Source organism: Paenibacillus endophyticus (genome assembly GCF_014192395.1).
GTDB lineage: Bacteria > Bacillota > Bacilli > Paenibacillales > Paenibacillaceae > Pristimantibacillus > Pristimantibacillus endophyticus.
The window spans coordinates 576,714-627,783 of the sequence record NZ_JACHXW010000002.1 but is presented as its reverse complement, the minus strand read 5'-3'; the positions used below and the strand labels follow the sequence as shown (position 1 = coordinate 627,783).

The window sequence follows — 51,070 nt, the reverse complement described above, 5'->3', positions numbered from 1 at the left end:
CACGGGCAGGTACGTTCTATCCCCGGCTACCGCTATCTTACGACTACACAAAAATGAGGTCTACCAGAAAGATCTGGTGACCTCATAATACGAACTGGCAGGTTAGCGTAATCACTTCGCGAATACCTTATTATGTATCGCGATTTAAAGAAGTTCGCAAAAAAGACGTTATCTGATACCTGATATCTTAAAGACGGACGGAGGAACAACAATGGATCCCAATAACATTCGAATGAGAGAATTTATTTATTCTCTTATCGATATCAAACCCAACATAACGATTCTAGATTTAGGGTGCGGTCAAGGATATGATTTGTTCCGCATTTCTGAGCTTCTTGATGATGGAAGCAGACTTGTCGGTATCGATTCTATGGAGAATTCCATTATTAAAGCCAAAAAAAATTATGGACAAGATGTAAGAATCAATTTCATAAATCACAATTTTGCTCAGGATATTCCGTTTAATGACGATAGTTTTGATCTTGTCATTTCAAATAATATGTTGGAATGCATTAAGGATAAACAACATCTTCTAAGAGAAGTACATCGAGTACTTAAGCCAGAAGGACAAGTGATTTTTGCCCATTTTGATTGGGATTCACAATTGATAGATGGAGACAATAAGGCACTAATAAGAACAATCACACAGACTTTTAATGATTGGAAGCAAGATTGGATGGATGATATCGATTCTTGGATGGGTAGAAGATTATGGAGAACATTCCAAGATTCAAGATTATTTACTGGCAAGATTGAAACACATGTACTAACAAATACAAAGTTTGAAGAACCCTATTATGGGCACATGATGATTCGAGATTTTGAATCGTTAGTGAGAAGAGATATGTTAAAAGCAGAAGATTATAAAGGATTTTTGGACAACGTTGAAATATTAAATAAGAGCGATCAATTCTTTTATAGCATAACTATGTATATTTATGTCGGAGCGAAATCATAGAAGTCAGTTACTTATGATATCACCCTATTCATTCTTTGGATCCATTCTCCCTCGGTTCGCCCAAGACATTGCGGATTAAACTAACGAAAACTATAGTTGAATATTACGGCTCTATTGTGGCCTGCTCATCTTATTAAGCAAACAAGGAGAATAGTTATAACTAAACTCTTCCCAAAATTAGGGATTACATTTGATATAATCATCTAAGCAGCTGGTTTAACAGCTAGAACTCGAAACAAAACTCTCGCCATATAGAGTAAGCAAACGGAGAGAACGGAGAAAACGGAGGAATAAATGAATATTGAACTTGAAAAGCTTATTTACGCTTTAAACCAACGGTTCAAGACGGATATCATCTCTGCCGACTACCAAACTATGCCGTTACAGGGCGGAACAGTGGGAAATGTGTACCTGGTAACGGGGATCGCCGAAAGCGTGGATGGCAAAAAAATGCCGTACCGTATAGTGCTGAAAATCCAAAATAAATGGGAGCGTTACGGCGATCCGGGTTCATGGCGTCGAGAATATGATCTCTATTCGTCTGACTTGGGAGCGACGTTCTCGCAAGCCCTCCGCTGGCCGACATGTTATCATGCCGAGCTCAATGCCGAAGAAAATGAACACCAGCTGTGGCTGGAATATATCGATGGCGTAACCGGCATAGACTTGACCGGTGACATGTATGAAAAGGCCGCGCTGGAGTTAGGGCGCTTTCAAGGAAAGTTGTATGCGGAGCAGCCCGCCGTGCTGCAGAGCCTGAACAATCTGAGCCATGCGGATCTCATGAAGAATACGTATCTGCATTATCGGTCATGGCCGGTCGTCTACGATTATATACGCTCGGAGGATTGCGGATTCCCGATGCACGTGCGGCAAATGCTCATCGACATCGATGAGCAAGCAGACGAGATATTCGCTCGTATCGAAAAATTGCCCCTCGTGCTATGCCACCGGGACTTCTGGGTAACCAACCTGATTTATGCTGAAGGGAATATCGCGCTCATCGATTGGGATACCAGCGGATGGGGCTACCTGGGAGAGGATCTCGCAAGCCTGATTGCAGATGAACCGGATATCGATCACATGGTCGAATACTACCAGCGATGCGTCCCCGCGTATTACAAAGGCTTTTCGGAGTATGCACATGTAACCCGAATCGCCGATCATTGTGTCTATGAGATCATTCTTCTCGTATTCGGGTACAGGCTTGTAGAGGGGTATCTTCACACAGAGGCTGATGACGAGAAGACGAAGCATGTCCATACTCTCCAAAAAATCTATGAAATGAAGACCAACCCTGGATGGTCACATCTAGCTACATAGCCTGAACTAACGGGTAACAATAGCTTAATAACTGCACCACGAGGCTGCCGCGAGATTGATCGGCAGCCTCGTTTTACTAACGGGAAGCTAAGAAATATTACATGAAACTATTTAACTTTGTTAGGCGTTAGAAAAATGAGAAATGTTATGCATGTTAATTGAAAAAGGGAGATGAAACGTTTGAAGAAATGGTTTGCCATGGCTATGGTTTGCAGTGTCGCTTTGGGATGCGGAAATGGACTAATAGTCCAAGCCGCAGAAACGGTGGCAGTGAGGTCCGAAATGCGTACAGCGTTCGATCCTGCATTTCCGGAAATATTGCGTAAAGATTTGAAGGAACTCTATACAAAGATGGATCACTCGGTCGTACTGCCAACTTATGTACCGATGCCGGACGGAAAAGTGTTTGCGTTTGACCATAAAATTGAAAAGATTGGATATACATTGAATGCTTATTTAGGTAAGAATGCTGATACCGCAGCAGCGGATAAGAATTTGATCTACACCATATCCTCAGACACAGACAAATCGAGGTCATTAATGCCTGAAGGGGAATTATACCAGAAACTGCCCAAGAAAAATGATTGGACGGTATACTATGCCACCTCGGAGGTTACCAATTCCGAATATTTCACATTAAAGCAGAAGTTTTCGGCTGCTGTTGAACAACTACCACTGTTACCAAATTCGAAAGGTGATCTATATTTATATAAGAAGGATGGAGTGCTCTCTGTAGCGGCAAGTTGGAGTTATGACGCTCAAACCGATTACCAGTTTGTTTCGGAGTGCGCGGAGCTGTCTTTTGATGAAAAATTCGCTCTAATTCGCAGCATGCGACCAGTATTAAATCTTTTTGAGAAAGCCGATGCGTATGTACTGCCGGAAGCCCGTACGTTAGATCTGAAATTCAACAGTACCTTGCTTGAACAGAGGGAAAATAACAAGAAGATGCAGCTTTCGAAAACTCCGTTTTTATATAAGGGTTCGGTCTATTTGCCACTACGTGACTTAGGAACATTGACCGGTATGGAAGCGCATTATGTAGCTCAAGATAAGACAGTATATTTTATGCCTCGTGACCACAATCGGGTCGGGATGGAGTTGAATGCGCTCACGGGAGAAGTGAAATCACGCGGAGTCTCTATGGGCAAGACAACAGTGCTGAATAAGGAAGGAAGGCTGCTGCTTCCGGTGAAGTTTTTTTCCGGACAGTGGGGGCTGGGCGTTGTTTACAATGCTGAAAACAAGACAGTTACAGTTAATGACTCTAAATTTACTTCAAACCAGAATATAACCAGAGATCAGAATGCAGAAGTGCTGACGATGAAAGTACTCAGTGCAAATGGGCCGATGTTCCTTTATTCAAACCAATTTTTTTATACAGGTGGGTGGGGATATAATAATCTGATGCCTCCAACTGGCTATTCATCATTGAAATATTCTGTTCAACAAATCAGCGTACCACTCATTCCTGGCCAGAACGAAATCGAACTAACCAATATTCACACCAAAAAAACAATCGATACTATAACGCTTCAGAATACCTTGCCTGCCGACAAAGTCCCCTTCCGAGGTGGAAACACCCAATTTTATGACAACATGTCCAAAACCATAACTCTCTCAACGAATGATGGAAAAGAGAAAGTGTGGGGCGGCGGATATGCAGAAGCGAAGAAGGAAGTTACGGTTACAGGCATGATCAGTAAACCAGCTTTCGACTCTATCAGAATGATTGTGAACGTGAACGGAAAAGACAGTGGGCAAGTAGTTTCTGTGTCTTCGCCTGGAGGCGATTTTTCATTCAAGATTCATCCAGACAAGGGGCCAGGGATTTATGAGGTGAGCCTGTATAATCCAAAAGGATCGCTGCCCTCGACAGAAGCAGGGGAAATGATGGCGGATTTCGTGTCATTCGTCATTCGATTTCAATAGAATTGTTGCTCAGCATTTTGTTGTAAAAGTTATTATAAATTATCTTGCCTATCATATTTTCGAACACTTTAGGCACACAAAGGAGTGAAGTTATGAAATTTCTGCTTACATCTGCAGGTATCAATAACAAAAGCATACATAATGCGCTAGTTGACATGTTAGGCAAGCCGATCGCCGACTCCAGCGCCTTGTGCATCCCCACCGCGATGTACGGACACCCCTGGGTCGGCCCAGGCGTCCAAACTTGGAAATTCATCAGCGGAAATGAGGAGAGCCCTATGGTCGACTTGGGCTGGAAGTCCGTCGGCGTGTTGGAGCTCACAGCGCTGCCAAGTATCGACAAGAGCCGATGGGTGCCGTTAGTCAAGGAGACGGACGTCCTGCTGGTGGCGGGTGGTGACGCCCTCTACCTGTGCCACTGGATGCGGCAGTCTGGTCTGGCAGACCTTTTACCATCTCTGCGGGCAGTTTATGTGGGAATGAGCGCCGGGAGTATGGTAATGGCACCTAAGATCGGGGAATTCTTCCATGGCTGGACTCCGCCGAGCGGTAGCGACGAAACGCTGGGACTGGTTGATTTTGCGATATTTCCGCATTTGGGCCATGAGATGCTGCCTGAAAATACTATGGCTGCTGCAGAGAGTTGGGCCGCTGGGATGCAAGGTCCAGCATATGCGATGGATGATCAGACCGCGATCAAAGTGATCGACGGAGCAGTCGAAGTTGTCTCCGAAGGGCATTGGAAGCTGTTTTAATCCTTTTTGTAAGGAAAACGATGTCAAACACCTCAGATTGCACGATGAACGTGTAAACAATGTTAACTGGGGTCGGTAGAGAATGCTACCAAAATAATAAAGATGGGCAACGAATTCGCGTTCATGGAACATAGGGATAAATCGAAATATTGAATGGGCGAATACGTAAAGTGAAAAAGCCACTATTACAAAGGACGGTAAAACCAAACAAGGCTGCCGATTTGATATGCTCCCCAAAAAGTAGACAGGTTAATAATAAAACCTGCTGCTAGGAGGGGAGCATTTTATTATGCCTAATAATCAATACCGTGCAGAAGAGAAGCTCGCTATTATCGAAGAGATCGATTGCGGCGAACTGGGCGTTATGGCCGCTACATATAAATATGGAATTTCAAAAACAACCTTGGTTAAATAGATGAGTTCAGGCAATGCGATTCCGTCATCTTTTATCGAATACTTAAACTTTGATTAAGGACTCATGTACGGTTTGAAAAGGGAACAATTTCTGAGCCGTCTCGATAAACATTTTTACCGCAATGGTACAATTCTCTACGGGAGCGGAGGCAATGTGGATATCTCGGTAAGCCTCGGGAGACAGACGCTTCAACGTTAGACCTTGAGGACAGTCCAACAGGGAAAGTTCGGACATGACCGCCAAACCTTCACCCGCAAGCACCATTTGAAGAGCGGTTCTGTAATTGTTGAGGATGTATTCTATTCTTGGTGCCATGCCGGCACTATCAAACCACTTCAGGACAGGCGGTTCATAACCCGCTTTGCAGATTATCATCGGTTCCTCGCGTAAATCTTCGGGGCGGATTAGACTTTTTCCGTTTAGAGGATGATCGTCTCTCATGACAGCGTAAATGCCTTCCCGATACAGAGGAAAAGAATCGGTGGCGTTATCCGAGGGTATGAGTAGGCCAACATCGATTTGTCGGTTATCCAACCAATCCTGCACATCTATAATAGTTCCTTCCACGATGCTAAACTCAATCCTTGGATAAAGACTTTTGATATGGCTGATTAGTTTCGGCACAAAATATGACGCGGCCACCGGGAAAGCACCGATACGGACATATCCCGTTTCCAGTCCCTTTTCGCTGGCAATTTCCTGATCGATTTTGTCATATCCTTGAAGAATCTCCCGGAAAATCCGAACGATTCGCTCTCCGAACGGGGTCAGGGCAACGCCATGGCGCCGATCGCGGATAAGTAGGGTTACCCCTAGCTCGCGTTCCAGTGAAGTAACCGCTCGACTGACGGCCGGCTGCGTCATATTCATCTTTTCCCCGGCTGCCGTAAAGCTTCGAGTTTCCGAAATAGCGACGATCATCTGTAGAAGAGATTTATTCATATCAAATTCGGTATCTCCTTCATGATTTATATTCATTTTATTTATGATTAAACCTATTGTATCATGATTATAGAACGAGAGATAGAACACGGTAAAGAAACCTAACCAGGCCTAAAAAAAGGCGCTGAATTGTCGAGAGACCTGGATTACCATGAAGATAGGAGTCTTGAAAATGAATGCAAGAGCATGGCTATTTCTAATATTGGCGAATCTGTTTTGGGCAGGGAATCTTATATTCGGCAAATCGGTTACGTTAGATTTTCCGCCGATTTGGGCCTCCTTTTTCCGTTGGGCGCTTGCGGCCGTCGTGTTGATCCCCATGGCGCAACTTGTGGAAAAGCCGAACTGGCTGAAGGTATGGAAAGACAACTGGGGCATTTTACTATTCTTGTCGATGGTTGGCGTCGTGGCCTACACGATCCTTACATATACGGCACTCCAGCACACCTCGTCTACAAACGGCAGTCTGATCAACAGCTTAACTCCGGCTGTTATGATTGTAATGTCTCTTCTGTTCCTGAAGGACAGAATTACCGCGAGGCAAGGGGCAGGACTGATGTTATCTTTCCTTGGAGTGCTAACGGTATTAACTAAAGGGCATCTGCTCGGTGTCTTTAGCACGCATTACAACCAAGGTGATGGCATCATGCTAGCAGCCGTATTTTTGTGGGCTATGTATTCGATTATCGGCAAGAGAGCGCAGCATCTTCCTCCCATTACGTTCGTTGCGTTCACCGCTGTTATCGGCGTAGTGTGCATGGCACCATTGCTGTTTGTTCAGCCTTTGCATATAGAACAAATCTCCGTTTTCGGCATAACGGGTATTATCTATTTAGGTTTGTTTCCATCCATCGGATCATTTCTGTTCTGGAACCAGGGAGTAAAGGAGCTTGGACCGGGGAAAGCCAGCATTACAATGAATTTGATGCCGGTTTTTACCGCTATCCTGTCTGTATTAATAGGTAAAGAGCTGCTGATCTCCCAAATCGTCGGCGGGGTTATCGTCATAGCGGGCATGCTTTTGTCGGCAAACCTAATGACTCGTGCTCATAGAGCCAAACGGGGACCGAAAACCATACGAAGCACGAATATGGGCTGAAGTGGAGGTTTCTTCCATAAGTTTGTTTTTCAATATCATTGGTGATCGGGTTTTCTTTTTAACTTTCGTGTTATAAAAAAGAGCAGTTTGTCGGTCAGACCCCCAAAAATAAAGGTGAGTTCCACCCTTGAAGGAATGCCACATGGCAGCCCTTCGCTATGCTAACGGGCAAGCTAGCGTGATAACTATGAGTATCTTATAATGAAGGGAAAATCTGTTTATAAGATTCATTGACAGGGGTCAATATGAAAAAAATTGTACTTATAGGTTCTGGAGGTTCAGGTAAATCAACTTTGGCAAGCAAGCTGGGCGGAATTTTATCGATTGAAGTTCACCATCTGGATGTAATCTTTTGGAAACCGGGTTGGATCAGCACGCCAAAATTACCGTTACCGCATAGCACAACATTATTCAGCTATAAGGCATTCGTTCCACGTTCATCGATATTTATTTTCAAGGCTTCAATCGACAGACATTCGTTACTCACACTAACTGGAAACTTTAGCTCAATACACAACGTAGATGAAGCTGCCGCGGCGATCGGCAGCTTCATTGCTTTAACGGGCAGTATTTTTCAAAGCTCTTGTATTTATGCTCGAGATAATGGTAACATTTTATAGGAACAAGTGTTTGTTTTTTGTGTTTTCCAACGGATAGGGGGAATAGGTGTGGTTGAAATCTTTGATAAAGAGCAATATTCGGTTATTGGAAAATTAGGAAAGCGGTATGCCTATGATGCTCCTCAATGGATACCCTCATTATGGAAAGAAGCAAACCGTAATTTTATTGAGATAAGCAATATCGCCATCCATCGTCATGTGCAAACGGCTCCCGTTTGTTCAGTAAAGGAGCCGATGTGTTCATGATTCAATTGACGAACCGCCAGGCACGGCAATTTCTACTATTGAAGCACGGTTTGTTGGGCGAATATCATTTTGCCGGAAAGCAGGGAGCATTGGATTTTGTGCGGCAGGTCGGCTGTATTCAATACGATCCTATTGATGTTTGCGGAAAAAACGCCGAACTGGTGTTGCAGTCGCGCATCAAAGGATTTACCAAGAACATGCTCTCCGAATTGCTGTATCGAGATAGAATCCTTGTGGATTATCCCGACAAGAATTTGGCCATTATCCCTATCGAGGACTGGCCGTATTTTGAGCGGTACAGGCAGGCCGCCCGACAACATGCCAAGCGCTATCCCGAAATGGAAGCGTTGATAGAGCAAGTACGAACTCACATCCAAAATCACGGTGTGCTAAGTTCTGATAATCTAAAATTGGATGGAAATTTTGCTTGGCAATCGGCCATCCACTGGAGCAGCGGAAACAATTCAACCCGGTCGGTGCTGGAGCAGATGTACTCTACAGGCGAGTTGATTATACATCACAAAAAAGGAACGCGTAAATATTACGATATCGCCGGGAAGTACATACCGCCAAATCTGCTGAATGCGCCGGAGCCGCTAGAAGGAGAGCTTGAGCATCACAAGTGGCGGGTACTGCGTCGAATCGGCGCTGTTGGACTTTTATGGAATCGCGCATCCGATGCCTGGCTGAACATATGGGGATTGAAAGCGGAGCAGCGCAACGAGGTTTTCCGCCAACTGTTGGACGAAGCTCGCATTGTTGCTGTTGCCGTGGAACAAATGAAGAATATACTTTATTGCCGCGCGGAGGACTTGCCGCTTATTGAGGCCGTTCTGCAAAATCCAGCGCCTAAATGGCGTTGCGAGCTGATTGCCCCATTAGATAATTTCATATGGGACAGAAAACTGATCAACGAATTGTTTGGATTCGATTACACTTGGGAGATTTACACGCCTGCAATCAAACGGAAATTCGGCTATTATGTGTTGCCTATAATATATGGAGAAAGCTTCATCGGACGAGCCGAGGTAATCGCGGAGCGAAAAGCCGGGACGCTCGTTGTTAAAAACATCTGGTACGAGAACGACATAAAGCTAACAAAGCAATTGCGAAAAGCCTTGAACAATTGTTTTCAAAATTTTGCATTATTCAACGGATGCGAGACGATTTCGACAGAGTCCATGATCTGATATTTCCAGTTTCCCTGTAACATATTCAAATAATTTTCCGCATCCTAAACAGGTAAGCCTACGCGTATGATATAAACTGCAACCTTGCCTGGACATCCATTTCTATCAGTGACTCATGTTGCCGTGTCAGGTAACACAGATTGATCAAATGCTGACCCCGTTTTTTGTAAGGCCCCAGCTGCGGTTAGTCAATCCACGTTTGCGCTAACGAGGAACCATAGTTAAATAACCCGCCAAGGGCATCCGAATAACGGAAAACAGCATTGATTCCTAAATTTACACGTAGCCGCAAGGAAGAAAGAGGTGAAGATGAACTTGATACAAAAGATAACGGTTCTTCTAATGCTATTCATTGCCTTAATTTTGAGCGGTTGTACCAAAACGGTCACAGATACCGTGACAGAATATAAAATAAAGGTCATTGAGAATCCTGACCCATCGTTAAATAAGGTAAAGGTGCAAACAGACGGAATGTTATCAGAAGTTGGTTATAGTCACCCGCATCCTTTTGCTATGGGCAACGAAGTATTAGTAGACTTGAAATACTATGAACAACATGACATTTCCCGCGGGGATATTGTAGTGTTCAAAACAAAAAACAAAAAAGACCAAGACACAGATATTGCAAGAGTCGTGGGGCTCCCTGGTGAAACGGTGCGCATTAAAAAGGGCCAAGTCTATATTAACGATAACAAACTGGACGCGTTTTATGGCAATGATTCTCCTTCTGACAACAGTGATTCATGGAACGCTGTAGCGTTGAAAGAAAACGAGTACTTTATCTTGGCTGATGTTCGTTGGAGAGGATTCAATGACAGTCAAACGGCGGGATCTTTTTTAAAACAAGATGTCATAGGAAAAGTCGTGGGATATAAAATACCTAGTATAAATCAGGAATAGAATAAAAATTAACTTGTGCACATGTGAGGAATAATCATAACGGGTTTTATGCGTCGTAGTTAATCCGCTGCACGTGAAGAAAAGCAAAGAATTAGACGACAATTCGCCGACTAAGAAAACACGTCCGGTAAACACAAGGGACATTAATTTGAAAATAAAAGTGAAGTTAAATGGTGGTATGATCTGGGTTTAAAGGAGGGGATGTGGAATGTCAGAAGAGTTGAATCGAGAAATACTTGATGGTGAAATTAAGAGAATAAATCAAAAAGCAGATACATTTGGTGAACGAATAGGAATATCAACTTCTCTCAAATGTATTGCAGTAATAGTAGGGTTTCTAATTGTAGGACCTCTACTTATGATGGTTATTGGAATTATAGGTAGGATATTTTGATATGAGTTAAGTTATCTGTTGTTACGCTAATGGGAAACGATAGTTCCACCCTTGAAGGACTGCCGCATGGCAGCTCATCGCTACGCTAATGGCAGGATTCTTCAATGATGTCTCGAACATAATAGAACTTAAAGTGTAAATTAGATGAAATACCCAAAAACCAAATTAAGGCGGAACAACAGTGGAAAATCAATTAGTCTCTCTGAAATTACCAGCAGACTGGATCATCAAATGGAATCAATTTTATGAGATCAATACTAATGAATTCATTGATGAATCATTCCCATTTCAGATTGAGTTGCAAGAGGACATTTTTTTATTTATAAATCTATCAAGGAACAGAATGCTTGATTTAGGGTGGTATCCTGAAGGAAATCCAAAAGGAAAATATAGATTGGTTCTCATTGAAATGGATGTAGAACAAGATAAGGAAATAGAAAACTGGAATAATCCTTTAATTACATTTACAGCGAGAGATAACATCGAAATCAAGAATAAGGTTAATGAAATATTGAATAAGGTAAGTGAAGGACTTCTATAAGAGAGATTTCATTGTTATTCAGGAAATCGTCATCGAATGAACGGCACATTGCGCTTGCGTTCAACTAACGGAGAACGTTAGTTGAAACAAAAATTTCACTTCCAACTGAATTATACTTTTAACAATGGATTTTTTGATTGCATTAGAGAAGAGTTGATAAAATGTTCAATGTTACTGTAGAGATAACTCAGGAACGAAAAAACCAATTGCTCGAATGGATAACTTCACATGAAAATGCGACAGGCGAATACGATAAAGGAGTCCAAGTTGGGCTGAGATGGATGATAGATAAAATTGGAGTCACGGAATATCTCTACACTAATGTGGCCGAGGCATCTTCGATCTTAATCAATCAAGATTTTATTAATGAATGCACAGAGAAATTTGATGAGAATTGGATTGATGAGGTATGGAATAGTGGTTTCGCTGTGGCGATAATTGGGGTTTTGGATTTATTTAATATTCAAGTTATAGAGTTCCCAACTCCGAAAAAGACCAATAATACATTACGCTAACGGGAGACGTTGAATAACACTTATTTAATAAGCAGGCGCTGTGGTAGCCTGCCTTTTTATTAAACTAAGGTCTATATAGCTAGACAAATTAGACTTTTTATCAATCTTCGTCGGTATGTTATAATAAACCTGTTTTTACAACACAACCAAAGGATGATCATTATGCTTATTCAAAACTCACATATCGCAACACCCAGCCTGAATGTCATTTAAACCTTCTCTGAGGTGTGGAAGGTGTGTATTGGGTCAATAATGAAGACAAATGATATTCAATTTATGATATTAAGAGTAGTTTTTTTAATCACTTTTCTAGTTTATTTACTTTTATTATTAAAAGTCATATTGTTTAAAGCTGCATCTCCATTTACCATGATGGATTATCTCCTTGATTTTAATTTGAAGGATTTCAAACGTAGCCTTACTTTAAGTAGTAACTTTGTGCCTTTTAAAACGATATCAAGTTATGCTTTTCATACGTCAAACCAAAATATTGTTATCAGGAACGTTGTGGGTAATATTATCCTTTTTATTCCCTTTGGATTTTTGTTACCAGTGATTGCAGGGAGGAAGCTAAACTTTGTTCAACTTATTATTTCTTCTTTCTTACTGAGCTTATTTCTTGAACTCATTCAATTGTTTTCTCGAATAGGTAGCTTTGATGTTGATGATTTATTGTTAAATACTCTCGGGGCAATACTGGGTTTTTTTACTTTGAATGTTATCACCAAAGTAATAAGACATAGAGTAAGAAAATGAACTAACTTGTTCAGTCACAGTTACGCTAAACATTCCTGTTAAGGCTAAGAAATAGCCTTTGTCAAAAAAGGAGCGCCTCGGTATGATGGGTTTGTCCAATACATCATCAAGGAGGCGCTCTTACTATGAAGTTTAAGCAATCAGACGCACAAAATCAACGGCTTGAACGAATTACCACCTCGCATCTCGTCGTAGGGATCGACATGGCCAAAGAAACGCATGTCGCACAAGCTACGAATTTCCGAGGGATCGTGGTTTCCAAACGACATCTCTCATTCTCAAATAGCATGGATGGCTTTGAAAAATTGAACCGCTGGATGACGGAGTTACAGCAGAAACATCGATTAAAGAAGCTCATTATCGGCATGGAGCCAACTGGTCATTACTGGTTTAACCTGGCCAACTGGTTAGCAGATAAGGAATTACACGTGGTTATGGTTAACCCTGCTACGACGAAGCGCAATAAAGAAAACCGAGATAATAGTCCATCAAAGAACGACCCTAAAGATGCACTTATCATCGCAGATTCAGTAAGTCGGGGCTTCTACTATGAGTACACGCGTCAATCACTAGTTTTTCAACGCTTACGTACCATAATGAGTGATCGCGAATTCTGGGTGTCGAACAGTGTACGCCTGCAGAATCGAATCATACGTTGGCTGGACATTCGCTTTCCTGAGTATCCATCCGTATTCAAAGATTGGACCTGTAAGCGATCATTGGCGACCCTCAAGACATTCCCTTGCCCACAGGATTTGGAGACGTATGCAGTACCGGATGTAATCAGTGCTTGGAGAACCCATATGCAGCGCGCTGGGGGTTCTACGGGGATGGAGAAGGCTGCACAGCTTATCGCTCATGCTAAACGCAGTGTCGGAGATCGAACCGCTGTAGAAGAATCGAAGGCAGATTTAATACGGCTTCTTGAAGAATTTGAACGAGTTACAACCATGCTTGAACAGATTGAAAAGGACATCGAATCCCTGCTTTCTGAGATTCCAGTGGCACAGCAGCTTCGTACCATAAAAGGTCTCGGGAAGATCTTCACCGCGGCCATTTTAGCTGGCACAGGAGATTTAAGGCAGTATGCGCATGGTCGTCAGGTATTACGGAAGGCTGGCCTGAATTTGGCTGAAAGTACGTCAGGGAAGCGAAAAGGACGAATTGTTCTATCGAAACGAGGGGACTCAGCTTTGCGAAAATATCTCTATCTCGCGACGGTTCAGCTCGTTTGGAATAATCCCGTATTCCGCCATCTGCATGAGCATAATGTGCAGGAAAAGAAGATGAAAAAGCAGCAATCCATATTTAAGTTAATAGGAAAGCTGGCACGAATTCTTGTTGGTATTGTTCAACGAGGAGAAACGTTCATACCTGAGAAAACCGTACTTGCATGGGCAGAAGCAGCTTAAGTTAAGTAGTAAACACGTATATTGACTCATTCGCAGGATTTCACAAAGAAAGCACGGAGGACCGAGTTCGTTTCCCAAAAGGGCTCAGACCCATCCGCTAAACGCTATCGGTCTCCACACCTTGGACAGGTATAACGAAGGAATGTAAGGGCATTGACCCGTTGAGTTGTGGGAGGGTGAACCTCCAGGGATCATGTGGAGTATGCGTGCAGTAGAGATAGCCTGGGGAATATTTCCTGAGTGTTCCTCTATTTCCGTATGCCCAGCCCACCACCTCAACCGGCAGCAACTGCGTTGCTTCCTGAGATGGTCATGATCCAAGGTGACGAAATCCTGCGAATGAGTGAGTATATGTGAGATAAACCCTTAAAACCGAGGGACGGGAAACTATAGCTTAATAATCACCAGGACGAGGCTGCCGGCATAAATCGGCAGCCTCGTTGAGCAAAAGGGCAGGTTAACGCAACAAACTAATGAAAACATTCAACTTTGTAACACAATAATATGTTGATATATGTTTATATGTTAAGTTCGGAGTGATCACTAATGTTTGATATTAAATATGAAATCTTTGAAGATGATATCCTTGAGTTTCGAATAATTGATCTCCAAACTTTTAAAGAAGAATATAATCAAATATACGGTTGTTTTACCATTATCATAAACGGGATTGAATATTTATCATATCCTTCTCCTGAAATGGGACTAGAGACGAAGCGGATTTATTCTGAGCTAATTTTGACTCATTTTGATTTTCTTATCGATGTGTATTACCAACTTCAAAAAAACAACTATGTCGTATTAAAGTATATTGAAAACCCTCAGACATGGCTCGAGTTCATTAAAGAAGGAAATGAACTTATCGTTAGTCAGTTAAATCTAGAAATTCATGAGGGCCCATTAATTCGAACTAAAAGAAAATTATTTATTAACGCATTAAAAGAAGAAATTATCAACGAGACAATACTCTTTGGAGATTTTGAAAAAGAACTTATTTCAAAATCCAAGGAATTAATAAAAACATTACAAGAATTAAATAAAAAAATTCTTACAGCAAATTGTTTTACCAAGATTAAATTATTTGCTGCTCTAAAGCGTTAAGCTAGCGGACAGGAATATGCAATTTTATTCCAGAATTTAATAAGGGAATGGAGGAGATAAGGTTATGGATACATTGCGTTATCCGATTGGACAATTCATTACGTTGCAGGAACCTACAAATGAGCAACGCAATCAATTCATTGAATCTATAGCCGGAATGCCCGCTAAACTTCGGCAAGCGGTAGAGGGTTTGGTATTAGAACAACTGAATACGCCTTACCGTCCTGGGGGATGGACTTTGCAACAAGTTGTCCATCATTTAGCCGATGCTAAGATGAATGCCTATATTCGTTTCAAACGTGGTTTAACCGAAGAGCATCCAGTTGCGGGAACATTTCGAGAAGAATTGTGGGCACAGTTGAACGATTATAAGGATACACCGGTCGAGACTTCTATATTGCTTATAGAAGCCCTTCACAGCAGGTTTGTGACACTATTATTGAAATTGCTGCCTACGGACTTTAAAAGGGTAGTTACAAGTCCAACGTATGGTGATATGACTTTAGATACAGCTGTTCAAAGGTATTCATGGCATGCTTATCACCATATCGCACAGATAACTTCACTTCGAGAACATATGGGATGGTAAATTGATATCTGGATTGACGTTATTTTAACAATCACCATAACGAGGCTGCCGGTATGATATGGCAGCCTCGTTGAGCTAACGGACAGATTTGCTCCATAACCACCTTTTACTTATGGTACAATTTGCGGGTAAAGGGGAGTTTGAATTGACATCTATTATTAATCTAAATAGCTATGTGTTTTTAGAGTGCATTTCATTGAGTGAACATGAACAGCTATATGGAGATCCTAAGGCGCAACCATAAAAGGGAGAAATGATTGACCATAAACAGGGGCAATCATTGAATAAATTGCATCAAGGTCTGGTTAAAGTTATCGCGTTCGTCCAGAAAAGGAACATGACCACTATATTGGAACGGGACCAAGAACGAATTGCGGATGAGCTTATTGGTTTCCTGGGCATTGGTGAACGGAACGACTTTGTCATGCACGCCGTTAATAATCAGCGTCGGCACGTTTATTTTCCCAAGATCGTTTCGCACGTTCTCGTCTCTTAACGTAACCATGACGGCCGCAGTCGACCAACCCGCTGCTTGCAATCCGATTTGAAAGAACCAATTCGAGAAAGGCTCTGTAATATATTTGAAGAAAAAGGAATCTGTTAATCCTGCAAGCATTTGGGGCCGATCGGACAACGTTCCCGCAATGAATCGATTAGCATCTTGTTGCGGTACGGAACCCGGAGATTGGGCGTCGATTAGAACAAGCTTGGATACCCCGAAGCTTTGATGTCTTGCCAGGTAGCGGATCGCTAGCGCTCCGCCTGCTGAATGCCCCGCCAGCGTTATGTTTTGTAATTTCAACGTCTCGATTACGACGCGGATGTCGTCCGATAATCTATCTAAGCTGTACCCGGTGAAAGGCTTATCCGAGTTCCCGAACCCTCGCCAATCCATGCCGATGCACCGGACGCCCAGGGACGGAAGAATATCGAATTGGTATTCAAACTGTTTGTGGCTTAAAGGCCAGCCGTGAATAAACAAGATCGTCCTGTTCCCCGTCGGATTTAAATCCTGTACGAATACCCGTACTCCGGGTTCTACTGTGATAAAGTATTCCACGATGTCCCTCCTAGGCTGAATTGAAACACCTCAGAAATATATTGGAACGATCTTAATTTTATACCTAATGATTTGGCTAGGTCAGCAATAACATACTCATCCGCAACATCCTGGCTAGTCTGTTAATCAGCGTCCAAGGCGATCGGGTATACAATTATCCGCCTGGCGCGCAGGAAGACGCTTATCCTCTATAAATTCAATCTTCGGATAGTCAACTTATCGTGTGGAATTTTATTTATGAGACCTAGTACGGGCAGGATACTCCTATATAATGTGGAATATTTTTTATAGCATAACAATCAATTTGCACAGATCTATCATTCGATTTAGCGGGAGTGTATGTGTTTGGAAAATAATAGAAACTGGGCAGGCAATTATAAGTATAGCGCTTCGGAACTTCATGTTCCGGAAACCGTTGAACAAATACAAGAATTAGTAGCTCGTAGCAGTAAAATAAAGGCGCTTGGCACCCGTCATTCGTTCAATGGAATCGCTGATTGTACCGAGAGCCTTCTCTCTCTTCACAAGCTTAATCGAGTCATTGAATTAGACCAAAAACGCAATAAGGTTACGGTTGAAGCCGGCATTAGATTCGGAGAACTGTGCGATTATTTGCATGGGTACGGCTATGCGTTGCACAATTTGGCGTCGTTGCCGCATATTACCATTGCAGGTGCTTGCTCAACGGCAACACATGGTTCTGGTGACCGGAACGGCAATCTTGCTACAGCGGTTCATTCCTTGGAAGTTGTCCAAGCGGATGGGGAGAAGGTCGTTTTCTCCCGTGATCAACAAGATGGGCTCCTCGCAGGAGCGGTCGTAGGGCTTGGGGGACTGGGGATTATCACACAAATCACTCTAGATGTGATTCCTACGTTTCAGATGAGTCAGTATGTATTCGAAAATATGCCTTTAGCGCAGCTTAATGATCATTTCGACGATATCTTCTCTAGTGCTTACAGTGTTAGTCTTTTCACGGATTGGAAGACAAACGCTTTCAATCAAGTCTGGTTAAAGCGGAAAATATCTGATTATGAACCAGCCGGGGACAATTCCGAATTTTTTGGCGCCATGCATGCAAAAGCGAATCGTCATCCAGTGCCAGGACACTCAGCGGAGAATTGCAGCGAGCAGTTTGGCATCCCCGGGCCATGGCATGAACGGCTGCCGCACTTTCGCATGGATTTCACGCCAAGCGCCGGTGAGGAACTACAAAGTGAATATTTCGTACCGCGCCACTATGCCTATCAAGCACTTTGTGCGATTGACCGAATAAGGGACCATATATCGCCACACCTTTATGTGTCCGAGATTCGCACGATTGCGAAAGACAATCTGTGGATGAGCCCTTGTTACATGGAGGACTCGGTGGCTATTCACTTTACGTGGAAAGCGGATTGGAATCCAGTTGGAAAAATATTGCCACTAATTGAAGAACAGATTGCGCCTTTTCGTGCACGCCCACATTGGGGGAAGTTGTTTGCCATGCCGCCAGTCCATATACAATCATTATATGAGAAATTGCCCGACTTTCAGCAGTTGCTCCTTCAATGCGACCCCCAAGGAAAGTTCTGCAATAGCTTCTTAAAAACATATATTAAGGATAGCTATTCATCGTCACCAAATCAGCGATAGCAGCCGTGGCACAAACAAAACGTTACCCATTTTTCACATACAGCATGGAGAGCTGCATCAGATAGCTATAAGTAGCACTGCGATAAAAGACCATGATAACTCTAAAAAGAAAGGCAGCCGATTCGATATGGCTGCCTTTTCCGTGCTAACGGACAGGCTAGAGCAATGAAGCGCTACTTGGATACTGGTGAGGCAATGAGTGATTATACGAGTTGAAATCATTCCAACCGGTTCTCCCCAGCTCGAGCGTACTGCATCCGATGAACAGCATTTGAGTGATAACATGGAAGGTGCTCACAAAATACTAAGGCGCTTCAAGGCTTCCAACGTGACCATCTTGGCGCTCGTCCCGCTGCTGTCCACGTTAGCAGCGAACACCCAGTCGGTCTTCCCATGCTCTACATAGCCCACATACCAGCCGAGGCCCATGTCAGACAGCCTCGTGCCCGTCTTGCCATGCACGGTGTAGTTGTCCTGGTCGTTATCAATCATGATGCGCTTGACGGTCTTCATCGTCTGTTCCTGAAAGGGCAGCGTCTCCTCCACCAGGTCTTCCATGAAGCCGACCTGCTCCTCCGCCGAGATCTTCAGCGAGCTATCCAGCCAAAAGGCATCGCTGCTCCCGCTAATATCCATATTGCCGTAACGAATGCGATCCACGTAATTCTTCATCCGATCAACCCCGATGTCCCGAGCCATCGCCTGGTAATACCAGATTGCGGATGCACGCATTGCCGAACCAAGCGTATGGTCCCGATTCCACTCCTCGAATGGCCTGACGACATTATCCCACCGCTTCACATCATATTCGTCCCGCACCGCTCCTACCTCGAGTCCGATAAGCGCGTTCGGAATCTTGAACGACGATTCCGGCGTGAACCGCTGCTGGCTGCGTTCGGGATTGCAGACGTAGACGCGATCCGTCTTCAGGTTTTTGACGATCAGGGTACCCTGCACGTCATTAAACAGCTCGTTGCAAGGGAGCTTATTCTCTTTGGGGACAGCATGTACGGGAAGTACGGCACTTCCCGTTGTATTGGCAAATAGCAGGGCGGTTAGCGCCAAGACGACTCTTTTATTCTTTCTCCAGGTAATCAATTTGCATTCCTCCTCGGTCTTCTTCATAATGGCAAAACAGTAAGGATCATGTCGACAACACTGAGTATATAGGAATGTGCGACTAGGCTATACCGGTGTTTATGGTGATTGTACCCGTACAGTTGGCTGGAAGGAGTGATAGGGAAGATGCTGTATGAAGCGATTGTGGAACAGCTCCTGCAGGAAATGAAGGAAGGGAAGCTGAGGCCGGGAGAAAAGCTGCCGTCGATCAGGGAAGCGGCGGAAGCATTCGGTTGCAGCCGAAATACGGTAATTCGGGCATACGGGGAGCTCGAGAAGAGGCACCGGATCTATGCGGTGCCCCAGAGCGGCTATTATATCGTGCACCGCAGCCCCGCTGGGGAGGATGCGAGAGGTGCATTGGAGATGCCTGACGTCATTGATTTCCAGTGGGCAGGCCCGGACCGGAGCGCCATGCCATACCGGGACTTCCAGCACTGCATGAATGAGGCCATCGAGCGGTACCGCGAGGACATGTTTACGTATTCAGAGGGGCAAGGCCTCGCCTCGCTGCGGCTCCAGCTGGCCCGTCATCTGCGGGATTTGCAGGTGTTCACGGTCCCGGACCGCATCTATGTGGTGACTGGCTCTCAGCAGGCTCTGCATTTGCTGGTTGGGCTGCCTTTTCCGAACGGCAAGCGGAACATAGTCGTAGAGCAGCCGGTACATCCCGGCATGGTCGAATCGCTTAGGGGATATGGGGGCAAAGTACACGGCATTTCATACGAGGAAGGCGGCATGGATCTGGGGCGGTTGGAGGCGCTGTTCCGGGATGGGGATATTAAGTTCTTCTACACCGTCTCGCGGTTCCACAACCCAACCGGGTATAGCCACACGAACGAAGCCCGCAAGCGCATGGTTGAGCTGGCGAATCGCTATGACGTGTACATCGTTGAGGATGATTACATGGGCGACCTGGATGGCGATCCCAGGAATGACCCCATGTTCGCTTATGATCCATCCGGGAAAGTCATCTATGTAAAAAGCTTCTCGAAAGTCATGCTTCCCGGCCTGCGCCTTGGACTGGCAGTGCTGCCGGACACACTGCGAGAAAGTTTCCTGCGGGCGAAGGCTGCGGCAGACGTACATTCCCCCCTTTTGACGCAGGGGGCGCTCGAGGTATACCTAGAGAGCGGCATGTTCGCCGCCCACATCGGTCGAATGCGGGAGATATATCGGCGCAAAGCGGTGGTGCTGCAGGAAGCATACCGCAAGCATCTGCCTCCGGGAACTGCTTACACAAGGTCCTTCTCCGGATTCTATACCACGATTGGGCTGCCAGCCCCCCTCCGGGCGCAGGCAGCGGCCGACCACCTGCTGCAGCGCGGAGTGCTGGTTGATCCGGCCCAGCGCATGTACCTGCCGGAATTCCGGCAGGAGGATGTTCTCCGGTTAAGCGTCTCACAGGTGGAGGAAGGGCTCATCGAGCCCGGCATCCGGGCTATCGGTGACGGAATTCGGGAGCTGCTCCGGCAGCGCACGAGAGTGAGGTTTGTGAATCGGGAGTAGCTTGCGTACAAGATTTGCCGTAAAAGGTTATTTTGCCGAATTTAGCTCTTTTGTTCGGCTCCATTTTCTTATTCCTTTCTCTTGTTCATTTTTCAGTTTACGGCTGATCGTTCACCTCTTGGATGTACCATGGCGATTGAGAGGAGGCGCGATTGAATTGGAAAATATAGCTGCCGTTGCGGCGTTGGCCGCTAACCGTGTGAATCGTGACTGGCAGCTTTATTTCGGCTGACAGGCCATCGCCAAAGCTGCTGATCTCCGGCAAGCGGACCTGTTTTCCTTTGGCAGGCAGCTGCACCCTGATAGAAACCCATTGCTGCATATGCTGGATAAAGGCTGCTTGCTTTTCTTCTGGAAGCTTATCTGTGAGCAGCTGGATGATTTCCTCGTCCTTGTGATACAGCGCTTCAACGAAAGTGAGCGCAAGCAGCTGCGGGTCAGCCGAATCCAAATACGGATTTAGGAGTCCAGCTGCTTTGTGCACCATCATTTGATGGGCAGGGTCAGGACGATCGGATTTATGCGTAGAGCTGCCGAGAAAATGAATGCAGAAGTGCCCGGAGAAGCCATTCTCTGGAATGCCGTCACCGCCATGAGGCATGCCGTTCATGGAGGCAGCAAGCCAATGGCCATTCGCACGGATTAGCACCGCTTTTCTTTTCCAGCTCCATTTTCCGTTGTAGATTTGCTTCATAATGCGGGAGTCTTCCTTGGTTATGGGCTGAACGTCTGCATGGTCGCTGCCCGCACGCCGCTGCACGCGGAAAGTAAGGCCTGATTCGAGCTCTGTTACAGAAAAAATCGCTTTATTAGGCAGTATGTCGGTGGATTGCTGCCATGTCAGAAGCTTGCCGTAATGCTGCATTCGCAGTCCTTCCGCGAGTGCAGTCAGATGCTTGGCAAGCTTTGAGGGGAGCTCTATGCTTACTGCTTGTGCTTCATTCCAGAGCTGACCGCTGCGCTCAAGCCGGTATTGTGCTCTTGCTGGAGTTAGATGTGTGATATAGATATCGGGGTAAAACTCTGCTTTTTCAGACGGTTTATGCTTGGCATGGCGGATTGCCTCATCGAGCTCGCTGCGCTCCATGTAGAGCTCGCTTACGAAGGACGCTTGACGCGAGGAGCCCACCGTCATAATCAGCCTGTTTGCATCGTGCAACTGCTCTGTTTTTTTAGGCTTGTGGTGCATCATGCTGCTGCCTTGCTGCGCTTGGCCTCGCTCCGAGAGCGGCAGCAATAAGAATGCGATTAGGAAAATGACCATGAAGCTAGTTCTTGCCTGTTTCATATGCTGCCTCCGCCTTTTTGTTTGATTTTTATTATTTTTGGCTAGATGCCGTTTGTTTATGTAAGAAATCTCCTTGCTTATCAAGGAGCCATCCGCATCAAAATGTATGCAGATTCACGAAATGAATCATACTACCACGAATACTGCGGTTTGGGGGAGATTATCGACAATGGGTCTGCACTGGATTATAGCGATTATGATGATGCTTCAACAGGGAGTCTATGCCGATTCGCTTGTGATTGAACAAGGCGGACAAGCTTTAACCGAGCTGGGACGCGTGGAATACAGCGACTCGTCTGCCGGCATACCGCTGATCGATCACATCAAGCTGGAGGAAGGCATAGCAGCCATCGATAAAAGGGTGCAAAAGCCGGCAATGAACGCCACGCTTGACGGAGCGGGAAGAATTATACCCGAGCATGCAGGCAGCAAGCTGGATCGTCATGCGCTAAAGATACAGTTTTACCGTTTTATCTTTGAAGGCGGATTTTCGCAGCTAGAAGCGCCAATGGAGGTCGTTTATCCTAAAGTCGACAGTGAGCTTCTCTCCGCAATTAAGGTGAAAAAAATCGGCTACTATGCGACCTACTACAATCCGAATAACAAAAACCGCACTCATAATGTCCATTTAGCCGCCCAAGCGATCAATAACTATGTGGTTTTCCCGAATGAACGCTTTTCGTTCAATAAGGTCGTAGGTCAACGGACCAAAGAAAGCGGATATTTGCGTGCTCCCGTTATTGTGAGAGGGGAGATGTCGGAGGATATCGGCGGAGGCATCTGCCAAATCTCTTCCACTCTTTTTAATGCGGCAGATCGGGCTGGACTGCAAATAGTCGAACGGTATTCCCATAGCCGTAACGTCAAGTATGTGCCATCCGGGCGTGACGCTACCGTTAGTTGGGATGGCCCGGACTTTGTATTCAAGAACAAATACGATCATCCGGTTCTCATAAGAGCTTACGCGCATGGCGGGCAAGTCAGCATCGTCATTTGTTCATCTGATGATATCAAACTGAAGCCGCGCCAGGTCCCTAGCGCTTCCAAACAACTGCCGGAGGAAGTGCATCCCGAGGTGGGAGCAGGCAGCACGGACAGGAAACGGGAATAGAACATATCTGTCTATAGGGAGACAGATCAGGCAAATGGATGGAACAGAACTATACATTATGCATATTTGCAGCGCGCTCCCAAAACTCTGATGCTATAATGAGTGCAAAAGGAGGGGCGCGCCGATGTGGAAGGTTTTGCTTGTAGAGGATGAGGTATTCGTTCGCGAATCCATTCGCGAAATTATTCGATGGGAAGAAATGGGCTTTACTTTGACTGGCGAAGCCGGAGACGGATTGGAAGCGCTCTCCCTGATCAAAGAGAATCCCCCGGATCTCGTATTGACTGATATTATCATGCCGCGCATGGATGGTATCGAGCTTCTGAAGGAAGCGAGAATGGCAGGCTGCACGTCCAAGTTCGTCATGCTGACCTGTATGGGCGACTTTGAATACATGCGCCAAGCTATGGAGTTCGGGGCATCCAACTATATATTGAAGCTGTCGATGAGCGTTAAGGACTTGCGGGAAACGTTGCTTAAGATCAATGCAGAGCTGCAGAAGGCGAAGGCGGCTAAGCCGCCCGTTGTTACCGCGACCATACCTTTCGATAAAACACCTCATCCAGAGGTGCGCAAAATTCTTCTCTATATCGAAGAAAACTATGCAAAGGATATTTCGGTCAAGTCGTTGTCGCAATATGTCATGATGGGCGAGAACTATGTAAGCGCGCTGTTCAAGAAGAAGACAGGTCAGACGCTGATTAGCTATTTGCACGAGTACCGCATTGTAAAGGCAACGGAGTATTTGATGCAAACCGACCTGACCGTAACGGATATAGGCGAGCGGGTAGGCTTTATGAACGATAACTATTTCATCAAAATATTTAAGAGAATCACAGGCACAACGCCAAGCCAGTACCGCAAAAGATAGAACAAAACCGTCATGGCGACCTTGATTGCCGAGAACGTTTATGCATATATCTGTTCCATGAATTCAATCGTTTTGTTCCTTAAAAGAAGAACCTCCGGCTTGCTATTCTGTATATGCAACCAAAATCGAATGAACAATCGGGGGGTCAATGCATTGAAAAAAATGAAATGGATAACGCTTTCACTTACATTCGTCATGCTGATCGGGATACTGAGCGCTTGCGCTGGCGGAAGCAGCGAAAAGGGTGACAATCAGCAGAATAACGGCGGATCGAAGGAGAATGGAAGCTCCTCTGCGCCAGTTAAGCTCATGATGTGGGGCGGCGTACCGCCGGAGTCAGGTCCACAGGCAGTCGTTGATGCTTGGAATAAAGAGCATCCTGAGGTACAGGTTGAATACGTGCGTTTCGTTAATGACGATGACGGGAACTTGAAGCTCGATACGGCTTTGCTCACTGGCCAGAACGTCGATTTATTCGTGAATTACACGCTGACGCAAACCCAAAAGCGCATAGATGCAGGGGTTGCACTCGATTTAAGCGGGTTCACCGACTACAACATATTAGAGAAAATGGGCAGCAATGCGGAAGGCTGGCAGGTGAACGGCAAGTTCTATGGCATGCCTACGACGAGAAGCGCGTTTTTTGTAGCCTTGAATAAGGATGCGCTCGATGCGGCGAATCTTCCTGTTCCGAAAGACTGGACATGGGATCAAGCGAGAGAGTATGCCAAAACGCTTAAACCAGCGAATGGCTATGGGCTCGTTCAGCATATGGAGCCGTTTATCGATCCGATCGATGCTGCTCTGACCAAGGAAGGGTACATCAAAGCGGATGGAACATCGAACCTGGACTCACCTAGCGTAACGAAATGGCTGGAGACGATGAACGGCATGATGACGGCTGATCAAACAACTCCACCGCTTGGCGAGCAAATCACATCCAAAATCCCGGTCGAGAATGTGTTTCTTGCAGGCGAATCGCCAATGCTTAATATCGGTGCTTGGCTGCTGAGAAGCTCGAATAATTTCACCGATTTCCCGCGTGACTTTAAGATTGCTTTCGCACCGGTTCCTCGTTTGGTAGAGAATCAAGCAGACTATATCCCTCGCGGCGGGTTGGGCGATTATATATCGATTAATGCCAAATCATCCTATACGAAGGAAGCTTGGGAATTTCTGAAATGGTACGCAGACGGCGGGATGGCGCCGATGGCTTCAGGAGGCAGGCTGCCAGCGTCCAAGGATGCCGATCAAGAGGAAATGCTCACTAATTTGCTTGGCGATAAAGCGGATACGTATGACAAGGAATCACTGATGTACGTATTGTTCGAGGACAAGACACCTACTCATGTTCGCGAGCTTCCACAAGAGGTGACGGACCTGATTACGCAAGAGTACGAGAAGTATTTCTTGGGCAACCAGGATGCCTCGCAGACGACGGCCAATATGGTCAAGCGGCATAATGATTATTTGGAACAAACCAAATAAGCATATAGCTCGTAATAGCTGTCCCTAATCGCCGAATGGCGCTTGGGGACGGTTTTTTGCAAAAGGAGGCATAAGGCAGTATGGGAGAATGGTTACAAAAGCTAATACCGCATAAGCTGAAATATCGTCTGTTTGCTGCTTTTTTTCTGCTTATCCTGCTGCCGTTCGGCATATTGAATGTGTACAACTTCCAGCGCATAGAGTCGGTCATTCAAGAAAAAATTAGCGACCAAAGCCATGAGCAGCTTAAAAACCTGCAGCGCACGCTTCAGGATCAGATAAGCATTGCGTTCAAAGCGCTTATTTTTTTGGAACAGGATACGGTCGTCCGGAATTTACTTAAGACACCTGATGCTGATCGCCTGCTGGAGAACAAGGATGTTATGGAGGAAAAATTCAAAGGCATCAACAACAGCTTTTTCCTGTACAACCCGTCTGTTTATTTCACGCTGCTTGACCTACATGGCCATGTATATACCTCTTATCAGCCCAATGCGACGCTCGATTACGAGGCGCTGCGGCAAAGCCGCTGGTTCGATGAAACGCTGCAGAAGGGTACACCTTACCAATGGGTGCCGAACGACGACAATTATTTGTTCTCTGATCTCTCGAGAAGCGCTACGCTGCTGTCACTCTATGGCGTATTGAGAGATTCACAGCATAAGCCCTATGGGCTGGCCCGGGTCAGCATTGATTATTCGTATTGGTTCAAGTCGATCTTGAACAACTCCTCCGGCGGTCAGGAATATTTTCTTATGACTGGCGGCGGCGAGCCTGTCGCGCAAGGTGCTGACAGCGAGCAGCTGTCGGCAGAGGTGATGGAGCAGATTGTTGCGAGCAAGGAGCCGGAGGGTTACCTCATAGATTCCAGTTCAGAAGCGTTAATCAATTATAGCTATATGGAGTCGCTCGATTGGTACATCGCCAACCGAATTCCTTCTGCGATATTGTTTGATGATCTGTATACGCTCAAGCAGCAATATTTTCTAACCTTTTTTCTCTTTATAATCGCGTTTATATTAATTGCCTTTATGATTGCCTACGGCTTTACGAGGCCATTATCGCATATGCAGAAGAAAATGCGGGAAGCAGTTCGCATGGATTTGAACATTCGGCTGCCGGAGAAGCGCTATAAGGGCGAGGTGCTTGAGCTCGCAAACACCTTTAATACGATGCTGGCTGATATGAACGGCCTGATCCGGCGTTTGAAGGCAGAGGAGCGGGAGAAGGACGCCGTCCATTTCCAAATGCTGCTTGCACAGCTGAATCCGCATTTCCTGTTGAATACGCTGAATACGATGAAGTGGATCGCGCTTCGCAACGAGCAGGATGAAATTGCCGAGATGAGCATGTCGCTCGGAAAATTGCTGGAAACGAGCTTGAATGCCGATGTCGATTTGATTCATTTGCGTGATGAAATGGAGCTTATTCGCGCATATATCTATATTCAACAGATGCGTTACAACCATCGTTTCTCGATTCAGTACGAATATGATGAATCGATTGAATATGCGCTCGTTCCGAAGCTGGCTCTGCAGCCTTTGATTGAAAATGCAATACAGCACGGCATCGCCCACATGACTGAGGGGGGCAACATCCAGATTCGGATCTATAAGCATGAGGAGCATAGCTTAGTCATTGAGGTGCAGGATAACGGAGTTGGGTGCGAGCAGTCTTCGGCTCTGCAGAACGGCAGGAAACGAAAAGGCATTGGACTGAAAAACATCAAGGAGAGACTGAGGCTCCTGTTCAAGGATAAAGGCAGCCTGTATATCGAATCTTCGGAGAACGGAACGCTGGTTAGGCTTCAATTTCCGTTTTTGCTGTCTAGGCCATTCCAAGCAGAAGATTCGGAGCTATAAGCAGGTTATAATGCTTATAGCTCTTTTTTTATACGGTTTGGGATGGCGTGGCGTTTAAGAGGACCGCTAGAGCTGGTTCTGCGCAAATAAGGCTAGCCGCTTAGAGTTGAAACAAATCCCGCTCTGTGTTATTATACAAAACGAACGTTCAGTATAAATAAAACGATGGAGCAGGAGCACACCTATGAATGATCAACATTCCCTTAACCCGTTAGACAACCAATCCGTTGGCCGATCCTTTCTCAAGTATTTAATCCCGTCCATGCTGGGCATGCTGCTAGTGGCGCTTAATATTACGATCGATGGCATTATGGTCGGGAATAAGCTCGGTTCTACTGCGCTAGCCGGCATCGGGATCGCAAGCCCTGTCTACACGCTGTTTGTAGCGATGTCGCTCTGGGTAGGTCTCGGAGGCGCCACCTTATATTCGCAAAATATGGGGGCAAAGGATACGCGGCAAGCACGCACGGCCTTTTCCTATTCGCTTACGATTATTTTTATCGCAACGCTTGCCATTGGCGTCACTTCCTTTGTCTTTCGAGACGCATTGGTATACGCTCTTGGCGCAAACGCGGAAACGTATCCTTTTGCTTCGGACTACTTGAACGTAATGCTGTTGTTTGGCTTTGTGTTTACGATAGAGAATGCTTTGAGCGTATTTGTTCGCAACGACGGCAACCCCAATCTGGCGATGATGGCGCAGATCACATTCGCTTTGTCCAATGTGGTTATTAATTTCTTCGTTCTTTATGTGCTTGACCTGGGCGTGGGTGGAGTGGCTTACGGTACGATCCTTGCCGCGTTTCTTGGCCTAATGGTGCTGCTTTCCCATTTCTTCAAGAAAACGAATCGGTTAAAGCTAATCCGTATCCGGTGGAATAAAAAAATAGTGTTAGCCATTATTATTATTGGTTTTCCAAGTTTCCTGTCCGAGGTGGGCTTGTCGGTATTTACGATATCGCATAACCGGACATTGGAAGCGATAGCAGGTACGGATGGGGTATCGGCATTCGCTCTGTTGAATTACGTCCACAGTACAGTGCTGCTGACCTTTCTCGGAATGGGCTCGGCGATCCAGCCGCTTATCAGCTACTATCACGGCGCGAAGCAAGAGGAGAAGAAGCGGCGTACGATTCGGATTGCCACTGCGACAGCTCTCGGGGCGGGAGCCGTGTTGCTGTCAATCATGCAGCTGGCAGCAATGCCGATCATAAGCCTGTTTGGGAATTTTAGCGACAGCGTTACGGAACATGCGGAGAATGGGTTGCGGATATTCGTAATGGCTTACCTATTCATGGGCATCAATTTCGTGATGATGACGTTTTACCAATCCATTGGCAATGTGAAGATGGCGGTATGGATAACGGCAGCGCGCGAAATGATTCTGATGCTGATTTTCATTGTCGTGCTTCCTAGATTTTTAGGGGTAAATGGGGTTTGGCTGTCCGTTCCGCTTGCAGAATGCATTGTGCTGATGACGATTGTTATTTATTATAAGAAGCAAGCAATACGGGAGCGTGTGCTGCCCATGAACAGCTGATGGAGGAAGGAATCGTGTCAATGAACAAGAAGCAGCTGCAAAGTGAACAGACCAAAAAACGAGTAGCCGATGCGGCAAGAGCATTGTTCTCGCAAAAAGGTTATGCGGCCACCTCGATCGAGGATATCGTTGCGGCAACCGGAAGCAGTAAAGGCAATATTTATTATCACTTTCAAAGCAAGGAAGGCTTGTTCCTCTATCTGCTGGAAGAATGGAGCCGTGAATGGGAAAGCCAGTGGCTGGAGCAGGAGAAAAACTATGTGACGTTCGAGGAGAAGCTGAACGGCTATGCCGAGCATCTCGATGCCAATGACCTGAATCATCCGCTAACGAAAGCGATGGATGAGTTCTTCTCCAGCGAGTGGGGACGCAGTGAGGTTCAAGAGGAGGTCAGCCGCTATTACGCGGAGCATCTGCAATTTAATGAGAGAATTCTGAAGGAAGCGATGGATTCGGGCGAATTAAATCCAGACGATGCCCGCATGCTCAGTTTTATTCTGGAAGGACTCTTTATCGGCATTGGCGAAATATCCAAACGCGCGCCTATCCATGAATCGACGCTTGCGATTTATCGGAAAGCGGTTAGCGTGTTTCTCCGCGGCACTACTGCCGCCAATCCCCAAAATGAGCATTAACCACTGCCATGCGCTAGATGCGTAAGAATACCATATGAGTACGGTAGGAGTGCAATAAGAGGATCATCAGAACGTGAAGAAGAAAATCCAATGAAGAAGCGGTGCAGAGGGCTATCCCTGCATCGCTTTTTTTTTTTGATTTTGGCCACTTGCTGCTTTGTTCAGCAAGTGGTAGACGGAGCATTTAAATGATTCTAGAGAAGCGTTAGCGGTCGTTTTTGTGAAGGGATTAGGGCCTTACCTCGTTGATTCAAAGGAATCCCTGAGCAATGGCGATCGGAAGAACATTTAAATGTGCAGTTTATGTCTGGTTTATGTGTAGTTTATGTGCAGTTTGCCGTTTAGCCTAAATACCGTAATAGAACATTTCTACGATAGCAGCCGGGGGAGAGCTTCTGGATTGAGTGGATTTGTGGGATGAAGTCGGTTGTTCTGTTACCTCAAATTCGAATGCCTAGCTGATAGACTTATCCTATCAACCAACTGTGAGGTGTAACCATGAAACGGAATTGGATGAAGCGGCAGCAGCTTCTCGGTTATTTATTTATTGGTCCCAATATGCTCGGCGTCGTCTTATTTTTCATTCTGCCAGCCATTTATTCGCTTTACCTAGTATTCACGGATTATAAATTTATGGCTCCCAAAATGAGTTTCATCGGGCTGGATAACGTCAAAAGGCTGTTTCACGATGATATTTTTTATGTGTCACTCCAGAACACGTTCGTATTCTTGCTTGCGGTGCCTGTATCTATCGGACTCGCGTTTCTCGTGGCGCTAGCCTTGAATCGAAAGCTCTTCTTCAAAAAAACGCTCAGAGCACTCTATTTCATGCCGTACATTACGAGTGGAGTCGCAGTTGCATTCGTGTGGATGCTGCTGTTCCATCCGAAGCAAGGGCCAATTAATGCGGTATTGATGGCAATTGGTGTCAATAATCCGCCAGGCTGGCTGTCCACGACGGAGTATTCAATGCTGGCAATCGACATCATCTGGATATGGTTTATGCTCGGCTACAACATGATCATTTATCTGGCTGCTTTGCAGGAAATCTCGGGCGAGCTGCTCGAAGCTGCGAAGATAGACGGTGCGAAGTCTTATCAAATCATTTATAAGATCGTATGGCCTTTGGTCAGCCCGACGACCTTCCTGCTGATGATTACGGGGCTGATCATGACGATAAAGACGTTTGGCATCATTCAGGCGATTACGCAAGGTGGACCTGGCAACAGTACGATGATCCTCTCGCTATTCGTGTACAAGAACGCATTCCGCTATTACGAGATGGGCTACGCTGCGACGATATCATGGGCTTTGTTCTTTATTATCATGCTGATAACCCTTGTGCAATGGTGGGGGCAAAAACGCTGGGTTCACTACTGAGGAGGCTAACGCATGCAATTATTAACGAAGACAAGCCGCTGGTGGCTGACGGTGCTTATGGCGTTTTTTGCGATTATTATGATTCTGCCTTTTGTTTGGATGTTCAGCACCTCGTTCAAAACGGCTGCCCAAGTATTCGAATATCCGATTCGCTGGATTCCGTCGCAATGGATATGGGATCACCACATTAAGGTATGGACGGGTCCGAAAAGCTTTGCCACGTATTATTTGAATTCCCTGAAGGTGTCCTTGATCAGTACGGTAGGTGCAACATTCCTCTCCGCACTCGCGGCTTATGGCTTCTCGCGAGTCGCATTCAAAGGCAGAAACGCATTGTTTGTCGTATACCTGTCTATGATGATGGTTCCCCCTCAAGTGCTGTTCGTTCCGAAGTTTCTCATGTTCGACAGCTGGGGCATTTACAACACGCATTGGGCGCTTATATTGCCAGGAATGTTCACGATATTCGGGGTATTCATGATGAGGCAGTTTTTCATGTCGATCCCGCTGGAAATTACGGAGTCGGCGTTTATTGACGGAGCGGGACATATTCGGATCTTTTTCCGGCTTATTCTTCCGCTTGCCAAGCCTGCGCTTGCTACCCTCGCCATTATCGACTTTTCGTGGCACTGGAATGATTATGAGAACGCGCTCGTCTTTCTAATTGACGAGAGCTTGTACACAGTGCCGCTTGGCCTGCAAAATTTCATTCTGGAGAATAACGTGGACTACAACGGGATGATGGCTGCGGCTTCAGCGGGTATCGTTCCGATGCTTCTCGTATTCATTATCGGCGAGCGGTTTATCGTGCAAGGGATTACGAATTCAGCGGTGAAGGGATGATGGGAAGCATGAAAGAAGAAACGGTTTATTCGGATGTCACCGTCGTAGGCGGGGGGTTAGCGGGCGTATGCGCGGCTGTAGCGGCGGCAAGGCTGGGCAGCAAAGTCGCGCTGATCAACAACCGCGGCGTACTCGGCGGCAACTCCAGCAGCGAGGTGCGCGTATGGGTATGCGGGGCAACGGCCCACGGAACGAACCGCTATGCCAGGGAGACGGGCATTATGGGTGAATTATTTTTGGAAAATCAATATCAGAACCCTGATGGCAACCCGTACCTGTGGGATTTGGTCGTGCTGGAGCTGGTTAAGGCAGAGCCGAACATCCAGTTGTTTCTGCACACCGATGTGCATGAGGCGGAGGCGGATGGGCCGGAGGATGACCGGCTTATTAAGAGCGTAACCGGCTGGATGATGGGCTCGGAGCGTAAAATCCGGTTTGAGAGCCCGATTTATCTCGATTGCACGGGAGACGGTCTCGTTGGATTTCTAGCTGGCGCGAAATACCGCATTGGCAGGGAAGCAAGGCATGAGCATGATGAGGAATGGGCGCCTGAGATCGCCGATGACATAACGCTTGGCAGTACGCTGCTGTTCTATACGAAGGATGCGGGTCATCCAGTGAGGTTCGTCCCGCCGAGCTTTGCCAAAGATATTACGAAGACGCTCATTCCGATTAAACGTGTTATTCGAAGCGGGGATTCTGGCTGCCATTATTGGTGGATTGAATGGGGAGGGGAGCTTGACACAGTTCATGCGAACGAACAAATTCGCGACGAGCTATGGTCGGTCATATACGGCATCTGGGATTATATCAAAAACTCGGGAGAGTTCGAAGCGGAATCGATGACGCTGGAGTGGGTCGGCTCGCTGCCGGGGAAACGTGAATATCGTCGATTTGTCGGTGATTATGTGCTGAACCAGAACGATATTATCGCCCAAACGCCGTTTGAGGATCGGATTGCTTTCGGCGGCTGGTCCATCGATCTTCATCCCCCTCAAGGGATGTATGCGGCGGAAAGCGGTTCGAAGCATATGCATGCGGACGGCATCTATCATATTCCTTACCGCTCCCTGTATTCGGCGAATGTTCGCAACATGCTGTTCGCAGGGCGCAATGTGAGCGCAAGCCATGTTGCCTTCGGTACAACACGCGTGATGGCAACCTGCGCGGTTATGGGCGAGGCAGCAGGAACAGCCGCCGCTTTATGTGTTCGGGGCAGCCTGACGCCTCGGCAATTGTATGCTGAACGGCTGGAAGAGCTTCAGCAAACGCTGCTTAAGCAGGATGCCTCGATAATTGGACTCCCGATTGCAGACGGCTTCGATATCGCACAACAAGCGACTATGACTGCATCGTCCCATTTCCGGCATATCGCGGCAGTCCAGACAAGCGGTACCGAGTATGCGCTGGTTAATGATGTAGGCATGCTGCTTCCCGTTGACGGGGGGTTGGAGAGCTTAGAGCTTCTAGTAGACGTGATGCAGGATACGGAACTGTATGTAGAGGTGTGGGATACCGGACGGATGGAGAACTATGTGCCTGCCAGCAAGCAGTTGGAGGCACGGGTAGCCTTGAGCAAAGGAAAGAAGAAATGGGCGAGCCTTGAGCTTGGCTGGCTGCCGGAGCTGCCGCAAAATGCTTTTCTCGTCATTTTGCAGAATGAAGAGGTTAAACTGCATAGCGTACAGCAGACGATACCAGGCGTGCTTTCCTTCGAACGGAAAGCTGCTCCGAATGCAAGCAAGGATCTGGAGGATCATGATGAGGGGCAGCCTGTCATTGAGTGGAGCATGAAGCATATGGCGGGTCGATTGTTTAGCTTCAAAGCGAAGGCAGAAACGCGCGCCTATGCGCCGGCCAAAGCCGTTGACAGCATCGTGCGTCCATATGGCGGCCCTCATTTATGGATGTCAGAGGAATTAATGGAGCTCGGTGAACAATGGCTGAGACTGGATTGGGAACGGGACCAGCGCATTACGGAGCTGCGGCTTACTTGGAATGCTGACGTAAACGAGGATTTAATCAATCTGCACCATCACCGCACGCCGTTTGAGGTTTTGCCGGATATGGTTAAGGCGTACCGGATTGAGGCGATGGTGGCGGGACAATGGGTGGTTGTTGCTTCGGAACGGAATAATCGCAGGCGCTTGAATGTGCTGAGGCTGGAGCAGGAATTGAGCACAAAGGCGCTGCGAGTCGTCATTACAGAGACGCACGGCTCCAGCTTCGCCCAGCTTGTACGGGTAAGCGCATATAGCTGAGATATGCTGCAAGAAGGATCAAGCCGCCTATGGACGCCGCAATAGGGACCAAGCAGCCTATGGACGCTGCAATACGGACCAAGCATCCTAAGCAAAAGGTTGACACCGCCCTGCTTATTCGCAATGATGGAATAGAGTAAGCAGTGGAAGGAGATAACCGCAATGAAATTAGAGGTAGAGGATGCAGCGGGCGGTTTTTATAAACAGGCAATGGGGCTTGTCGACGGCGAGGCGATTCGCATTTACGTCAGACTAGGCGGGTGCGGCAGCGTTCATCCGGGATTATCGCTTGGCGTGACGAAGGATGAGCCCGTACAGATCGGGCTTCAAACCGTTGTAGACGGCATTACGTATTATATGGAACAAGACAACCTATGGTATTTGGACAATAAGTCGCTTCGGATTTCGTATGACGAGCAGCATGAAGAAATTAAAATGACCGTGGAATAATAAATAGCGGGTGCCTCTGAGCCGATTTGGCGAAGAGGCATTTTTTGCATGCGACAGAACAAAAGAATCCGGTATCCGGATTTTCTCTGAATCCCCTAAAACTTTTGCGTCTAGCACATGACACCTTCCGAGCAGCGCATTTGGTTCTGATGAATATGTTATTTGCATTACGCAGCACGGCTTCAGTTAGAGTAATATTTTACGGAGCACGCACCTCATGTTTATTCTATTACAGGAAGAGCTTTCTTTCAGGCCGTAGGTAGAGGCCATGGAGAGCTCTTTATTTGTTATGGCATGCAAAGGGGTGCTTGCCGTATAACGGATGCTCAGGGAGGATCCCTATCGCTCAAGCAGACATTACGGATAAACCCTGAGCAATAGTTCAGGGAGAACCCCGACATACAAATGATGGAGAAACTCCTACAATAAAAGTATGGAAAGAGCAGCCAAGAACAGCAGAAAGCAGCGGAAGCGGGAGGGCTGAATAATGGAACATATTCCTTTGAGAAGGGTTGAGCAGCTCGCTTTGAAGAAACAAAAGGTATTTCTTCAGAGCAAGCTGAGATATATATTGCGAGCTATGCTTGCCAGCATGTTTATCGGATTCGGAGTTATCGTGGCTTTCAAGACGGGCAGCTTTTTCTACGTCACGCACAGTCCGCTAACGTACCCGATAGCAGCCATTACGTTCGGCGCAGCGATCATCCTCATTGCATACGGTGGAGGAGATTTATTCACAGGCAATACGTTTTACTACACCTTTACGGCGCTGCGGGGCAAGATGCGATGGACAAATGCCCTGAAGCTATGGTGCGCCAGCTATGCAGGCAATTTCTTAGGCGCAGTCGCGTTCGCGCTTCTCATCTGGTCGACGGGATTGTTCAAGGATGCGTCGGTCAATGGGTTTCTGCTCAGCGTCGTGGAGAAGAAGCTTCACGCTCCGGTTCTGGAATTGTTTTTCCGGGGAGTGCTCTGCAACTGGCTCGTATGCCTAGCTTTCTTTGTACCAATGTCGCTGCGCGGAGACGGTCCTAAGCTGTTCGCCATGATGCTGTTCGTCTTCTGTTTCTTTATCTCGGGCTATGAGCACAGCATTGCCAATCTTTGCACCTTCGCCATTGCACTCGTTCTTCATCATCCTGGAACGATATCGCTCGGAGGCATGATTCATAATTTGGTCCCGGTAACGCTTGGCAATCTGGTCGGCGGCTCGGTCCTCATGGGTGTTATGTATTATTACGTAAATAAACCATTCGAAGAGGTGGATTACACATGAAAAAAACTAAGGTAGTTGTTATAGGCGTAGGCGCGGTAGGATCTACGACAGCATATACGCTGCTGCTGCGCAGCCGGATGGATGAGCTGGTGCTGATTGACGCAAACGCGGGCAAGGCAGTTGGGGATGCGCTCGACATGAATCATGGCATGCCTTTTCTAGGTCATACGAAGGTATGGGCCGGCACTTACGAGGATTGCAAGGACGCGGACATTGTCATTATTACTGCAGGAGCAGCGCAGAAGCCTGGCGAGCCGAGGCTCAATCTGCTCAAGCGCAATGTCGCGATCTATGAAAGCATCGTAACCGAAGTGCTGAAATACAACGACGACGGAATCCTGCTTATTGCCACAAATCCGGTCGATATTATGAGCTACTTCTGCTGGAAAAAGTCGGGCTGGCCGACTAATCGCGTGATTGGCTCCGGCACGCTGCTCGACAGCGCACGGTTCCGTTATTTAATTGGCGAGAAGCTGCAGCTCGATCCGCGCAGCGTTCATGCCCATATTATCGGGGAGCATGGCGATTCCGAGCTTCCGGTGTGGAGTCTAGCGAATGTAGCGGGCTCGTCTATCGCACTCAGCGAGGAAGAAAAGTCGGATATATTTATCCATACGAGAGATGCAGCTTATGAAATCATAGAAGCAAAAGGTGCAACGTACTATGCAATTGCACTCGCCCTGGATCGCATTGTAACGGCTATTCTGTGCAACGAGTCGGCAGTGCTCAACGTATCTACGCTGGTCGAAAACTACCACGGTTTGTCCGATGTTTACATGGGCGTACCTTGCGTTGTAGACCGGCAGGGCGTAAGAGAGGTACTGGATATCAAGGTTACAGAGGAAGAGAAAGCGCTGCTGCATCGTTCTGCAGGGAAGCTGAAGGATCTAATTGAAACAATTTCGGTCTAGTCAAATCATATGCAAAGGGGCTGTTCGTCATGGCGATTAAATGGCTAAGCGATAACAAGCATGCTGCAGGCTTAATGCTGGTGCTGCGCGTATATCTAGGCTGGCAGTGGCTAAGCGCCGGCTGGCATAAGCTTGGAGGTTTCGACGCCAGCGGTTTCTTGAAAGGCGCCATTGGCAATCCTGTCATAGACAAAGGCACGAATGAGCTCATCTATCCAACGTTTACCGCGTTTCTGGAGCATGTCGCATTGCCCAATGCCAAAATCATCAACGTTTTGATTCCCATTGGCGAGTGTTTGGTGGGGCTTGGCCTTATTGTGGGAGGGCTCACGACTGTCGCCGCTTTCTTCGGGCTTCTCATGAACTTTATGTTTATGTTTGCCGGAACCGTATCGACAAATCCATGGCTGCTGCTGATCGGGGTGCTCGTATTCGCCGCAGGAGCCAACGCCGGCAAATTTGGTTTGGATTACTGGGTCATCCCGTACATGAGAAGGCTGGTTGGGAAGTTCAGGAAAAACGGAAAGGCGCCTGAGATCGGCCGCAGCGGATTTCCGCGTTAAGCGGAAGCTTGCAGCAATGGCTTAGACAACAGATAAACATCGACTAATCATATGGGAACCGGCGCGTGAACACAGTTCATGCCCGGTTTTTTTTATTGCCATTTGACAGAAAGGGCTATCATTTGTTATTTTAAATTAATATATTCTTATTGGATTAGTTGGTTTAAGAGGACGGGGGAGGTGTACGAAATCAACATTGAAAATATTGAGGCATTCGTCTACGTCATTCATTGCGGAAGCTTTAACAAGGCTGCCGATGCATTGTATTTGTCACAGCCTTCCGTAACCGCCCGGATCAAGTCGCTTGAGCAGGAGCTCGATTGCAAGCTCTTTGACCGGCAAGGAAAACAAGTCCAAATAACGGAGGATGGCAAACGTTTCTTACCCTATGCGCAGCAGCTTCTGCTTATTTATCAGAAGGGCAAGCTGCATATCAATCAGAAGAAGTCGCTGCCGAATGAATTCCGAATCGGTTGCACCGTATCCGTCTCCAACTATATCATTCCTGATCTATTGCCTCGTTTGAAGCAGCGATTCCCGAATACGCATTACAAGATCGTGACCGGCACGACAGATGAGATCATGAATAAGGTGCTCGGCAAGGATGTCGATATCGGTTTCGTCCGCAATGTGAACCACCCAAGCTTGCAGTCAAGCAAGTTTTATGAGGATCCCATCAGGCTGTACGCCTATGACGGCCATCCATTCCTGACGACAGGCAATTTATCGATTGAAGCGATAGCGGAGCAGCCGCTCGTGTTCTTTGAATGCGGCTCATTGGATTGGCTGCGTATACACCGTATATTCGAGCATCTTGATTTGCCGCCCAATATCCAAATTCAGACGGACAACTCCGAGATGGCCAAAAAGCTGGTCATTCAAAAAGCAGGCATCGGTTTTCTGCCGGATCTATGCGCCAAGCAGGAAATCCATGACGGCAAGCTTTATCAAATTCGAGTGCCGGAAACGGAAGGCATATCCCTGCAGACCAATCTCATCTCCCATCACGGCGAGCACCTCCCATTCGTTGAAGCCATTACAGAAATTGGCAAGCAGCTGGAAGCTGCCAAGCTCCTCTTATCGGCAAATTAAAAGCATATATAGAAAAGCTCTATTATCCGGACGGCTGCTGACGTGGTAAAGTTATATAGTCAGCAAAGCCGATTGAAATAGTGTGATTAAACAACCTTTGTCCGCTGCTTCTGCTGAAGCAGCGGTTTTTTGTTAGCTGAAGGGTCGATCGGAGATATCAATTTACTTATAGAAGATCTCTATAAGAAATGGGATTGACGGAAATGACAGTCAGGTGGTAAAGTGAATTCAACGCTAATCCTTACTTAACAGGTAGGAATTATAAGAATTTAAAAAAACGACTTTATTGGGGGAAATGAACATGAAAAAAGCATTCTTTTTATCCATTGCCATTATATTGACGCTTACGCTTGCAGGCTGTGGCAGCAACAAAAATAATGCAGGCTCGGAAGCGGCAAGCGGGAACGAATCGAAGGCAGTAACGAAGATCGTCGTGGGGACGGGAACGCAATTTCCTAATGTATGCTTTATTGACGAGAACGGCAAGCTGACCGGATTCGACGTTGAGCTGGTAAGAGAAATCGACAAGCGTCTTGCTGATTATGAATTCGATATTCAAACGCTTGAGTTCACGAACCTGCTGCTTAGCCTGGAAACGAAAAAAATCGATCTCGTTGCTCATGAAATGGAGAAAAACCCGGAGCGTGAAGAGAAGTACCTGTTCAATAAGGAGCCATACGCACACTGGAGAAACAAAATTATCGTAGCGAAAGATAATGATTCCGTTCAGACACTCGACGATTTGAAGGGCAAAAAAGTACTGACGACAGCAACAAGCGCACAATCGACGATTCTGGAAAACTACAACAAAGAAAACAACAATGCGATTGAAATCGTGTACCAAAACGGCGGCGCCAACGATACCGTTGCGCAAGTAACCTCTGGACGCGTAGACGCTTTCCTTGCAGCGGATTTCACGCTATCGCTAGTAGATACGAAGCAAGAGCTGAAAGCGGTAGGGCCAGCGCTTAGCGAAGCGGACATTCTCTTCATGTTCCGCAAGAATGACCCGGACCAGCAGAAATTATCCGATGCAGTAGACGGCGCGATTAAAGAGCTGAAAGCGGATGGTACCTTGGCGAAGCTTAGCTCCGAATGGCTGGGCAATGACTTTACATCCGAAGAAAAATAAGCGAGTGCAAGAAAGGTGAGATGGCTGGGTGGGAGAACCATTTGATATCAGTTATGTGTTCGAGTATCTAGTAAAGCTGCTTCCTACCTTGAAAGTCACTCTTCTTATCGTGGTGAGTTCCATCGTAATCGGGCTGGGCGTCGGGTTTATCGTCGCCCTTCCCCAGCTTTATAAGATTCCGATTCTAAGACGATTGTCGCAGGTGTATCTCTCCTTTTTCAGGGGAACGCCGATTTTGATCCAGCTTTTTTTGTTTTATTACGGTTTGCCTGAGATTCTGAAGCTCGTTAACGTAGATGTCGCCAAGCTGCCCGCTTTGTACTTCGTTATTTTAACGTATGCGCTGCATAGCGGGGCTTACTTGGCGGAAATGATTCGCGCAGCCGTAGGAGCGGTTGACCGAGGTCAGGTTGAAGCGGCTTACTCGGTCGGCATGACCGGTTTCCAGGCATTCACCCGAATCGTCCTGCCGCAAGCGATGGCGATATCGATTCCTGTATTCTCCAATTTGGTTATCGCGAATCTGAAGGACACCTCACTTGCCTTCTCGCTCGGCATTATGGAGTTAACAGGCAAGTCGCAGACACTCGCGGTTATGTCGAGACATTTTGTCGAAACTTACATTTCACTCGCGTTGATCTACTTCGTCATAAGCTTTGGACTCGAGAAGCTGTTCCACCTCATTGAGAAGAAGCTGCTCCGGCATGAACGCCGCTTAGCTGCCGAGGATAAGGAACCGCGCTTGCACAAAGGAAAAACCAAACGATTCAGGTTCATAGCAGGGCCAGGCTTTGGCAGAGGAGGAAGGGAAAATGAAGCTTGATTTTGCATTCATATGGACGGCATTCCTGCAGCTCCTGACTGCGATTCCGACGGCGCTGGCGATAACCGCCGTGTCCGTGCTGTGCGGACTCGTTATTGGTACTGCCGTTGCCATTGTCAGGCTCTACAAGATTCCTGTCTTGTACCAGATTGCAGCCTCTTATGTCACTTTTATCCGTGGAACACCGATGCTGACGCATTTGCTGCTTATCTACTTTGGTCTTCCAATCATCGTTGACGGAATTGCCGAAGCGCTTGGGTTATCGTTCCGATCGGTCTCCATTCCAATGATCGGGTTTGCATACCTGTCATTCTCCATTACCGCGGGAGCATATATGTCAGAGGTAGTGCGGTCGGGCTTGCTGGCTGTCAACCGCGGACAAATCGAAGCGGCTTACTCTATCGGCATGACAACCTCGCAGGCGATGCGCAGAATTATTCTGCCGCAAGCTTTCTCGGCGAGCCTGCCGAATCTATCGAACATGATTATTGGAATGCTGCACGGGTCGACACTTGCTTTTACCGTTTCGGTCGTGGAAATCAACGCGAAGGCGCAGATCGTCGCCACCACGAACTGGAAGTTTTTTGAGGCGTATTTGGCTGCTGCCATTATATTCTGGGGTTTGACCTTTATTATCGAACGGCTTACTGCACTAGCGGAGAAGCGGTTTAACCTTTACAACAGAGGCGGTGTCTCATGATTCAGCTGACGCAGATCAAGAAGAGCTTTGGACGCAATGAAGTGCTTAAAGGCATTGATCTTACCGTGAAGAAGGGCGAGGTCGTTGCCATACTCGGGCCAAGCGGCTCGGGGAAAACGACGCTGCTGCGCTGCCTCAATTATTTGGAGAAGCCGAATGACGGCCAGATTACGATTGATGATTTCACCGTCAATTGCAAGCGGCCGGACAAGAAGGATATTCATACGCTCCGTCAGAAGAGCGCGATGGTATTCCAGCAATACAACCTATTCAAGCATAAGACAGCCGTTGAGAACGTCATGGAAGGGCTCGTCATTGTGAAGAAGCTTCCGAAGGATGAGGCGCGCAAGAAAAGCGCAGAGCTGCTGGAGAAGGTGGGGCTTGGCAACAAGCTGGATGCCTATCCGAGCGAGCTGTCTGGCGGACAGCAGCAGCGCGTCGGCATTGCCCGTGCGCTCGCTTTGAATCCAGAGGTCATCTTGTTCGATGAGCCGACCTCGGCGCTGGATCCGGAGCTTGTCGGCGAGGTGCTTAGCGTGATCCGCAAAATCGCCAAGGAAGGCATTACGATGATTATCGTCACGCATGAGATGGGCTTCGCTCAGGATGTCGCGAATCATGTCGTGTTCATGGATGGCGGGGTTATCGTAGAAGAAGGGAAGCCCAATGAGATATTCAATTACCCAAAGGAAGAACGCACCAAGCAATTTTTGAAGCGAATTACGCCAGAGGGTGTTTATTCTATTTAACGCATAGAGGAGCGGATCAATATGTCACTGAAATTCGGCATTCTGGATCAAAGCATTATATTTCCCGGCCAGACGGCTGCGGAAGCGCTCGGAAATACCGTCAAGCTGGCGCAGCTCGCGGAGACGCTGGGCTTCGAACGCTTCTGGGTATCCGAGCATCATGATTCCCCAGGCATGGCGGGTTCATCGCCAGAGGTGCTTATTTCGTATTTGCTTGCTCAAACGAAGACGATCCGTATCGGCTCGGGCGGCGTCATGCTCCAGCATTACAGTCCATATAAAGTAGCTGAAAATTTCAATGTGCTGGCTTCGCTGGCGCCTGGACGGGTGGAGCTTGGCATCGGTCGCGCACCGGGAGGTTTGCCTCGTTCGACTAAAGCTTTGCAAAAAGGCGTAGCGGAGGCTGCGACCTTGGCGGAGAAGCTGACGGAGCTGGAGCAGCTGCTGCATGATAAGACGGGCGAAGATCATCCGCTTGCCGGACTGGAAGCAAGTCCGCTGCCGGTTCAACCGGCTGACATCTATTTGCTCGGCACGAGCATATCCAGCGCGGAGCTCGCTGCCGAGAAGGGTTACCCGTATGCATTTGCGTTATTTATTAATAACGACCCGGAAACGGCCCGCAAGGCGATAGAAACGTACCGAAACCAGTTTAACCGCTCGCTTGGGAGAGAGCCCAAAACGATTCTGGCGTTGTCCGTTATTGCTTCGGATTCGGAGGAGGAAGCGAATGCGCTGGCAGGCCACTTCAAGAGCGTCCGTGTTATGCTTGCGAGCGGTAAAACCGTAAATGTTGGCTCGCTAGACCAGGCGAAGGAATTCGCCCGCCAAGCGGGTGAGACGTTCACGGCGGAAGAGAGAGACGCCGACATTACGCGAGGAACCAAGGAGACGGTTCGCAAGCGGCTGCTCGAAATTCAAGCGCAATACGGCGTGGATGAATTCGTCTTTACGACGATCATCCCTGATTTTGCGAAACGAATCCGTTCATTCGAGCTGCTGAAGGAAGCGTTCGAAGGGGAATTGGTATGAGCGGCTTCTCGGCTGGGGCAATCGAAGCGAGGCTGGTGGAGATTCGCAGGCAGCTTCACGAGCATCCGGAGCTCTCCCATGAGGAGTTCGAGACAACGGCTGCCATACGCGGCTGGCTTTCTGAAGCAGGTATCCGAATTGTCGATTACGGGCTAAAGACCGGCGTCATTGCCGAGGTTGGCGGACTGAGCGGAGGACCGATCGTTGCGGTGAGGGCGGATATCGACGCGCTGCCGATTCAGGAGGAAACGGGACTATCTTTTGCGTCCAAAACCCCCGGGAAAATGCATGCCTGCGGCCATGATTTCCACACCGCCTCGATTCTTGGAACGGCCTTTCTGCTCAAGGAGCGCGAGCAGGAGCTGCGCGGAACCGTACGATTTCTATTTCAGCCCGCAGAGGAAAAGGCGAAGGGTGCAGGCCAGATTATTGCGAGCGGTGCGCTTGATGGCGTAGAAGCGGTGTTCGGCATGCACAATAAGCCTGACCTGCCGGTCGCGACGATCGGCATCAAGGATGGCCCGCTCATGGCGGCAGCAGATGGTTTCGTTGTCGAAGTAGAAGGGCGCGGTACCCATGCTGCTGTACCGGAAGCAGGCCTCGATCCCATTGTGACGGCAGCGCATATCATTACGGCGCTGCAATCAATCGTGAGCCGCAGCGTAAGCGCGCTGGACAGTGCGGTCATCAGCGTAACCAGGCTTCATGCCGGTTCGGCATGGAACGTTATTTCGGATAAAGCGGTATTTGATGGAACGCTTAGGACGTTCGACGAGCAGGTACGCCTTACGGTGCGGGAGCGCTTCGAGCAAGTTGTGAATGGAGTCGCTTCTGCTTTCGCGACGAAGGCGAGCGTGAAATGGATAGAAGGACCGCCGGCGGTTGTCAATGACGAGAGTTGGGCGGAGCAGGCAGCTGTAACGGCAGAAGCGTTGGGATTTGCTGTCGTGAAGCCAAAGCCGTCTCCTGCTGGCGAGGATTTTGCATTTTATTTGAAGGAAACCGCTGGGGTTTTCGTATTTCTCGGTACGGCTGGACCGCAGGAATGGCATCATCCGGCCTTTGATCTGGATGAGGCAGCATTGCCGATCGCAGCGTCATTCTTCGCAGCACTTGCTTCGGACGCTTTGCGCAAGCTGGCGGATGAACGCTTGCCGGGAGGACGAGAGCATCTCGAAATCATATGATGTCATCGTCGTAGGAGCGGGCTCCATGGGGATGAGCGCCGGTTATGAGCTTGCGGCCCGCGGAGCGAAGCCGCTGCTCATTGATGCTTTCAATCCGCCGCATAACATGGGAAGCCATCATGGGGAGCCGCGCTTAATTAGGCATGCTTATCATGGAGGCGACACTTATGTGAAGATGGCGCTAAGGGCGGACGAGAAGTGGCTGGCGCTGGAGCGGGCCACCGGCGAGAAGCTGCTGGAGCGATCCGGTGTGCTGAACATGGCAGAAACGAGCTTTTACGATTATAAGGGCAGGCTTGGCGATGCGATGAGGAATGGCGTACAGGTCGAGCTGCTGCAAGCGGATGAGATCAATCGCCGGTTTCCGGGCATTCGGCTGGACGATTCGTTCCAAGGCATGTATGAGCCGAACGCAGGTTACTTATACAGCGAGAAATGCATAGCGGCATATAAGCAGCAGGCGCTGCTCGCCGGGGCGGAGCTGCTCGTTGATACCTTTGTCACAGACATCAGGGCCGATGAAGGCGGCGTCACCGTATATACAAGGGAAGAAGCTTATACGGCTTCACAGGTTGTCATTACCGTAGGGGCATGGTTCCATATGCTGTCCAATCATGTGAAGCTTCCGATCCGTGCCGTACGCAAGGTCGTCGGATGGTTTGAAACAAGCTCGACCGCATTCGACGCGGGTACATTCCCCGGTTTCACTTGGGGAGGAGCATTAGGCGGATATTACGGCTTCCCAAGCATTAGCGGTGCGGGAATTAAGATCGGCAGGCATGATACGGGCGTAGAATGGTTGCCCGGCGAGCCAATCGCGCCGTTCGGAGCTTACCCGGAGGATGAGGATGACTTGCGCCGGGCATTGCATGCTTTTGTGCCAGGCGCAGCAGGCAAGCTTCTTCAGAGCGCAGTGTGCAAATACGAGTTCACGCCCGATGAAGATTTCATTATCGATGCGCATCCGGAGCATCCGAATGTGCTGCTCGCTGGAGGCTTTTCCGGCCATGGCTTTAAGTTTGCCAGCGTGATCGGTGAGATTTTGGCCAATAAACTAGAAAAAAAACAAACGGGCTATGATTTGCGCATATTCGAGCTTAGCCGGTTCAGCAGTCAATAACGAGGAGCCATTTGGCCCCATTCACAAGGAGGAGCTTACATGAGTCAGTCAACTGTCAATGTTCAAGCGTATGTACAGGCGTATGATCAAATCGAGCAAGAAATAGAGGGACTAACGGAGCAGCAGCTTAAATGGAAGGCTGCGCCGGAATCCTGGAGCGTAACCGAGGTTCTTGCTCATCTCGTGGATCACAGCATCGTCGTATCCTTCCGCGTTCGTGAAATATTGTCGGGCTCAGAAGTGAGACTGCCCCTTTTCAATCAGGATGCATGGGTGAGCGGTCAGAAGGCGAACGAGGGCGATGCGAAAGATATTCTGACAGCGGCCCGTGCGCTAGTTCAATATAACAGCCTGCTGTTTAACCGTCTTACTGACGAGGAATGGAGTAAAACAGGCGTTAACTTCAAAGGCGAGCATGTCGCGATTGCGGCTATCGTTCCGGCTTTCGTTGCTCATGTTCAAGGTCATTTGGGACAAATTCGCCGGGTAAAACAAAGCGAGGCGGAGTCGGCAAAAGCAAACAACGCTATTTAAACGGCTGCTGCTTGTAATCATAGTTAAAGGAAGCGGGTGATCGTGCATGTCGGACAATGCAGTTGTAATAAGGGACACCGAGCCCGCGGATCGCGAGGCAATCCGGGAGGTGCTGCTGGATGCTTACGGGCAATATGAGCAGGTGCTGCCTGAGGAAGCGTGGAGCCGTTACAAAGAAAGCATTCTCGAAGCCATCGACGGAGCAGCAACAAAGGCTCGGCTGGCAGCCGTGCTGAACGGCGAGGTAGTCGGCAGCGTGTTTTTGTTTGATTCATCAGAAGCAGCGTACGGATTGCCTGATCTGAATATTCAAACTCCAATTATTCGCCTCCTTGCCGTGTCGAGGAAGGCACGCGGTTACGGCATCGCGACCGAGCTCATTCGTGCAAGCGCCAAGCTTGCTACGGAATGGGGTGCCGAAACGCTCCATCTCCATACCTCGGATATGATGGATTCTGCCGTTAGGCTTTATGAGCGGCTTGGCTTTGAGCGGGCGTTCGATAAGGATCTCCAAAACGGGGATACACTCGTAAAGAGCTATCGTCTTGCGTTAAAAGAAACGTCGCTGCTGCAGGTGCAATAGCGTGAACTGGAACTATAAATCGATGTGAATGGGGAGGACGTTTATTATGGCGAATCGCAAACAAATTAAGTTCGGTGCATTGATTCATGGGGTGGGAGGCAATGTGTCGGCATGGCGGCATCCGGAGGTCCCGGCAGATGCAAGCGTTAATTTCAAATTTTACACCCAGCAAGCCCAGACTGCCGAAGCAGGCAAATTCGATTTGGTATTCATAGCTGACGGTCTATATATAAATGAGAAATCGATTCCTCACTTCCTCAATCGTTTCGAGCCCATTACGATATTGTCGGCGCTTGCTGCCGTTACGTCCAAAATCGGGCTGGTCGGCACGTTGTCGAGCTCCTACAGCGAGCCGTTTACGGTTGCGCGCCAATTCGGTTCGCTTGACCATATTAGCGGCGGGCGCGCAGGCTGGAACGTAGTGACGTCACCGCTCGAAGGCTCGGCAAGCAATTTCAGCAAAACCGACCACCCGACGCATGACGAGCGCTACAAAATCGCCGAGGAATACTTGCAGGTCACACGCGGCTTATGGGATTCATGGGAGGATGACGCTTTCGTAAGAGATAAAGAATCAGGTGTATTCTTTGATCCCGCTAAGCTTCATACGCTTAACCATAAAGGCGAGTATTTCGCTGTGCAAGGTCCGCTTAATATTGCGCGCTCCAAGCAGGGCCACCCGGTTATCTTCCAAGCGGGCTCATCGGAAAGCGGCAAGAAACTGGCTGGCAAAGCGGCGGATGCGGTATTCACGGGCCATGAGCGCATCGAAGATGCAAAAGCATTCTATAAGGATGTGAAGGATCGGGCGGTTGCAGAAGGACGCTCGGTGGATGATATTGTGATTCTCCCAGGCATCGGACCGATAATCGGCCGCACGGAAGAAGAAGCCGAGGCTAAGTATCAGGAGCTTGCGGCTCTCGTAACGATCGAGAATGCGTTGAACTATCTAGGGCGTTTCTTCGAGCATCATGATTTCAGCCAATATCCGCTTGACGAGCCTTTTCCTGAGCTCGGTGATCTCGGGCATAACAGCTTCCGCAGCGGTACGGATAAAATTAAACAAAACGCCAAGGAGCAAAATTTGACCCTTCGCCAGGTTGCGCTGCAATCGGCTACGCCGCGAGGTCAATTCATCGGCACGCCGGAGAAGGTAGCGGATCTGATCCAGCAGTGGCATGAAGAGGGAGCAGCGGACGGATTCATTATTCATTCTTCCATTCCAAGCGGCTTGAATGACTTTGTTGAGCTGGTCGTTCCTATTCTTCAGGAGCGAGGGGTGTATCGTACGGAGTATGAAGCGGATACGCTTCGCGGCAACCTAGGATTGCCGATTCCTGCCAACCGCTACTCGAAGGAAGCCGAGAAGGTAAACAGCTGATCCCAGGGATACGAGTCCGATGTATACGCTGCTCGACGTAAGGGAAGAGGGATGGATTTGCGGAAGCATCAGCTGCCGCATTGGCGCTGGAATGCGGGATTTCATGCTTTGATACGGAGTTCATGGTTCCGGTGATTGGGTTGATCCGGTCCAAGGCTCCGAGGCTCCGAGGCTTGCCCCCGCCTCTAGCGCTTTCTTTTCTGACGGTGCATGAGGCCTGCGACAGCTTTTCCACGCCTTCGCGGCTTCTTCGATTTTAACGTTTTTGAGTGCCTCCCTGTTAATATGGCCGTATCAACGTCTTCTTCGCTTGATACGGTTTCTTCAGCTCCGGATGCGGTTTCCTCGGCCTGCTCATCTACGTTCGTCTCCAAAATTCTAGCATTGCCAAAATTAACGCTACCTTCGTTTTTTATAATAATGACATACCCGATGCAGCAGCACATAGATGCCTCAGCGTCCCTTCATAGCGAAAAACCAGTACATCTATTTATATGATTGGCTTGTTCCCTATGCATCGGCGCTTTCAGGGGTAACAACTGCCTTTTTCTATTTTTTTATAGAAAGCAGAAAGGGAGAGAGAATCTGCGGTATGCAAGTTATTTTAACTGAGTCATACCTTTATTGATCGCTGCCCAACGGGCAGGATCTAGACCGCTATTTTCGAGGTCAAGCGTCCCCATATCCTCCATGTATTCCGTGCCCCAGCCAAGCAGCAGCTGTAGAATTGGCATTAATTTGTCACCAATCGGGGTGAGCGAATATTCAACCTTCGGCGGTACTTGGCGATAAACCTCGCGATGAATCAATCCGTCTTTCTCCAGATCACGAAGCGTGTTCGTAAGCATCGATTGGGTTACCTCCGGCAGAAGCCTCTGCATTTCGCTGAACCGCTTAGGACCGTCATGCAGCGCCCATAAAAGAAAAACCTTCCATTTCCCGCCGATCAGGCTTTGCGCCGTGAACATAGGGCATTTCATGAAATCTTCTCCATACTTCGCCATGTATGCGTATGCCTCCAATAGTATGTTTTTTAGTACTATATACGAAAAATAAGCGTACTTGTTAATATCATTAGTATCTAATATATTTAGAGTCTAACAAATTACTGCCGAGCCGTATATCTTTATTGTGCTTGGCATTCCAATCCATACATGAAGGGATGATTCATCTATGTCAATTATTATCACGGGTGCTACCGGACAACTTGGAGGTCTCGTAATCAAGCATTTGCTTGCCCGGCAGGTTCCTGCAAGCCGAATTATAGCTGTTGCAAGAAACGTGGAGAAAGCTTCTGCCCTAGCTGAGCTTGGAGTAGAGGTTCGCTATGGTGATTACAATGACCGCCAATCACTTGAAAAGGCTTTTGCAGGCGCGTCCAAGCTGCTATTCGTACCGAGCCCGGATGCTCATGACGAAACCCTTCGAATTCTTCAGCATGCGAATGTTGCTAAAGCGGCAAAGGACGCTCGCGTCGGCCATATTGCGTATTATGGATATGCATTCGCTGAGACTTCAAAGCTTTCACTTGCTGCGACCCATTTGCTTACGGAGGGCATACTCCGCACGACGGGCATTCCGTTTACGTTCCTGAGAAATCCGCTTTATACAGATGTTTTCGTAAGTCCGCAAAGCGTGGGTGCCGCAGTTCAATTCGGAGCATTAGTTGCGAATGCGGGAGCTGGACGCGTACATACAGCGAGCCGTGACGATTTAGCGCTTGCAGGGGCTGTCGTGTTGACGGAAGAAGGACATGAGAATCAAATCTATAACCTTGCAACGGATACGACATGGAGCTTTGAAGAGCTGGCTGCAATTATCGCTGAAGTATCGGGCAAGCAAGTCGTATACAATCCGATCTCATTCGATGAGCAGAAAGCCCTTCTTCTACAGGCAGGTTTGCCAGAGGGCGTAGCCATCATGGTAGCTGCCATCAATCAAAGCGTAGCGGAGGGGGAGACGTCACAAACCTCGGATGACCTGAGGGAGCTTGTCGGCACATTCACCCCGCTTGAGGATATCGTGAGACAATCGCTTCAAGCTTAATGCAAATCGGTTAGCAGAAGCTTTCATGACCAAATAAAACAAGGGCTCAACTCCAATTGGAGCTGAGCCCTTGTTTTATTTGGATGATTATGTAAGCATATTGTTAGAAGCTGGAATAAGGCATTAAACATTCAGCGACAGCCTTGTGGGTGCACAAGTCGAATTACGGCTGTCGCAGTGACATGATTGCTAGTACAGCTTCATGTATTTAGCGCCCGAGCAGTTGCTCAGCGATCCAATCTGCTGCAGCTGCTGTAGATATTCCTTGCGCATCAGACGTATGGAACACATGCGTAAGGGTATCGCCAATCCGCTCAACTATCTTTTGCGCTGCAGCCGCATTACCGCCTTCGAGCTCAACGGAGGTCACGATTATTCCTCCCGCGTTAATGACATAATCGGGAGCATACAAAATATCCATATCATGCAGGAGCTTGCCGTGCCGGGCTTCCAGCAGTTGATTGTTGGCAGCGCCTGCAATGATTGTACAGTTAAGCTTACTAACAGTAGTATCATTCAGAATGCCGCCGAGCGCGCAAGGGGATAACACATCGCAAGGCACAGAAAGGATGTCGCCGGGCTTGCGCGGATCTGCGCCGAACTCTTCAACGGCTTTCCGCAGCCGTGCGGGATTAATATCCGAGACAATGAGCTTGGCCCCGGCATGCTTCAAAAAGCGGCAAAGCTGGAACCCTACTTTACCGAGACCTTGCACGGCAATGATTTTGTGTTGAATGGATTCGCTGCCATAAGCACGCTTAAGGGATGCTTGTATGCCTAGGAACACGCCATATGCTGTCATTTTTGCGGTAAGCTCGTTCACTGCGCCGAGTGAGCCGGATGTATCCGTAACGAAAGAGGTTTCAAAATGAACCCAGTCCATATCGGAGACGGTCGTCCCCAAATCCATGCCTGTAATATAAGTGCCCTGCAGCTCGTCGATTTTGTGTCCTAATGCCCGAAACAGCATTTGCCGCGGCCCTTGATCGGAGTGGGAGAGAATGACAGCTTTGCCGCCGCCGTATGGAATGCCGGATACGGCAGATTTATACGTCATGCCTCGTGCAAGGCGAAGCGCATCCAATACTGCGGCTTCGTCGCTTGCGTAATGCCACATCCTGCAGCCGCCGAGGGCAGGGCCAAGCGTCGTATTGTCAATAGCGATGATAGCTTTAAATCCGATTGAACGGTCTTGGAGGAA

General features: G+C 47.8%; 49 protein-coding genes and 1 pseudogene (1 of these 50 running past the window's edge). 44 read left to right on the top strand and 6 right to left on the bottom strand.

Going from position 1 to position 51,070, the window contains the following annotated elements:
• Positions 1-211 precede the first annotated feature (211 nt).
• The 5 genes from FHS16_RS05480 (at position 212) to FHS16_RS32230 (ending at position 5,383) form a co-directional block, all read left to right on the top strand.
• Positions 212-958 carry a methyltransferase domain-containing protein gene (locus FHS16_RS05480; protein WP_183559626.1) on the top strand — a complete coding sequence of 249 codons (747 nt, stop codon included), beginning with the start codon at positions 212-214 and terminating at the stop codon, positions 956-958.
• 294 nt (positions 959-1,252) lie between these two features.
• The gene (locus tag FHS16_RS05475) at positions 1,253-2,281 is read left to right on the top strand and encodes an aminoglycoside phosphotransferase family protein (RefSeq protein ID WP_183559624.1); all 1,029 of its coding nucleotides are present in this window, start codon (positions 1,253-1,255) and stop codon (positions 2,279-2,281) included.
• 180 nt (positions 2,282-2,461) lie between these two features.
• Complete coding sequence (locus FHS16_RS05470) at positions 2,462-4,213, top strand: stalk domain-containing protein (protein ID WP_183559622.1); 1,752 nt, start codon at positions 2,462-2,464, stop codon at positions 4,211-4,213.
• A gap of 92 nt (positions 4,214-4,305) precedes the next feature.
• Positions 4,306-4,968 carry a Type 1 glutamine amidotransferase-like domain-containing protein gene (locus tag FHS16_RS05465; RefSeq protein WP_183559620.1) on the top strand — a complete coding sequence of 221 codons (663 nt, stop codon included), beginning with the start codon at positions 4,306-4,308 and terminating at the stop codon, positions 4,966-4,968.
• A 289-nt stretch (positions 4,969-5,257) separates the two neighbouring features.
• On the top strand, positions 5,258-5,383 hold the full coding sequence (locus FHS16_RS32230) for a hypothetical protein (RefSeq protein ID WP_281378999.1): 126 nt from the start codon (positions 5,258-5,260) through the stop codon (positions 5,381-5,383).
• Between the two features lie 42 nt (positions 5,384-5,425).
• Here FHS16_RS32230 and FHS16_RS05460 read toward each other — a convergent pair whose 3' ends face one another.
• On the bottom strand, positions 5,426-6,325 hold the full coding sequence (locus FHS16_RS05460; RefSeq protein WP_183559618.1) for a LysR family transcriptional regulator: 900 nt from the start codon (positions 6,323-6,325) through the stop codon (positions 5,426-5,428).
• 172 nt (positions 6,326-6,497) lie between these two features.
• Between FHS16_RS05460 and FHS16_RS05455 the strand changes: the two genes are divergently transcribed.
• From FHS16_RS05455 to FHS16_RS05400, 12 genes and pseudogenes are all read left to right on the top strand, one after another.
• Positions 6,498-7,424, top strand: a complete 927-nt coding sequence (locus tag FHS16_RS05455; RefSeq protein WP_183559616.1) for a DMT family transporter — start codon at positions 6,498-6,500, stop codon at positions 7,422-7,424.
• Between the two features lie 245 nt (positions 7,425-7,669).
• Positions 7,670-7,807 (top strand): annotated as a pseudogene (locus tag FHS16_RS05450) (EutP/PduV family microcompartment system protein); the annotation flags it as partial.
• A 285-nt stretch (positions 7,808-8,092) separates the two neighbouring features.
• Entirely contained in the window at positions 8,093-8,290 is a 198-nt protein-coding gene (locus tag FHS16_RS05445; RefSeq protein ID WP_183559614.1) for a hypothetical protein, read from the top strand.
• On the top strand, positions 8,287-9,480 hold the full coding sequence (locus FHS16_RS05440; RefSeq protein ID WP_183559612.1) for a winged helix-turn-helix domain-containing protein: 1,194 nt from the start codon (positions 8,287-8,289) through the stop codon (positions 9,478-9,480). The genes FHS16_RS05445 and FHS16_RS05440 overlap by 4 nt, the downstream gene beginning before the upstream one ends.
• A 309-nt stretch (positions 9,481-9,789) precedes the next feature.
• Positions 9,790-10,380, top strand: a complete 591-nt coding sequence (lepB, locus tag FHS16_RS05435) for a signal peptidase I (RefSeq protein ID WP_183559610.1) — start codon at positions 9,790-9,792, stop codon at positions 10,378-10,380.
• 208 nt (positions 10,381-10,588) lie between these two features.
• Positions 10,589-10,774 (top strand): hypothetical protein, encoded by a 186-nt coding sequence (locus FHS16_RS05430; protein ID WP_183559608.1) that lies wholly within the window; start codon positions 10,589-10,591, stop codon positions 10,772-10,774.
• A gap of 181 nt (positions 10,775-10,955) precedes the next feature.
• The gene (locus FHS16_RS05425; RefSeq protein ID WP_183559606.1) at positions 10,956-11,315 is read left to right on the top strand and encodes a hypothetical protein; all 360 of its coding nucleotides are present in this window, start codon (positions 10,956-10,958) and stop codon (positions 11,313-11,315) included.
• Positions 11,316-11,476: 161 nt separating this feature from the next.
• Positions 11,477-11,830: a hypothetical protein gene (locus tag FHS16_RS05420; RefSeq protein WP_183559604.1), complete on the top strand. Its 354-nt coding sequence runs from the start codon at positions 11,477-11,479 to the stop codon at positions 11,828-11,830.
• A 252-nt stretch (positions 11,831-12,082) separates the two neighbouring features.
• Positions 12,083-12,586 carry a VanZ family protein gene (locus tag FHS16_RS05415; RefSeq protein WP_183559602.1) on the top strand — a complete coding sequence of 168 codons (504 nt, stop codon included), beginning with the start codon at positions 12,083-12,085 and terminating at the stop codon, positions 12,584-12,586.
• Between the two features lie 125 nt (positions 12,587-12,711).
• Positions 12,712-13,998, top strand: a complete 1,287-nt coding sequence (locus tag FHS16_RS05410; RefSeq protein WP_183559600.1) for an IS110 family RNA-guided transposase — start codon at positions 12,712-12,714, stop codon at positions 13,996-13,998.
• A gap of 546 nt (positions 13,999-14,544) precedes the next feature.
• On the top strand, positions 14,545-15,099 hold the full coding sequence (locus FHS16_RS05405) for a hypothetical protein (RefSeq protein WP_183559598.1): 555 nt from the start codon (positions 14,545-14,547) through the stop codon (positions 15,097-15,099).
• A gap of 64 nt (positions 15,100-15,163) precedes the next feature.
• The gene (locus FHS16_RS05400; protein ID WP_183559596.1) at positions 15,164-15,688 is read left to right on the top strand and encodes a YfiT family bacillithiol transferase; all 525 of its coding nucleotides are present in this window, start codon (positions 15,164-15,166) and stop codon (positions 15,686-15,688) included.
• 277 nt (positions 15,689-15,965) lie between these two features.
• Here the strand turns inward: FHS16_RS05400 and FHS16_RS05395 are convergent, their stop codons facing one another.
• Positions 15,966-16,748, bottom strand: a complete 783-nt coding sequence (locus FHS16_RS05395; RefSeq protein ID WP_183559594.1) for an alpha/beta fold hydrolase — start codon at positions 16,746-16,748, stop codon at positions 15,966-15,968.
• Between the two features lie 345 nt (positions 16,749-17,093).
• On the opposite strand from FHS16_RS05395, the gene FHS16_RS05390 reads away from it, so the two are divergent.
• On the top strand, positions 17,094-18,383 hold the full coding sequence (locus FHS16_RS05390; protein WP_183559592.1) for an FAD-binding protein: 1,290 nt from the start codon (positions 17,094-17,096) through the stop codon (positions 18,381-18,383).
• A gap of 294 nt (positions 18,384-18,677) precedes the next feature.
• Here the strand turns inward: FHS16_RS05390 and blaOXA are convergent, their stop codons facing one another.
• Positions 18,678-19,478: a class D beta-lactamase gene (blaOXA, locus tag FHS16_RS05385; RefSeq protein ID WP_376769653.1), complete on the bottom strand. Its 801-nt coding sequence runs from the start codon at positions 19,476-19,478 to the stop codon at positions 18,678-18,680.
• 150 nt (positions 19,479-19,628) lie between these two features.
• Here blaOXA and FHS16_RS05380 point away from each other — a divergent pair, with 150 nt between their 5' ends.
• Entirely contained in the window at positions 19,629-21,011 is a 1,383-nt protein-coding gene (locus FHS16_RS05380; protein ID WP_183559587.1) for an aminotransferase-like domain-containing protein, read from the top strand.
• Between the two features lie 97 nt (positions 21,012-21,108).
• Here FHS16_RS05380 and FHS16_RS05375 read toward each other — a convergent pair whose 3' ends face one another.
• On the bottom strand, positions 21,109-22,299 hold the full coding sequence (locus FHS16_RS05375) for a hypothetical protein (protein ID WP_183559584.1): 1,191 nt from the start codon (positions 22,297-22,299) through the stop codon (positions 21,109-21,111).
• 121 nt (positions 22,300-22,420) lie between these two features.
• On the opposite strand from FHS16_RS05375, the gene FHS16_RS05370 reads away from it, so the two are divergent.
• The 24 genes from FHS16_RS05370 (at position 22,421) to FHS16_RS05255 (ending at position 47,823) form a co-directional block, all read left to right on the top strand.
• Entirely contained in the window at positions 22,421-23,410 is a 990-nt protein-coding gene (locus tag FHS16_RS05370; RefSeq protein ID WP_376769650.1) for a VanW family protein, read from the top strand.
• A 124-nt stretch (positions 23,411-23,534) separates the two neighbouring features.
• The gene (locus FHS16_RS05365) at positions 23,535-24,281 is read left to right on the top strand and encodes a response regulator (RefSeq protein WP_183559582.1); all 747 of its coding nucleotides are present in this window, start codon (positions 23,535-23,537) and stop codon (positions 24,279-24,281) included.
• A 162-nt stretch (positions 24,282-24,443) separates the two neighbouring features.
• Complete coding sequence (locus FHS16_RS05360) at positions 24,444-25,769, top strand: ABC transporter substrate-binding protein (RefSeq protein WP_183559741.1); 1,326 nt, start codon at positions 24,444-24,446, stop codon at positions 25,767-25,769.
• Positions 25,770-25,849: 80 nt separating this feature from the next.
• Positions 25,850-27,631 carry a sensor histidine kinase gene (locus FHS16_RS05355; protein WP_183559580.1) on the top strand — a complete coding sequence of 594 codons (1,782 nt, stop codon included), beginning with the start codon at positions 25,850-25,852 and terminating at the stop codon, positions 27,629-27,631.
• A gap of 184 nt (positions 27,632-27,815) precedes the next feature.
• Positions 27,816-29,171 (top strand): MATE family efflux transporter, encoded by a 1,356-nt coding sequence (locus FHS16_RS05350; RefSeq protein WP_183559578.1) that lies wholly within the window; start codon positions 27,816-27,818, stop codon positions 29,169-29,171.
• Positions 29,172-29,191: 20 nt separating this feature from the next.
• Positions 29,192-29,806, top strand: a complete 615-nt coding sequence (locus FHS16_RS05345; protein ID WP_183559739.1) for a TetR/AcrR family transcriptional regulator — start codon at positions 29,192-29,194, stop codon at positions 29,804-29,806.
• A gap of 498 nt (positions 29,807-30,304) precedes the next feature.
• The gene (locus tag FHS16_RS05340) at positions 30,305-31,186 is read left to right on the top strand and encodes a carbohydrate ABC transporter permease (RefSeq protein ID WP_183559576.1); all 882 of its coding nucleotides are present in this window, start codon (positions 30,305-30,307) and stop codon (positions 31,184-31,186) included.
• 12 nt (positions 31,187-31,198) lie between these two features.
• Positions 31,199-32,029 carry a carbohydrate ABC transporter permease gene (locus FHS16_RS05335; protein WP_183559574.1) on the top strand — a complete coding sequence of 277 codons (831 nt, stop codon included), beginning with the start codon at positions 31,199-31,201 and terminating at the stop codon, positions 32,027-32,029.
• Between the two features lie 8 nt (positions 32,030-32,037).
• Entirely contained in the window at positions 32,038-34,290 is a 2,253-nt protein-coding gene (locus FHS16_RS05330; protein WP_183559572.1) for an FAD-dependent oxidoreductase, read from the top strand.
• Positions 34,291-34,452: 162 nt separating this feature from the next.
• Positions 34,453-34,740: a HesB/YadR/YfhF family protein gene (locus FHS16_RS05325; protein WP_183559570.1), complete on the top strand. Its 288-nt coding sequence runs from the start codon at positions 34,453-34,455 to the stop codon at positions 34,738-34,740.
• Positions 34,741-35,227: 487 nt separating this feature from the next.
• Complete coding sequence (locus tag FHS16_RS05320) at positions 35,228-36,016, top strand: formate/nitrite transporter family protein (protein ID WP_183559568.1); 789 nt, start codon at positions 35,228-35,230, stop codon at positions 36,014-36,016.
• Positions 36,013-36,927, top strand: coding sequence for an L-lactate dehydrogenase (locus FHS16_RS05315; protein WP_183559566.1), 915 nt, complete (start codon positions 36,013-36,015; stop codon positions 36,925-36,927). The genes FHS16_RS05320 and FHS16_RS05315 overlap by 4 nt, the downstream gene beginning before the upstream one ends.
• Positions 36,928-36,956: 29 nt before the next feature.
• Positions 36,957-37,490 carry a DoxX family protein gene (locus FHS16_RS05310; protein WP_183559564.1) on the top strand — a complete coding sequence of 178 codons (534 nt, stop codon included), beginning with the start codon at positions 36,957-36,959 and terminating at the stop codon, positions 37,488-37,490.
• A gap of 189 nt (positions 37,491-37,679) precedes the next feature.
• The gene (locus tag FHS16_RS05305) at positions 37,680-38,582 is read left to right on the top strand and encodes a LysR family transcriptional regulator (RefSeq protein WP_183559737.1); all 903 of its coding nucleotides are present in this window, start codon (positions 37,680-37,682) and stop codon (positions 38,580-38,582) included.
• A 301-nt stretch (positions 38,583-38,883) separates the two neighbouring features.
• A complete protein-coding gene (locus FHS16_RS05300; protein WP_183559562.1) occupies positions 38,884-39,714 on the top strand; it encodes a transporter substrate-binding domain-containing protein in 831 nt (276 codons plus the stop codon).
• Between the two features lie 28 nt (positions 39,715-39,742).
• A complete protein-coding gene (locus tag FHS16_RS05295) occupies positions 39,743-40,537 on the top strand; it encodes an amino acid ABC transporter permease (RefSeq protein ID WP_183559560.1) in 795 nt (264 codons plus the stop codon).
• The gene (locus tag FHS16_RS05290) at positions 40,527-41,237 is read left to right on the top strand and encodes an amino acid ABC transporter permease (RefSeq protein ID WP_183559558.1); all 711 of its coding nucleotides are present in this window, start codon (positions 40,527-40,529) and stop codon (positions 41,235-41,237) included. Before FHS16_RS05295 ends, FHS16_RS05290 begins: the two co-directional genes overlap by 11 nt.
• Positions 41,234-41,986, top strand: coding sequence for an amino acid ABC transporter ATP-binding protein (locus FHS16_RS05285; protein ID WP_183559556.1), 753 nt, complete (start codon positions 41,234-41,236; stop codon positions 41,984-41,986). Before FHS16_RS05290 ends, FHS16_RS05285 begins: the two co-directional genes overlap by 4 nt.
• 21 nt (positions 41,987-42,007) lie before the next feature.
• Positions 42,008-43,018 carry an LLM class flavin-dependent oxidoreductase gene (locus FHS16_RS05280; RefSeq protein WP_183559554.1) on the top strand — a complete coding sequence of 337 codons (1,011 nt, stop codon included), beginning with the start codon at positions 42,008-42,010 and terminating at the stop codon, positions 43,016-43,018.
• Entirely contained in the window at positions 43,015-44,205 is a 1,191-nt protein-coding gene (locus tag FHS16_RS05275) for an amidohydrolase (RefSeq protein ID WP_183559552.1), read from the top strand. The genes FHS16_RS05280 and FHS16_RS05275 overlap by 4 nt, the downstream gene beginning before the upstream one ends.
• On the top strand, positions 44,162-45,325 hold the full coding sequence (gene solA, locus FHS16_RS05270) for an N-methyl-L-tryptophan oxidase (RefSeq protein WP_183559550.1): 1,164 nt from the start codon (positions 44,162-44,164) through the stop codon (positions 45,323-45,325). The genes FHS16_RS05275 and solA overlap by 44 nt, the downstream gene beginning before the upstream one ends.
• Before the next feature lie 39 nt (positions 45,326-45,364).
• Positions 45,365-45,859, top strand: coding sequence for a DinB family protein (locus FHS16_RS05265; RefSeq protein ID WP_183559548.1), 495 nt, complete (start codon positions 45,365-45,367; stop codon positions 45,857-45,859).
• Positions 45,860-45,905: 46 nt separating this feature from the next.
• Positions 45,906-46,442, top strand: a complete 537-nt coding sequence (locus FHS16_RS05260) for a GNAT family N-acetyltransferase (RefSeq protein ID WP_183559546.1) — start codon at positions 45,906-45,908, stop codon at positions 46,440-46,442.
• 46 nt (positions 46,443-46,488) lie between these two features.
• Positions 46,489-47,823 carry an LLM class flavin-dependent oxidoreductase gene (locus FHS16_RS05255; protein ID WP_183559544.1) on the top strand — a complete coding sequence of 445 codons (1,335 nt, stop codon included), beginning with the start codon at positions 46,489-46,491 and terminating at the stop codon, positions 47,821-47,823.
• A gap of 599 nt (positions 47,824-48,422) precedes the next feature.
• On the opposite strand, the gene FHS16_RS05250 is transcribed toward FHS16_RS05255, so the two are convergent.
• Positions 48,423-48,827 carry a winged helix-turn-helix transcriptional regulator gene (locus FHS16_RS05250; RefSeq protein ID WP_183559542.1) on the bottom strand — a complete coding sequence of 135 codons (405 nt, stop codon included), beginning with the start codon at positions 48,825-48,827 and terminating at the stop codon, positions 48,423-48,425.
• A gap of 169 nt (positions 48,828-48,996) precedes the next feature.
• Between FHS16_RS05250 and FHS16_RS05245 the strand changes: the two genes are divergently transcribed.
• On the top strand, positions 48,997-49,869 hold the full coding sequence (locus tag FHS16_RS05245) for an SDR family oxidoreductase (RefSeq protein ID WP_183559540.1): 873 nt from the start codon (positions 48,997-48,999) through the stop codon (positions 49,867-49,869).
• A gap of 208 nt (positions 49,870-50,077) precedes the next feature.
• Here FHS16_RS05245 and FHS16_RS05240 read toward each other — a convergent pair whose 3' ends face one another.
• A protein-coding gene (locus FHS16_RS05240) for a Leu/Phe/Val dehydrogenase (RefSeq protein WP_183559735.1) crosses the window boundary here: on the bottom strand, positions 50,078-51,070 show its 3' portion. Its footprint extends 27 nt past the window's final position; 993 of the gene's 1,020 nt are visible here — the last part of the coding sequence; its start codon lies off the right edge, out of view; it ends in the stop codon at positions 50,078-50,080.

Excerpts from the sequence above, each read along its gene's own strand:
- FHS16_RS05350 (WP_183559578.1), top strand. The coding sequence starts at position 27,816 with ATGAATGATCAACATTCCCTTAACCCGTTAGACAACCAATCCGTTGGC.
- FHS16_RS05430 (WP_183559608.1), top strand. The coding sequence starts at position 10,589 with ATGTCAGAAGAGTTGAATCGAGAAATACTTGATGGTGAAATTAAGAGA.
- FHS16_RS05330 (WP_183559572.1), top strand. The coding sequence starts at position 32,038 with ATGAAAGAAGAAACGGTTTATTCGGATGTCACCGTCGTAGGCGGGGGG.
- FHS16_RS05265 (WP_183559548.1), top strand. The coding sequence starts at position 45,365 with ATGAGTCAGTCAACTGTCAATGTTCAAGCGTATGTACAGGCGTATGAT.
- FHS16_RS05410 (WP_183559600.1), top strand. The coding sequence starts at position 12,712 with ATGAAGTTTAAGCAATCAGACGCACAAAATCAACGGCTTGAACGAATT.
- FHS16_RS05480 (WP_183559626.1), top strand. The coding sequence starts at position 212 with ATGGATCCCAATAACATTCGAATGAGAGAATTTATTTATTCTCTTATC.
- FHS16_RS05475 (WP_183559624.1), top strand. The coding sequence starts at position 1,253 with ATGAATATTGAACTTGAAAAGCTTATTTACGCTTTAAACCAACGGTTC.
- FHS16_RS05255 (WP_183559544.1), top strand. The coding sequence starts at position 46,489 with ATGGCGAATCGCAAACAAATTAAGTTCGGTGCATTGATTCATGGGGTG.
- FHS16_RS05460 (WP_183559618.1), bottom strand. The coding sequence starts at position 6,325 with ATGAATAAATCTCTTCTACAGATGATCGTCGCTATTTCGGAAACTCGA.
- FHS16_RS05400 (WP_183559596.1), top strand. The coding sequence starts at position 15,164 with ATGGATACATTGCGTTATCCGATTGGACAATTCATTACGTTGCAGGAA.
- FHS16_RS05365 (WP_183559582.1), top strand. The coding sequence starts at position 23,535 with ATGTGGAAGGTTTTGCTTGTAGAGGATGAGGTATTCGTTCGCGAATCC.
- FHS16_RS05325 (WP_183559570.1), top strand. The coding sequence starts at position 34,453 with ATGAAATTAGAGGTAGAGGATGCAGCGGGCGGTTTTTATAAACAGGCA.
- FHS16_RS05245 (WP_183559540.1), top strand. The coding sequence starts at position 48,997 with ATGTCAATTATTATCACGGGTGCTACCGGACAACTTGGAGGTCTCGTA.
- FHS16_RS05300 (WP_183559562.1), top strand. The coding sequence starts at position 38,884 with ATGAAAAAAGCATTCTTTTTATCCATTGCCATTATATTGACGCTTACG.
- FHS16_RS05405 (WP_183559598.1), top strand. The coding sequence starts at position 14,545 with ATGTTTGATATTAAATATGAAATCTTTGAAGATGATATCCTTGAGTTT.
- FHS16_RS05415 (WP_183559602.1), top strand. The coding sequence starts at position 12,083 with ATGAAGACAAATGATATTCAATTTATGATATTAAGAGTAGTTTTTTTA.
- FHS16_RS05370 (WP_376769650.1), top strand. The coding sequence starts at position 22,421 with ATGAATCATACTACCACGAATACTGCGGTTTGGGGGAGATTATCGACA.
- lepB (WP_183559610.1), top strand. The coding sequence starts at position 9,790 with ATGAACTTGATACAAAAGATAACGGTTCTTCTAATGCTATTCATTGCC.
- FHS16_RS05280 (WP_183559554.1), top strand. The coding sequence starts at position 42,008 with ATGTCACTGAAATTCGGCATTCTGGATCAAAGCATTATATTTCCCGGC.
- FHS16_RS05360 (WP_183559741.1), top strand. The coding sequence starts at position 24,444 with ATGAAATGGATAACGCTTTCACTTACATTCGTCATGCTGATCGGGATA.
- FHS16_RS05260 (WP_183559546.1), top strand. The coding sequence starts at position 45,906 with ATGTCGGACAATGCAGTTGTAATAAGGGACACCGAGCCCGCGGATCGC.
- FHS16_RS05455 (WP_183559616.1), top strand. The coding sequence starts at position 6,498 with ATGAATGCAAGAGCATGGCTATTTCTAATATTGGCGAATCTGTTTTGG.
- FHS16_RS05345 (WP_183559739.1), top strand. The coding sequence starts at position 29,192 with ATGAACAAGAAGCAGCTGCAAAGTGAACAGACCAAAAAACGAGTAGCC.
- FHS16_RS05420 (WP_183559604.1), top strand. The coding sequence starts at position 11,477 with ATGTTCAATGTTACTGTAGAGATAACTCAGGAACGAAAAAACCAATTG.
- FHS16_RS05285 (WP_183559556.1), top strand. The coding sequence starts at position 41,234 with ATGATTCAGCTGACGCAGATCAAGAAGAGCTTTGGACGCAATGAAGTG.
- FHS16_RS05440 (WP_183559612.1), top strand. The coding sequence starts at position 8,287 with ATGATTCAATTGACGAACCGCCAGGCACGGCAATTTCTACTATTGAAG.
- FHS16_RS05290 (WP_183559558.1), top strand. The coding sequence starts at position 40,527 with ATGAAGCTTGATTTTGCATTCATATGGACGGCATTCCTGCAGCTCCTG.
- solA (WP_183559550.1), top strand. The coding sequence starts at position 44,162 with ATGAACGCTTGCCGGGAGGACGAGAGCATCTCGAAATCATATGATGTC.
- FHS16_RS05340 (WP_183559576.1), top strand. The coding sequence starts at position 30,305 with ATGAAACGGAATTGGATGAAGCGGCAGCAGCTTCTCGGTTATTTATTT.
- FHS16_RS05310 (WP_183559564.1), top strand. The coding sequence starts at position 36,957 with ATGGCGATTAAATGGCTAAGCGATAACAAGCATGCTGCAGGCTTAATG.
- FHS16_RS05375 (WP_183559584.1), bottom strand. The coding sequence starts at position 22,299 with ATGAAACAGGCAAGAACTAGCTTCATGGTCATTTTCCTAATCGCATTC.
- FHS16_RS05465 (WP_183559620.1), top strand. The coding sequence starts at position 4,306 with ATGAAATTTCTGCTTACATCTGCAGGTATCAATAACAAAAGCATACAT.
- FHS16_RS05335 (WP_183559574.1), top strand. The coding sequence starts at position 31,199 with ATGCAATTATTAACGAAGACAAGCCGCTGGTGGCTGACGGTGCTTATG.
- FHS16_RS05250 (WP_183559542.1), bottom strand. The coding sequence starts at position 48,827 with ATGGCGAAGTATGGAGAAGATTTCATGAAATGCCCTATGTTCACGGCG.
- FHS16_RS05275 (WP_183559552.1), top strand. The coding sequence starts at position 43,015 with ATGAGCGGCTTCTCGGCTGGGGCAATCGAAGCGAGGCTGGTGGAGATT.
- FHS16_RS05315 (WP_183559566.1), top strand. The coding sequence starts at position 36,013 with ATGAAAAAAACTAAGGTAGTTGTTATAGGCGTAGGCGCGGTAGGATCT.
- FHS16_RS32230 (WP_281378999.1), top strand. The coding sequence starts at position 5,258 with ATGCCTAATAATCAATACCGTGCAGAAGAGAAGCTCGCTATTATCGAA.
- FHS16_RS05355 (WP_183559580.1), top strand. The coding sequence starts at position 25,850 with ATGGGAGAATGGTTACAAAAGCTAATACCGCATAAGCTGAAATATCGT.
- FHS16_RS05380 (WP_183559587.1), top strand. The coding sequence starts at position 19,629 with ATGCTGTATGAAGCGATTGTGGAACAGCTCCTGCAGGAAATGAAGGAA.
- FHS16_RS05320 (WP_183559568.1), top strand. The coding sequence starts at position 35,228 with ATGGAACATATTCCTTTGAGAAGGGTTGAGCAGCTCGCTTTGAAGAAA.